The organism is Pseudonocardia sp. Ae717_Ps2 (assembly GCF_001932475.1).
In the GTDB taxonomy this organism is placed as follows: Bacteria; Actinomycetota; Actinomycetes; order Mycobacteriales; family Pseudonocardiaceae; genus Pseudonocardia.
On record NZ_MCIS01000001.1, the window covers coordinates 4,649,931 to 4,706,786 of the forward strand.

The following is a 56,856-nucleotide window of genomic DNA, read 5'->3' on the forward strand; positions in this document are numbered from 1 at the left end:
CAGCGGCGGGCCGCCCAGCACGAACAGCAGCGCCGCGGTCACCAGCGCGGCGACGGCGACGACCGGCGCCACCGGCCGCGCGAGACGGTGCACGCGGTCGCGCGCCGCGGACGCCCACCGCGGAGCCGGCGTCCCGGCAGGAGCGGCGACGGTCACCGCGGGCGCCGGTGCCTGCGGCCGTGGGCCATCGGGGCGGGTCCGGCTCAGAACAGGGCGCGGGCGAGCGCGCGCCGGGCCGTGGCGACCCGCGGGTCGTCGGCCGGGAAGAGCTCGAAGAGCCCGACGAGGTGCCCACGGGCCCGGTCACGGTCCTCGCCCGCGGTCCGGGCGACGGTGTCGACCAGCCGGGTGAAGGCGGCCTCGACCCGGTCGGCGGCCAGCTCGGCGTCGGCCGCGGCGAGCTGGGCGTCGACGTCGTCGGGTGCGGCGTCGGCCCGCGCGATCGACGACGGGTCGGCCTGCTCGGCCCGGGCGAGGAAGCGGACCTGCGCCAGCGCCGCCTTCGCCTGCTCGTTGGCGGGCTCGCTGTCGAGGATCGCGGTGTAGGCGGCCTCGGCGGCCGCGTAGTCGCCCTGCTCCAGGGCGTCCTCGGCGGCGGTGAAGCGCGGGTCCTCGGGCTCCTCGACGGGCTCGTCCGGACCGGCCGCGGCCGCCCGGCGCTCGCCCTCGGCGATGGCGGGCATCCGGTCACGCAGCGCGTCGAGCAGGGACTTCACCCACTCGGCGGCGCGGTCCTCGGGGATGGCGCCGTTGACCGCGTCGACGGGCTGACCGCCGACGAGCACGACCAGCATCGGCACCTGCTGCACGCCGAAGGCCTGGGCCACCCGCGGCTGGGTGTCGATGTCGACCCGGGCCAGGCGCCACGCACCACCACCGGTCGAGGCGAGGCGCTCCAGCTCGGCCGACAGCTGCTCCTCGCGCGGGTAGCGGCTGGCCCACAGCTCGACGACGACCGGCACCTGCAGGGACGGCTCGAGGACCTCGGCCTGGAAGCCCTGCTCGGTCGCGTCGACGACCCAGGAACTCCCGCCCCCGCCGGGCGCGGGCGGACCGCCCCCGGCACCGCCGGACGGGGCGGGCCGGTTCGCCGCATCGGCACGGGCCTTCAGCCCGGAGAGGTCGACCGCCCCGGCCATGGCCGAGGAGATCGCCGCACGCTGGGCCGCCTGACGAGGATCTGGGCGAGACACGCCATCCATCCTGGCACGTCCGTGTGTCCGGCGTGACCCGCCCCGCCCGGTCGGACGCACCCCCGCGCGACGCGTCCCACGTCTCCTAGCCCCGCCCCGCCGTCCCGGGATGTCCGCCGGGGTCCGACGCCCGCACGGCACCGCCGATGCCGCAGCTGCACCACCACGCCCCGGGAGAGAGCCGGCGGCACCCACCTGCGTGAACTCGCTTACCCGGTAAGCGAGTTCGCACCGGGACAGGTCCCCGGTGACCGACCGACACCCACCCGTGCCCGCAGAGCCGACGACGGCACGGAGCCCCGGAACCCGGCGGAACCGGCGGGGTCGCCCCCCACGATCACCGGACCGGCGGAGCAACACCGGGCCTCGCCACTCGTTGAACACCCTGCAGGGACTCGATGCTGACTCTGCGTGATCGCGGCGGGGCGTTCCCCCGGTTGCCCCACCCCGCGGTTCCCTTCCCCGACAGAACGACCGCCGGCTCCCCGGCGCACAACGGAGGGCTCCACCCCGATGAGCAACATGCAGACGACCGACAAGCCGACCCTGGCCTACGCGTCGGTGGCGCTGGGCATCATCGCGATCGCCGCGTTCCTCGTGCCGATCGCCGCCTGGATCCTGGGTGCCGCGGGCCTGGTCACCGGCTTCCTCGCCTACCGCAAGCCGGGCATGACCAAGCTCGCCCAGATCGGCATGACCGTCAGCTTCGTCGGCATCCTCGCCGGCGTGTACTACTTCTCGACCATCATGGCGGGCTGAGCACGTCCTTCCTCGCGGCACGCCGCGACGACGACACGGCCTCCGGACCCGGTCCGGGCGCCCGACGGCCGGTGACGGGCCTCCCGCCACCGGCCGTCGTCGTCCCGGCGCCCGGGCCGTGGCACCTCCCGTCAGGCGGGCGCGGCGAGCCCGGCCAGCAGGTCGGCCGTCTCCTCCGGCCGGGTGAGCATCGGGAAGTGCCCGCCCGCGAACTCGACGAGCCGCGCCCCGACCCGCTCCGCCTCCCGCCGCCCCGCGACGGGACTGACGACCCGGTCCCCCACGCACACCACCGACACCGTCGGCACCGCGGGCCACGACGGCACCGGGCACGGCTCGACGAGCAGCGACCAGTCCTGGGGTCGCAGCTGCGCCGCCGCGTCCGCGACCGCGGCCCGCCCGTCACGTCCCGCCGCGTCGAGCTCGTCCGCGACGCCCCGGTAGAGCCCGTCGGCGACCGTCCGCGCGTCCGGCCAGTACGTGCTGACCCCCTCACCACGACGGACCTCGGCGTCGTAACCGGCGACCATCAGGTCGCGCTCGGCACGCATCCGGTCCCGGTAGGGACGGCCCGGCTCGGGGACGAGTGCCGCGACGAGGACCAGTGCCCGCACCCGGTCGGCGATGCGGCCGGCGGCCGCGGTGGCCACGAGACCGCCGAGCGAGTGGCCGACCAGCACGACGGGCGGACCCTCGCCCCGGGGCACCGACCCGTCCGGACCGCCACCGGCGACGGCCAGGACCGCGTCGACGAGCTCGGTGTGGCCGACCCCCGCGACGTCGGACGGGAGATCCGGCGCGACCGCCTCCACCCCCCGGGCCCCCAGGGCCTCGACCACCGGCGCCCACGACGCACCGCGGTGCCAGGCGCCGTGGACGAGCACGACCCGGGCCGGGCCGGGCTCCCCGGCTCCCGGTGCGACCGGGGCGCTCACGCACCGCCCCCGCGCAAGTGCTCCTCGACCCGCTCCACCTTGGCCTGCAGCTGCCCCCGGTACCCGGGCCGGATGTCGGCCTTGAGCACCAGGCTCACCCGGGGCGACACGGCGGTGACGGCCTCGACGGCACGTTTGACCACCGCCATCCCCTCGTCCCAGGTCTCGGACTCGATGGTGGTGAACATCGAGGTGGTCTCGTTCGGCAGGCCGGACTCGCGGACCACCCGGACGGCCTCGGCGACGGCGGCACCGACGCTGCCGTCGCCGGAGTCCGAACCGGACGGGGCGATGCTGAAGGCGAAGAGCATGCCGACACCGTGCCACGCCCGGCATGCGGAACGGACCCGGTCACGGCACTTGCTAGCGTCGGACCATGGCATCCCGCGGGTCGCTCCCCTTCGACCCGATCCAGCGTGCGGCCGAACTGTGGGAGGAGCGGGTCGGCCCCGCCCGCACGATGGCGACGGTCACCAGCGTGATGCGCGTGCAGCAGATCCTGCTCTCGGCCGTCGACACGGCGCTGCGGCCGCACGGGCTGACGTTCGCCCGCTACGAGGCGCTGGTGCTGCTGGACTTCGCGCGCCGCGGCAGCCTCCCGATGCGGGTGATGGGCGAGCGGCTGCAGCTGCACCCGACGAGCGTGACCAACATCGTGGACCGGCTGCAGGGCGACGACCTCGTCCGCCGGATGCCGCACCCCACCGACCGCCGCGCCACCCTGGTCGAGCTGACCCCCGAGGGGCGTGCCCGGCTGGAGAAGGCCACCGCCGCGGTGACCGGCATCGACTTCGGCCTGACCGGGCTGGACCCGGCCGAGGAGGAGCAGCTGACCGCGCTGCTGCGCTCGGTGCGCCGCGCCGCCGGCGACTTCGCCTGACCCGCCCACCTCAGCCCGGCCGTCTCCGCCGGCGCGGCCCACCCGATGGCGGGCCGCCGTGTCCCGGACCACGCCAGCTGCGCATCACCGAGCCGCGGGGCGGCCGGGGCCACAGCATCCGACGCGCCGCGGCCCGCCCGGCCAACGCGCCGCTGAGGCCGGACAGGCCCACGCACGCCAGGTAGTCGATGAGGTCCATGGGGCACACTCCGGGGTGTCGAGGCAGGTGATGACGCGGGTTGCGTCAACGGTGTTGACCCTACGACGGGGCACCGACAGAATCGGCCGCGTGCACGCTCCTCCGCTCCCGTCCGACCGGCCCGGTGCCGGCCCGGCGCTGCGGGCCGCGCGCGACCGGCGGGGCTGGTCCCAGTCCGAGGCGGCCCGTGCGCTGGCCGCGCTCGTCGCCGGGAGCGGCGGCACCGCGCGGGCCGCGAGCCTGAAGACCCAGCTGTCGCGCTGGGAGAACGGCCACGCCGTCCCGGACGCCGCGCACCGCTCGCTCCTCGCCGAGCTGTACGAGACCACCCCGGCCGGTCTCGGTCTCGCCGACGAGCCCGGGCCGGATCCCGTCGACGGGGCCACGCGGCTGCGCGCGGCGCTGGAGCGGACCGCCGCCGTCGGGGAGGAGGAGCTGGACCTGCTGCGCGCCCAGTGGGCCGCGACCAGCGCACTGGACGACCGGCTGGGCACCGCCGCCGCCCACGACGCGGTGTCCGCCGTGGTCACCCAGCTGCGCGAGCCGGCCGCGCACGCGCGGGACCCGCACCTCCTGCGGGCGCTCGGCGGGCTGCTCGCCGCGGCCGCACTGCGGCTCGGGGACCAGGAACGCGACCGCGCCGCCCCGGACCGGGCGTGGGCGGCCTACGTCGAGGCGGAGTCCGCGGCCCTGCGGGCCGGGGACCCGGACACCGCGGACACGGCGCGGCACCGGCGGGAACGCCTGGCGGCCGAGCTGCCGGGCGTCGCCGCACCGGACGCCGACACCGAACAGGCCGGCCCGACCGATACGACGGCGCTGCCGACGATCGACGTCCACACCGCCCCCGCGTGGCTCACCGTCGAGGACGGCCCACCGCAGCGCCCGGTCCGCGAGCGCACCGATCTCGCACTGGGCGAGGTGCTCGCCGCCCTGCGTGCCGGCGACGGCGCCGCCGCGCGGGCCGCCCACGCCCGGGCCAGGGCACTCGCCCTGCGAACCGGGTCGCAGCGCGTCCTCGACCGGCTCGCGGCGCTGTCCGGGACCACGCTCCCCTGATCGGAGGCGGGTCGGCTCAGTCCGCCTGGTCCAGCAACTCGTCGGCGGCGGCCCACGGGTCCAGCTCCCCGCCCAGCACCCGCTCGGTGAGGGCGTCGAGCGCGTCACCGCCGCGCACGCGTTCCATCCGGGCCCGGACCTGCTCCATCCCGATGCCCTCGATCTCGCGACGCGTCCGCTCACGGCGCCGTCGTTCCCGCTCGCCGGACTTCTCGGCCCAGGCGTGGTGCTCGTCGAGGGCGTCGGCGACGGCCGCGATCCCCTCCGCGCGGGACGCGACCGTCGAGAGCACCGGGGGCTCCCACGGCTCGGTACCGAGGCCGGGTGCGTCCGCGCCTCCCTCGCCGCCGTCCGGGAGGCGCAGGTGCAGCATGTTCCGCAGCTCGCGCACCGTGCGGCGGGCCCCCTCACGGTCGGCCTTGTTGACCACGAAGACGTCGCCGATCTCCAGGATCCCGGCCTTGGCCGCCTGGATGCCGTCGCCCATCCCCGGCGCGAGCAGCACGACGGTCGTGTCGGCGAGGCCGACGATCTCCACCTCGGACTGCCCGACGCCGACGGTCTCGATCAGCACGACGTCGCAGCCCGCGGCGTCGAGCACCCGCAGGGCCTGCGGCGTCGCCCAGGACAGCCCGCCCAGGTGCCCGCGCGTGGCCATCGACCGGATGAAGACCCCGTCGTCGTCGGCGTGGTCCCCCATCCGCACCCGGTCGCCCAGCAGCGCCCCGCCGCTGAACGGCGAGGACGGGTCCACCGCCAGCACCCCGACCCGGCGCCCGCGCGCCCGCAGCTCGGTGACCAGCGCCGACGTCGACGTCGACTTGCCCACCCCCGGCGAGCCGGTCAGCCCGATGACGTGCGCCCGTCCGGTGTGCGGGGACAGTGCCGCGGACACCTCGCGCAGCTGCGGACCGGCGTTCTCCACCATCGAGATCAGCCGGGCGACGGCGAGCTGCTCACCGCGGCGGGCGCGCTCCACCAGGTCGCGGGGGTCCGGCGGTCCGGGCACGGTCGGGCTCCTTGTCGGGACGGACGGGCGTCGGGACGGACGGGGTGGATGCACGTCGGCCCCCGCCGAGGCGGGGGCCGACGTGGACCACACGGAGGTCGGGACGGTCAGGCGGAGGGGACGCGCACGATCAGCGCGTCGCCCTGGCCGCCGCCGCCGCACAGCGCGGCCGCGCCGACGCCGCCGCCGCGCGCCTTGAGCGCGAGCGCCAGGTGCAGCGCGATCCGCGCACCGGACATGCCGATCGGGTGACCGAGGGCGATGGCGCCACCGTCGACGTTCACCTTCTCCTCGTCGATGCCGAGCTTGCGGGCCGAGACGATGCCGACCGCGGCGAACGCCTCGTTGATCTCGACGAGGTCGAGGTCGGCGGGCTGGATGCCCTCCTTCTCGCACGCCTTGGCGATCGCGTTCGCGGGCTGCTCGTGCAGCGAGGCGTCCGGACCGGCGACGACGCCGTGCGCACCGATCTCGGCGATCCAGTCCAGGCCCAGCTCCTCGGCCTTGACCTTGCTCATCACGACCACCGCGGCCGCGCCGTCGGAGATCTGCGAGGCCGATCCCGCGGTGATGGTGCCGTCGGCGGCGAAGGCGGGGCGGAGCTTGCCGAGCCCCTCGGTGGTGGTGTCGCCGCGCACGCCCTCGTCGGTGGAGAAGACGATCGGGTCGCCCTTGCGCTGCGGGATCTCGACCGGGGCGATCTCCTGGTCGAAGGTGCCGTCCTGGGCGGCGCGGGCGGCGCGCTGGTGCGAGCGGGCGGAGAAGGCGTCCTGCTCCTCGCGGGTCAGGCCGTAGCGCTCGTTGTACTTCTCGGTGGAGGCACCCATCGCGACCTGGTCGAACGCGCAGAACAGACCGTCGTAGGCCATGTGGTCGGTGAGGGTGGTGTCGCCGAACTTGGTGCCCTCGCGGGACTTGGTGAGCAGGTGCGGCGCCTGGGTCATCGACTCCTGGCCCCCGGCGACGACGATGTCGAACTCGCCGGCGCGGATGAGCTGGTCGGCCAGCGCGATGGCGTCGACGCCGGACAGGCAGACCTTGTTGATCGTCAGCGCCGGGACGTCCATCGGGATGCCGGCCTCGACCGCCGCCTGGCGCGCCGGGATCTGTCCCGCGCCTGCGGTGAGGACCTGGCCCATGATCGTGTACTGGACCTGGTCGGGAGCCACACCGGCCCGCTCGAGCGCGGCCTTGATGGCGACACCGCCCAGCTGGGCCCCGGAGAAGCCCTTCAGGGAGCCGAGCAGACGGCCCATCGGCGTGCGGGCGCCGGCGACGATCACGGTTCCGGACACGGGGTCCTCCATCAGGCTTCGTTGTCAGGTGGGCCGCCACCATACCCACGGCGACGACCCGTCCGGACGCACCGAACGGTGGGGGTGACCAGCGGCACAGACTCCTACCGGCGAGTAGAACCGGTAGCTTCAGCCCCCATGACGACAACCGAGGACGCCCTGTCGCCGCTGGTCGTGGCCGTGGACCACGTGGGCATCGCGGTACCCGACCTGGACGAGGCCATCCGCTGGTACGCGGACAACCTGGGCCTGGTCGCGGTGCACACCGAGACCAACACCGAGCAGGGCGTGCGCGAGGCCATGCTGGGAGCACCGGGCGAGGCGGCCGGCGCCACGAAGGTGCAGCTGCTCGCCCCGCTGAACGAGGACTCGACGATCGCGAAGTTCATCGGGCGCAACGGCCCGGGCCTGCAGCAGGTCGCCTACCGGGTCACCGACGTCGCCGCCGCGGCGGACGCGTTGCGGGCGAAGGGCCTGCGCCTGCTCTACGACGCCCCGCGCCGTGGCACGTCGAACTCGAAGGTCAACTTCGTGCACCCGAAGGACGCCGGCGGAGTGCTGGTCGAGCTCGTCGAGCCGGCCGCGGACGCGCACTGACGGGCGGAGGGACGGCCGGGGCACGACCCCGTCCCGAAGGACAGTACGGGCGTCCGGTGGGGTGGATCACGAAGTGCGCTTCGGGTATCACCCTCACCGTCGACCTACGGTTAAGATACTACGCAGTAACTTGCGGTATCCCAAGCACCATCGGGTGAGCCACCCGACTCCCCTGACAACGTCGCCATCGGAGGCCAGCAGTGAAGGACATCCGCGACGCCATCCTCGCCGGGCAGTTCACCGACGTCGGAGGCCTGGAGGTTCCCGAGCACTATCGGGGCGTCACCGTCCGCGCCGAGGACGTGGACATGTTCGAGGGTCTGACCACCAAGGAGAAGGACCCGCGCAAGAGCCTGCGCGTCGAGGACGTCCCGGTCCCCGAGCTCGGCCCCGGTGAGGCGCTCGTGGCCGTGATGGCCAGCGCGATCAACTACAACACCGTCTGGACCTCGATCTTCGAGCCCGTCTCGACGTTCAGCTTCCTCAAGCGCTACGGCAAGCTCTCGCCGCTGGCCAAGCGGCACGACCTGCCCTACCACGTGGTCGGCTCCGACCTCGCCGGCGTCGTCGTGCGGACCGGCCCCGGCGTCAACACCTGGAAGCCCGGCGACCAGGTCGTCGCGCACTGCCTCTCGGTCGAGCTGGAGAGCCCGGACGGGCACTCGGACACGATGATGGACCCGGAGCAGCGCATCTGGGGCTTCGAGACCAACTTCGGCGGCCTCGCCGAGCTGGCCCTGGTCAAGTCCAACCAGCTGATGCCGAAGCCGGACCACCTCACCTGGGAGGAGGCCGCGTCCCCGGGCCTGGTCAACTCCACCGCGTACCGCCAGCTGGTGAGCAAGAACGGCGCCGACATGAAGCAGGGCGACGTCGTGCTGATCTGGGGCGCCTCCGGCGGCCTCGGCTCCTACGCCACCCAGTTCGCCCTCAACGGCGGCGCCACCCCGATCTGCGTCGTCTCCTCGGAGGAGAAGGCCCAGATCTGCCGCGACATGGGCGCGGAGCTGGTCATCGACCGCAACGCCGAGGGCTACCGGTTCTGGAAGGACGAGACCACCCAGGACCCGAAGGAGTGGAAGCGGCTCGGCGCGAAGATCCGCGAGCTGACCGGCGGCGAGGACCCCGACATCGTCTTCGAGCACCCGGGCCGCGAGACCTTCGGTGCGTCGGTCTACGTCACCCGCAAGGGCGGTCAGATCGTCACCTGCGCCTCGACCTCGGGCTACATGCACGAGTTCGACAACCGCTACCTGTGGATGAACCTCAAGCGGATCGTCGGCTCGCACTTCGCGAACTACCGCGAGGCCTACGAGGCCAACCGGCTCGTCGCCAAGGGCATGATCCACCCGACCCTGTCGCGGGTGTACCCGCTGGCCGAGACCGGCCAGGCCGCGAACGACGTCAAGCAGAACCTGCACCAGGGCAAGGTCGGCGTGCTGGCGCTGGCCCCCGAGGAGGGTCTCGGCGTGACCAACCCGGAGAAGCGCGCGAAGCACCTGGACGGCATCAACCGCTTCCGAGGCGTCTGACGCCGCCGGGGTTCGTCCCCGCGAAGGGCCCGTCCGTGTCACACGGACGGGCCCTTTGTCCATAGCGGGGTGAACCCGGTGACCCCCGGCCGTGAACTTACGGTCCGGCAACCCCCGCGACGGTACGGTGAACGACATGGCCGGCGACCACGACGTACCCGTACCCCGGACCGGTTTCTCGATCGCGCGCCGCGGCTACGACCAGGCGCAGGTCGACAGCCACCTGCGACGGCTCGACGCCCAGGTGCGCATGCTGGCTGCCGACCGTGACGCCGCGGTCGCCCAGAACACCCGGCTGAGTCGTGAGCTCGACGACGCGCGTACCCGGGCCGAGGCCATGCAGCAGCAGGTCAACCGGCTCGCCGGCCCGCCGCAGAACGTGCAGGGCATGAGCGAGCGGCTGCGCTCCATGCTGCGCCTCGCCGAGGACGAGGTCTCCGAGATGCACGCCAAGGCCGACCGCGAGGTCGCCGACCAGCGCCGCCGCGCCGAGGAGCAGGCCCGCGCCCTGATCGAGGACGCCAGGGCCCGGGCCGAGCAGACCGTCGCCGACGCCGAGGCCCACGCGGCCGAGGCCGCCCGCCGCTCCGCCGAGCGCGACCGCGGCCTCGACGAGAAGCAGGCCCGCGTCGAGCGCGAGCTCGCCGAGCTGCGCGAGCGCACCGAGACCGAGCTGACCGAGCTGCGGACCACGACCGAGCGCGAGCTGGCCGAGCGGCGCAGCACCACCGAACGCGAGCTCGCCGAGGCCGAGCGCACCGTCACCGAGCGGATCACCACGGCCGACGCCGAGGCCAGGGAGAACCGCGAGCAGGTCGAGCACGACTTCCGGATCGCGATGGACCAGCGCCGCGCCGAGGCACTGACCTCGCTGTTCGCCGAGCGCGACGCCCTCGAGGCCGACATCTCCCGCCGGGAGCGCGAGGCCGCCGACCGCATCCGCCGCGACCTCGACCAGGCCCACGCCGACGGCGAGAAGATCCGCTCCGACGCCCGCCGCGACGCCGAGGAGACCACCGCCGCCGCCCGGCGCCGGGTGGAGCAGCTCACCGGGCTGCGCGCCCGGCTGACCGAGCAGCTGCGCGCCGCCCGCGCGCTCATCGAGTCCGGCGTCGACGACCTCGACGCCGGCCCGGACCTGGCCGACCTGCCCGTCGACCAGCCGCCCGCCGAGCGCTCCTCGGTCGACCGGCTGCCCGCCGAGCAGGCCCCTGCGGGGTCCGGGGCGGCCGCGACCGACACCGCCGGGGCTCCCGCGTCGGGTTCGGCCGACACCCCGGCGAGCGCACCCCGCACGGTCGAGGAGGCCGTCGCGGCGCGGGAGCGCCGCTCCGCCGCGACCGCGGAGGACGAGTCGGGGTCCCCGACCGGGTCGACGGGCAGCGGGTCGTCCGGATCCGGCCGCCCCCGGCCCTCGCCGCGGGCCCGCAGCGGCTACAGCGGCGGCAAGCGCGCCGCACGCACCCGCTGACCCGGGGTCGGCCCGCTCGGCTCAGTGCCGCCGGAACCCGGCGCGACGACGGTCCCGCGCGTTCCAGCACGGCAGGTGCCAGTGCCGCCGCTCCTCGACGCCGCGGCCGTCGTCGGCGGGCCAGGTCACCACGTGGGGCATCCCCGAGGGCAGCAGCTGGTCGCAGCCGGGGCACCGGTAGTGCTTCACCGTGGTGCCGCCCGGCACCCGGCGGACGTAGTGCTCGCCGTCGCGGCCGCTCTCCAGGTCGGTCGTCATGCCGCTGCCCAGCGGTGGCGCGACGGGACGGCCCCGCCCCCGTTCCGAGGGGCGGGGCCGTCTGCCGCGTCCACGAGCCATGCGACCAGTGTCGCAAGCGCTACCGCTTGGTGTAGTCCCGGAAGCCGTGACCGGTCTTACGCCCGAGCCGACCCGCCGTGACCAGGTGCTCCAGCAGCGGCGCGGGGGCGAACCCGGCCTGGTGGAACTCGGCGTACAGGGACTTCTGGATCGCCAGCGAAACGTCGAGCCCGACGACGTCGAGCAGCTCGAACGGCCCCATCGGCAGCGCGCAACCGGTCTTCATGGCCGCGTCGATGTCGTCGGCGGTGGCGTAGTGCGCCTCCAGCATCTTCACCGCGTCGTTCAGGTACGGGAACAGCAGCGCGTTGACGATGAACCCGGCCCGGTCGCCGCAGCTCACCGGCACCTTCTTGAGCTTCTGGCACACGTCGAGGACGGTGGCCGCCACGTCGCGCGAGGTGCCGATCGTGGACACGACCTCGACCAGCTTCATCACCGGCGCCGGGTTGAAGAAGTGCATGCCGATCACGTCGCCCGGGCGCTGGGTGACCGCGGCACACTCGACGACGGGCAACGAGGAGGTCGTCGTCGCCAGGATCGCGCCGGGCTTGCAGATCTCGTCGAGCGCGCCGAACATCGCCCGCTTGACGTCGAGCTCCTCGGCGACGGCCTCGACGACCAGGTCGACGTCGGCCATGTCCTCCAGCGCGGTGGTGCCGCTGATCCGGGCGAGGACGGCGTCGCGGCCGGCCTCGTCCAGCTTCCCGCGGGCGACCGCCTTGTCCAGGGACTTGCGGACCAGCGCGACCGAGCCCTCGACCTTGGAGTCGCTGCGGCCGCGGACGACGACGTCGTAGCCGGCCTTGGCGAACACCTCGACGATGCCCGAGGCCATCGTGCCGGTGCCGATCACGCCGACCCGCGCCACGTCGCGCAGGGTCACGTCCTCGGGAACGGTGGAGGCCGGGGTCTCCCCGTCGGGGACGACGGTGGAGCTGTGCGGTGCGGAGTAGGTGTAGAAGCCGCGCCCGGTCTTCCGGCCGAGCAGGCCCGCGGTGATCATCTGCTTGAACACCGGGTTCGGCGCGTGCATCAGGTTGCGCGACTCGCCGTACATCGTCTCGAGGATCTCGTAGGCGGTGTCCAGGCCGATGAGGTCGAGCAGGGCCAGCGGGCCCATCGGGTAGCCGCAGCCGTAGCGCATGCCGGCGTCGAGGTCCTCGCGGCTGGCGTAGCGCTCGGCGTACATCTTCGCGGCGTGGTTGAGGTAGCCGAACAGCAGCGCGTTGGCGATGAAACCCGCGCGGTCGCCGATGACGACCGGGACCTTCCCGAGGGAGTCGGCGAACGCCTGGACGTCGGAGATGACGTCGGGCTCGGTGACGACGGTCCGCACGACCTCGACCAGCTTCTGGACCGGCGCCGGGTTGAAGAAGTGCATCCCGACGACCTTGCCCGGGCGCGTGGTGCGCACGGCCAGCTCGGTGACCGACAGCGACGAGGTGTTCGAGGCGAGGATGGCGTCCTCGGCGACGACCTTGTCGACCTCGGCCAGCAGCGCGGTCTTGGCGTCCAGGCTCTCCGGGATGGCCTCGACGACCAGCTGCGCCGGTGCCAGGTCGGCCAGGGTGGTGGTCACGGTGATGCGACCGAGGAGCTCGTCGGCCTGCTCCCGGGTGAGCTTGCCGCGCTCGATGGCGCGGTCGGTCGAGGCCGCGAGGTGGGCCCTGCCGCGCTCCCCCGCGGCGTCGTCCACCTCGACGGCGATCACGTCGAGACCGTTGCGGGCGAACACCTCGACGATGCCTGCCCCCATCGTGCCGAGGCCGACCACTCCGACGGTCCGGAACTCACGTGCCACGCTGCAACCTCCACCGATTCGACAACCTTGTCTTCCGCGTCGGCGCCGATCCTGTCATCCAGAGGTGCTACCAGTGGGTAACATGCGACCAGGACCACCCCGCCGTGCGGGAAGGGCCCTGGTCGTCGGGGGAGGAAGGGCGCCTCAGCGCCCGTGCCGGGCCTTCACGATCCCGACGAGCGTCTGCATCGTGCGCGCGGTCCGCTTGAAGCTGGTGACCACGATCGGCATCCCGAACCGCTGCCGGGCGATCGACTGGGCGCGGGTGAACTCGCGCAGCCCGTCGGCGCCGTGGATGCGGCCGAAGCCGGACTCCCCCACCCCGCCGAAGGGCAGCGACGGGATCCCGGCGAAGGAGATCACGCCGTTGATCGAGACCATGCCGCAGCGCAGCCGCTGCGCGATCTGCTCCCCGCGCTTCGCGGAGAACACCGTCGCGCCGAGGCCGTATCCGGTGGCGTTGGCGCGGCGGACCGCCTCGTCGACGTCGGGCACCCGGTTGACCACGACGAGCGGGCCGAAGGTCTCCTCGGTGACCGCGACGGAGTCCTCGGGCACGTCGGCGATGACGACCGGGGAGATCGACCCGCCCTGGGCGGGCACCGAGTCGGCGCCACCGACGATCGCGCGGCCGCCGCGCTCCAGGGCGTCGGTGACGTGCCGGCGCACGATCTCGGTCTGCGACGGCATCGTCATCGGCCCGAGGTCGCCCTCGTTCGTGGCGGTGCCGACCTGCAGCGCCGACGCCGCGGCCCGCACCTTCTCCAGGAACCGGCCCGCGACGGACTCGACGACGTAGACCCGCTCCACCCCGACGCAGGTCTGCCCCGCGTTGGACATCCCGCCCCAGACGGCGGCGTCCGCGGCGCCGTCGAGGTCGGCATCGGCGTCGACGATCAGTGGGTCCTTGCCGCCGCACTCCATGAGCACCGGCACCAGGTTCTCCGCGCAGGCGGCCATCACCCGGCGTCCGGTCGCGGCGGACCCGGTGAACGCGATCTTGCCGATGCCGGGGGCGCGGCACAGCTCGGCGCCGGTCGGCCCGAACCCGGTGACGACGGTCAGCAGCGGGTACCGGCCCACCTCGGGGACCGCCTCGGCGAGCGTGCGGGCGATCTCGTGGCCGACACCCGGGGTCAGCTCCGAGGGCTTGAACACCACGGTGTTGCCGGCGGCCAGCGCGTAGGCGATCGAGCCCATCGGCGTGAAGATCGGGTAGTTCCACGGCCCGATGACGCCGACGACGCCCAGCGGCCGGTACGCCACCGACGCCGCCTGGTTCGCCATCAGCAGGCCCGGGGACACCGAGCGCCGCCCGAGCACCTTCTTCGCGTTCGCCGAGGCCCAGTCCAGGTGGTCGATGGCGAGCACGACCTCGAGCCGGGCGTCGTCGAGCGGCTTGCCGGTCTCGGCGGCGACGACGCCCGCGACCCGGTCCAGCTGCGCGACCAGCACCTTCTTCCACGCCGCGAGCCTGCGGCGGCGCTCGTCGAAGCCGAGCCCGTCCCACCAGACGGCGGCCTCGGCGGCGTCCCGGACCCGGGCACGGACGTGCTCGCCGTCGTGCACGAGGTAGCGGGCCAGCTCCTCGCCGGTCCGGGGCGAGAGCGACGCGAAGTCCCCGGAACCGGGGACTGCGGCCGTCGTAGGGGTGGAGTCAGCGGCGGTGGCACTCACGTCGCCAGGCTAGACGCCGCGGCAAGGCCCGGCCGGGCCCGCGCTGGCCCGGCGGGGCCGCACCGGCCCGGTGAGGCCGCCTCGGAACAGCCGCCTCAGAACAGGAGCAGGTCGTCGCGCGCCATGCCCCGCAGCGCGTCGTAGTCGACGGTCACGCAGCGGATCCCGCGGTCCACGGCCAGCGTGCGGGCCTGCGGCTTGATCTGCTGGGCCGCGAACACCCCCTCGACCGGCGCGAGCAGCGGGTCACGGTTCATCAGCTCCAGGTACCGGGTGAGCTGCTCGACGCCGTCGATCTCGCCGCGGCGCTTCACCTCGACCGCGACGTGCGCGCCGTTCCCGTCGCGCAGCAGCAGGTCGACCGGGCCGACCGCGGTCATGTACTCGCGCCGGACCAGCGTGTGGCCCTCCCCGAAGGTCTCCGGGTGCGCGGCGAGCAGCTCCTGCAGGTGCGCCTCGACGCCGTCCTTGACCAGGCCCGGGTCGACGCCCAGCTCGTGGCTGGAGTCGTGCAGCACCTCGTCGATGGTGATGACCAGCGACTCGTCGGCCTTGTTGCGCACCGTCCACACACCGGGCTCCTCGGTGAGCCAGCACGGTGGGGACATCCAGTTGAGCGGCTTGTAGGCACGGTCGTCGGCGTGGATGCTCACCGAGCCGTCCCGTTTGACCAGCAGCAACCGGGGGGCCATGGGCAGGTGGGCGGTCAGCCGTCCGACGTAGTCCGCCTGGCAGCGGGCGATGACGAGACGCACCCGCCTCACTGTAGGGCCGAGCGGATGGATCACCCTGGGCGGGTGATCGAGCAGACCTCGACCCGGCAGGTGTACGCCAACGACTGGATGACCGTCCGCGAGGACGGCATCCGGCTCCCGGACGGCACCGAGGGTTTCTACGGCGTCGTCGACAAGCCCACCTATGCCCTGGTGATCCCCCGCGACGACGACGGCCGCCTGCACCTCGTCGAGCAGTACCGCTACCCGGTGGGCGGCCGCCGCTGGGAGTTCCCGGCGGGAACCGCGCCCGACCGGGCCGACCAGGACCCGGCCGAGCTGGCGGTGCGTGAGCTCGTCGAGGAGACCGGGCTGGCCGCGGAGCACATGACCCTGCTCGGCACGCTCGACTGCGCGCCGGGCATGTCCAGTCAGCGCGGACACGTCTACCTCGCGACCGGGCTGACCGCGGGGCCGCCGCGCCGTGAGCACTCCGAGCAGGACATGCGCGCCGCCTGGTTCACCGCCGCCGAGCTGACGGCGATGATCCGGCGCGGCGAGCTCACCGACGCCCAGTCACTCGCCGCCTGGACCCTGCTCACCCTGCACGACGCGGGCACCTGACCGGCGCCCACGGCCGCCGTTCGTGATCGCCGCTCCATGATCGGCAGGAGTGGAGCGCCGGGTGCAGTCGGCTGCGCCCTGGGCTCCACTCCCGGCGATCACCCGGCGATCACCCGACACGCACCGGCAGCGCCGCGACCCGGCTGAACCCGGGGCGGGGCAGCCACACGACCTCCTCGGCGGGCACGGCGAGGCGCAGGCCGGGGAACCGTTCGAACAGCATCCGCAGCCCCACCTCGCCCTCCTGGCGGGCCAGCGCAGCGCCCAGGCAGTAGTGCGCGCCCTGCCCGAACCCGACGTGCCCCTCGCCACGGCCGGTCGGACGGGCGAGGTCCAGCTCGTCGGGACGGTCGAAGGCCCGCGGGTCGTGGTTGGCCGGGAGCAGCCCGGCGATCACCGGGGTCCCGGCCGGGATCGCGGTGCCGCCCAGCTCGACGTCGACGGTCGGGTAGCGGAGCTGGGTGAACTGCACCGGGCCGCGGGCCCGCATCAGCTCGTTCACCGCCGCGGGCCAGCCGGCCGGGTCGGCCCGCAGCGCGGCGAGCTGGTCCGGGGCGCCGAGCAGCGCCAGCGCACCGTTGCTGAGCAGGTGCGCGGTCGTCTCGTGCCCGGCCATGACGATCGCGAAGATCATCGTGACCATCTCGCGGTCCGAGAGCCGATCGCCGTCGTCCTCCTGCGCGGCGACGAGCGCGCTGATCAGGTCGTCGGCCGGCTCGGCCCGGCGGGCGTCGACGAGGGCGTGCACGTGCGCGATCGCCGCCCGCAGCGCGGGGCCGGTCCGCTCGCGGTCCATCGTCGTGAGGATCTCGCCCCACTCGTGCCACTGCGCGCGATCGGCCTCCGGCACCCCGACGAGCTCGCAGATCACCGTGATCGGCAGCGGGTAGGCCAGCGCCTCCACCAGGTCGACCGGTGCCCCGCCGGCCCCGGCGGCCACGACCTGGTCGAGCAGTGCGGTGGTGATCTCCTCGACCCGCGGGCGCAGCGCCGCGACCCGCCGCACGGTGAACGCCCGCGACACCAGCCTGCGCAGCCGGGTGTGCTCCGCGCCGTCGACGGTGAGGATGGTGCGCAGCAGGTAGTCGGCGACGTCGTCGGGGACCCCCATCTGCTTCATGATCATCTCGCGGTTGTCCGGCCCGCCAGCCAGCGCCGGGTCGGTCACGAAACGCGGATCGGTCAGGACGGTGCGGACGTCGTCGTAGCGGGTGACCAGGACGGCGGGCGGGCTGCCCATCATCGTCACGGTCGTGGTCGGGGCCTGTTCGCGCAGCCGCCCGTAGGCCGCGTACGGGTCGGTCGTCACAGCCGGGTCCAGCAGGTCCACGGCTCCACCGGGAGTGCTCGGTGCAGTCATCTCACCACTGCCTCTCTCGCGCGCTCGGGTCGGCGGACGCGTCGTCTCCACTCCTCGTCGATGTGGTCGACGAGCGGTCGGTACAGCGCGGCGACCTCCGCCGCGACGCCCGCGGCGCCGGCCGCGGGGGCGGGCCCGGCCAGCAGCCGGGACAGGCCGTGCTCGATCAGGGCGGCGGTGTGCTCGGGCCCGGATGGCGCGAACGTGCCACCCGGGCCGTCGGAGAGGAGGAACCCCCGGGACGCCGCGCCCCACACGTGGATCTGCTCGTCGACGGGCAGGTCGTCGTCGACGAGACCGGCGGCGCGCAGCAGCAGGAAGTGCTCCCGGATGGCGCCGTCGTGGTGGCGCCCGAGCCCCTCGAGCGTCCCGGCGGCCTCGTGCGCGAGCCGACCGAGGACCTCGTCGTCGCCCCGGTAGAGGGCCCGTGCGACGTCGTCCTCCGCCAGCCGCAGATAGAACATCCGCGACATCCCCCAGGGCAGCGCGACCACCGGTTCGACGAGCATCCGGTCGGCGAGGTCGGCGAACAGCCGCCGCTGCGCCCGCAGCAGCACGGTGAGGAACAGCGCGTCCTTGGTGCGGACGTGCAGGTAGACGGTGCCCTTGCCGATACCGGCCCGGCGCGCGACGTCCTCGATGGTCACCCGCCGGTAGCCCTGCCGCACGAGCAGCTCGCCCGCCGCGTCGAGCACCCGTTCCGTCCGGGCGGTGTCCTCCGCACCCGGTCCGTCCGATACCGCCACCGCTCCCCCTCCGTGCTCCATGACTGGATCGACGAATCCGGTCACAGGGTCAAGGTAGCGCGCCGGGGTCTCGGCGGCGAGCGGATTCCGGGCTACCGTTCCCCGCATGACCGACTACGAGCACCTGCTGGTCAAGCAGGACGGCGACACGGTCCGGATCACGATGAACCGCCCACAGCGACGCAACTCCCTCACCGAGGGCCACCTGCGGGAGCTGCTGGACGCGTTCGAGAGCGCGGGACGCAGCGACGCGACCGGGATCGTGCTGGCCGGGGAGGGCAAGGCGTTCTCCTCCGGCCACGACTTCGGCGACGTCGCCGAGCGCGACCTCGCCGGGGTGCGCACCCTGCTGCGCCTGTGCACCACGGTCATGCACACCGTCCAGTCGGTGCCCCAGGTCGTGATCGCCCGGGTGCACGCGACGGCCTGGGCGGCGGGCTGCCAGCTCGTCGCGTCCTGCGACCTCGCCGTCGCCGCGGAGTCCGCGACGTTCGCGCTGCCCGGCGGCAAGGGCGGCTGGTTCTGCCACACCCCGGCCGTCCCGGTCGCGCGGAACATCGGCCGCAAACGCCTGATGGAGCTGGCCCTGACCGGGGACCCGATCGACGCGGCCACCGCCGCCGACTGGGGTCTGGTCAACTACGCCGTCCCCGACGACGACCTCGACGCCCGCGTGGACGAGTTGCTCGCCCGCGCGACCCGGGGCAGCAGGCTGTCCAAGGCCGTCGGCAAGCAGACCCTCTACGCCCAGCTCGACCGTCCCGAGGCCGACGCCTACGCCGTCGCGGCCGAGGTGATGGCGTCGATGTCGCAGTCCGGGGGTGCCCGCGAGGGCATGGCGTCGTTCCTGGAGAAGCGGGCCCCGCAGTGGACCGACTGATCGGCACCTAGGCTCGCGGGACCATGCACATCCGCACCACCACCCGGCTGAGCCGGCGCCGTCTGCTGGGGGCGGCCGCCGCCCTCGGCGGGACCGCGCTGGCCGGGCCGCTGCTGGGCGGCTGCGGCGGGCCGTCGGACCCGCTGTCGCGGCTGCGCGCCGGCGGCGACGTCGTCGTCGGGCTGTCCGGGGAGCGCCCGTTCGGCTACACCGACGGCTCCGGGCGGGTCACCGGGGAGAGCCCGGAGGTGGCCCGCGCGGTCGTCACCGACCTCGGCGGCAGCGGCCTGGCCGCGGTCCAGACGAGGTTCGACCAGCTCATCCCCGGTCTGCTCGACGGCCGCTTCGACGTCATCGCGGTCGGGCTGACCATCACCGCGCTGCGCTGCCAGCAGGTCGCGTTCTCCCGCCCCGACTACGTGGCGGGTACCGGCCTGGTGGTCCCGGTCGGCAACCCCCTCGGGGTCGCGACGCTGGCCGGGGTCCGCCGCTCCGGGGCGACGCTGGCGGTGCTCGAGGGAAGCGCCGAGCAGGAGTACGCACTCGCCGCGGGCATCCACGCCGACCACATCGTCACCGTCGACTCGCAGGGAGCGCTGGTGCGCGAGGTCGCGAACGGCGGCGCGCAGGTCGGCGCGCTCACCCGCATCGCGCTGCTCGACGAGGTCCGCCGCAATGCGGGCATCGGGCTGGAGGTGACCGCCGCGTTCGCCCCCGAGGTCGCGGGACGCCCGGTCGTCGGGGCCGGGGCGTTCGCCTTCCGCCCCGCCGACAGTGCCTTCCGCGAGGAGTTCGACCGCGGGCTCACCGCGTTGCAGGAGTCCGGGCGCTGGCTGGAGCTCGCCGCGCCGTTCGGGTTCACCGCGGCGAACCTGCCGCCGCGCGATCTCACCGTCGACGAGCTCTGCGCCCGCACCCCGGACTCGTGACCGACGCGCGCCGCCGGGGAGTGCAAGGATCCCGGTCATGGCACTGCGTATCGCGGGGATCCACGTTCCCGGCCCGTCCGACCTGCTCACCGGCGCTGCGTCGGTGGTCGAGGCGACCGGCGAGCTCGCCGGGACCGTCGCCGGGCTGCCCGCGCGGGCCGGGGAGCTGCTGGAGGAGGTCGGCGCGCTGGTCGGCCGGATCGGCACGATCGCGACCCGCGCCGAGCAGCTGCTCGACCGGGTGGACGGCGTCGTCGACCGGGCCGAGGGGCTGATCGGGACCGTCGACACCGTCGCCGAGGAGGCGACCGGGCTCGTGTCCCGGATCCGCCCGGTCGCCGAGCAGGCCGAGGCGCTCGTCGCCCGGGTCACCGGCGTCGCGGGGAACGCCGAGGAGCTCGTCGGACGAGTCACCGGCGTGGCCGGGAACGCGGAGGAGCTCGTCGGGCGGGTCACCGGCGTCGCCGGGAACGCCGAGGAGCTGGTGGCGCGGGTCGGCGGGGTCGCCGACGAGGCCGACACCCTGGTCCGCAAGGTCACCACCGTGTCCGAGCAGGCCGACGGCCTGGTCCGGCGGGTCACCACCGTCTCCGACGAGGCCGGCGAGCTGGTCCGGCGGGTCACCACGGTGTCCGAGGAGGCGGGCGACCTCGTCCGCCGGGTCACCACGGTCTCGCAGAACGCCGAGGGCATCGTCGAGCAGGTCTCGGTGGTCACCGGGAACGCGAGCGGGCTGCTCGCGCGGGTCGACACCGTCACCGGCGAGGCGGGCGGGCTCATCCGCACCGTCGGCGAGATCAGCGAGCGCGCCGGCGGCCTCATCGGGCAGGTCGAGACCGTCACCACCGACGCGACCGGTGTCGTCACCGCGGCGAAGGCGGTGTCCGACCGCGCCGGAGAGGTCGTCGGGCAGGCCGCGGGCGCCAGCGAGCAGGCCGGTGAACTGCTGGACCTCTACGGCCCGCTGGCCCGCCGGGCGGCGCCGCTGGCCCAGCGCTTCGTCGACGAGCTCTCCGAGGAGGAGGTGCGCGCCGCGATCCGGCTGGTGGACCAGCTCCCGAAGTTCACCGAGCACATGGAGGACGACATCATGCCGATCCTCACGACGCTGGACCGTGTCGGACCGGACGTGCACGAGCTCCTGGACGTGCTCAAGGAGGTCCGGCAGGCGATCGTCGGGATCCCCGGGTTCAAGCTGCTCAGCCGCCGCGGGAGCGAGAAGGAGGAGGGCTGAGCTCCCGGCCGGGCGGCGCGTACCGCCCGGCCGGCGCGGTCAGCCCAGACCCTGCGACTCCCGGATCAGGGTGACGATCTCGTCCATCATCCCGGTCAGGCGGAAGTTCTTCGGCGTGAACACCGCCGCTACCCCGCCCTCACGCAGCCGCTTCTCGTCCTCGGGCGGGATGATCCCGCCGACGACGACCGGCACCTCCCCGGCCCCGGCGTCACGCAGCCCCTGCACGACCGCGGGCACGACCTCCAGGTGCGACCCGGACAGCACCGAGAGCCCGACGGCGTGCACGCCCTCCTGCACCGCGGCCGCCACGATCTGCGACGGCGTCAGCCGGATCCCCTGGTAGACGACCTCGAACCCGACGTCGCGGGCGCGCACGGCGACCTGCTCGGCGCCGTTGGAGTGGCCGTCGAGCCCGGGCTTGCCGACCAGCATGCGCAGCCGCTGGCCCAGCTCCTCGCCGGTGGCGCGGACCCGCTCGCGGACCTCGGAGATCTCGGTGGCGCCCTCGCCGGACATGCTCGCCCCCGCCACTCCGGTCGGGGCCCGGAACTCCCCGAACACCTCGCGCAGCGCCCCGGCCCACTCGCCGGTGGTCACGCCCGCCTTGGCGCAGTCGATCGAGACCTGCATGAGGTTCTGCTCGGTCTTGGCCGCGTCGCGCAGCGCCCGCAGCGCCTCCTCGACGGCGTCCTGGTCCCGCGCGGCCCGCCACTCGCGGATCGCCTCGACCGCGGCCCGCTCGGTGGCCGGGTCGACGGTGAAGATCGCGTCGGCGCCCTCGGCCTGCAGCGGGCTGGGCTCGGTCGTGTCGAACTTGTTGACCCCGACCACGACCTCCTCACCGGACTCCAGCCGGCGACGGCGGGCGGCGAGGGAGTTGACCAGCTCGCCCTTCATGTAGCCGGACTCGACGGCCGCGACCGCGCCGCCCATCTCCTGCACCCGGTCGATCTCGGCGCGGGCGCCCTCGACGAGCTCGGACACCTTCGCCTCGACGACCCGGGAGCCGTCGAAGATGTCCTCGTACTCCAGCAGGTCGGTCTCGTAGGCCAGCACCTGCTGCATCCGCAGCGCCCACTGCTGGTCCCACGGCCGCGGCAGGCCGAGCGCCTCGTTCCAGGCCGGCAGCTGCACGGCGCGGGCACGCGCGTCCCGGGACAGGGTGACGGCGAGCATCTCCAGCACGATGCGCTGGACGTTGTTCTCCGGCTGCGCCTCGGTCAGCCCGAGCGAGTTGACCTGCACGCCGTAGCGCAGGCGTCGCTGCTTGGGGTTCTGCACGCCGTAGCGCTCGAGGGTGATCTCGTCCCAGAGCCGGCCCAGCGCCCTGAGCTTGCACATCTCCTCGACGAACCGGATGCCGGCGTTGACGAAGAACGAGATGCGTCCGACGACGTCGCCGAACTTCTCCGGCGGCACCTGCCCGGAGTCGCGCACCGAGTCCAGGACGGCGATCGCGGTCGACAGCGCGTAGGCCAGCTCCTGCGTCGGCGTCGCCCCGGCCTCCTGCAGGTGGTAGCTGCAGATGTTGATCGGGTTCCACTTCGGGATCTCACCGACCGACCACGCCACCATGTCGGTGATCAGCCGCAGGCTGGGCCCGGGCGGGAACACGTAGGTGCCCCGCGACAGGTACTCCTTGACGATGTCGTTCTGGGTCGTCCCGGCGAGCTTCGCGCGGACCTCGGCGTAGTCCAGACCGGACTGCTCCGCCTGCTCCTCGGCGACGGCCACGTACAGCGCGAGCAGCCACATCGCCGGGGCGTTGATCGTCATCGAGGTGTTGGCCTCGGCGACCGGGATCCCCTCGAACAGGGTGCGCATGTCCCCGATGTGGCTGACCGGCACGCCGACCTTGCCGACCTCGCCCTTGGCGAGCTCGTCGTCGGGGTCGTAGCCGGTCTGGGTCGGGAGGTCGAAGGCCACCGACAGCCCCGTCTGGCCCTTGGCCAGGTTGCGGCGGTACAGCTCGTTGGACTTCTCCGCCGAGGAGTGACCGGCGTAGGTGCGGATCACCCACGGACGGTCGCGCTCACGATCGGTGGGGTACGGCACCGGGACCTCCGTGTCGTCGCGGGAGCACAGTCGGCACTGCCTGTGATGCGGACAGATCCTACTCGTCAGTAGCCGACGGCGGGCACGGAGTCGTCCCTCGTCACAGTCGGCATGTTCGGCAAAGTACGCGATCCGCACGGGAAACCGAGCGCTGGATCGGTTCACCACCCGCCCCCTCGGACAGGGCGTGTCGCCCGTCCGGGTGCGACGATCGGCGGATGGAGCTGGACCTGGTCCCGCGGCTCGGCGCGGTCATCGGCATCGCGATCATGCTGGCGGTGCTCGCGCTGCTGCTGCGCTGGACCTACGGCCACCAGAAGCACCACGCGCTGCCCACCGACGACCCGGACGACCCGGTCGCGACCGGCCTGCTCACCGAGGTCTCCCGGGTACCCGGGCCGGAGGCGGCGCAGGTGCTGCGCGACCGGCTGCGGTCCGAGGGCATCCGGGCGACGACCTCCCGCGCCGACGACGGCGGCTGGGCACTGCTCGTCTTCCCCCGGGACGTCGGGGACGCCCGCGTGGTGCTCAGCCGTCGCTCGCTGGACTGAGCGCTCAGCCCACCCGGTGGTAGCGGGCGTCGAGGAAGCAGAACACGCCGTAGCAGGCGATCCCCACGCCGACCGCGACCAGCAGGAACACCCCGTAGGGCTGTTCGCGCAGCGCCTTGAGCGCGGAGTCCAGCCCGTTGGCGCGCTGCGGGTCGAAGGTCAGTGCGGCGACGCCCAGCAGGACGCCCAGCACGCCGATCGCGATCCCCTTGGCGATGTACCCGACCTGTCCGGTGCGGGCGTTGATCCGCCGCAGCCGGGTGTCGGCGCCACCGAGGTCCTGGTCCTCGGTGAACGTCGTCCGGTAGCCGTTCCAGGCCATCACCCCGCCGCCGATCAGCACCCCCAGCCCCAGCAGCGCGGTGAGGACCTGCCCGCCCGGCAGGCCCAGCAGTCCGGCGGTCGCCCGACCACCGCCACCACCGGACGTGCGTCCGCTGATCGCGGTGGTCGCCGCGGTGACGGCGAGCACCGCGTAGACGACGGCCTGCCCGCCGGCGACGACCCGCTTCACCGTGCGCTTGGTGCCGTCACCGATGTAGTGGAAGCCCCACACCGCCGAGACGGTCCGCCACAGGACGACCGCGGCGAAGCCGACCACCAACGCCCACAGGAACACCCGCCCCGCCGGCTCGGCGGCGATCGCCCCGAGGGCGCCGTTCTGGTCGGCCTGCCCGCCCGAGCCGAGCGCGATCCGGACGGCGAGCCAGCCGATCAGCAGGTGCACCACCCCGTTCGCGGCGATGCCGGCCCGGGCGGCGACGCGCACCGGTGTCGAGTGCGCGGCGTCCCGCGCCCCGCGGCCCGCCTTGCGGCCGGCCTGCGAGACGTCGGCGGCGTCGGGGGTGCTCACCATGACGGGCCTCCTCGTCGAGTTGACGCGAAGGGTGACACGGCGCGGGCCGGCCCGCCGGGCTGCTGGGCCGTTCGGAGCAGCAGCGGGCGGACCCGCCCTACCGCTCCGGCTCGCCCGCGACGCGCCGGATGTCGGCGCCCAGCGCGGACAGGTTCTCCACGAACCGCGGGTAGCCGCGGTCGATGTGCGCGACGTCCCAGACCTCGGTGGTGCCCCGCGCGCACAGCCCGGCCAGCACCAGCCCGGCGCCCGCCCGGATGTCGCTGGCCCACACCGGCGCGCTGGAGAGCTCGGGCCGCCCGCGGACGACGGCGTGGTGGCCGTCGGTGCGGGCGTCCGCACCCAGACGCACCATCTCGTCGACGAAGCGGAAGCGCGCCTCGAACACGTTCTCGGTGATCATCGAGGTGCCCTCGGCGACGGCGGAGAGCGCGATCGCCATCGGCTGCAGGTCGGTGGCGAAGCCCGGGTAGGGCAGCGTCACGAAGTCGACCGCCTCCGGGCGCCGGGACATCGCGACCGAGAACTCCTGCTCGCCGGTGGTGATCTCGGCGCCCGCGCTGCGGAGCTTGTCCAGGACCAGGTCGATGTGGTGCGGGTCGACGCCGCGCACGGTGACCTCGCCACGGGTCATGGCGGCAGCGAACGCCCAGGTGGCACCGACGATCCGGTCCCCGATGACGCGGTGCGTGGTGGGCTGCAGCCCGGCGACGCCGTGCACGGTCAGCGTGGAGCTGCCGACACCCTCCAGCTTCGCGCCCATCTGCTGCAACATCACACAGAGGTCGACGATCTCCGGCTCGCGGGCCGCGTTGTCGATGACCGTGGTGCCCTCGGCGAGCACCGCGGCCATCAGGATGTTCTCGGTCGCCCCGACGCTCGGGAAGTCCAGCCAGATCTGCGCGCCGTGCAGGTCTCCCGCCGTCGCGGTGACGCTGCCGTGCACGATGTCGGTGGTCGCGCCGAGCTTGCGCAGCCCGTTCTGGTGCATGTCCAGCGGCCGCGAGCCGATCGCGTCGCCGCCGGGGAGCGGGACGACCGCCCGCCGGCACCGCGCCACCAGGGGCCCGAGCACGCACACCGACGCACGCAGCTTGGACACCGACCGGTAGTCGGCCTCCGCGCCGGGATCGGCGGGCACGTCGATGTGCACGGTCGATCCCTCGATCGCGACCGTGCAGCCCAGGCTCCGCAGGACGTCGGCCATCAGCGGCACGTCCAGGATCTCCGGGCAGTTCTCGAGCGTCGTCCGTCCCTCGGCCAGCAGTGCCGCCGCCATGAGCTTGAGCACGCTGTTCTTCGCCCCGACGACGTCGACGGACCCGCTCAGCCGGGCCCCGCCGTTGACCGCGAAATGCTCCACCACGCCCGGAACGGTAACGGGACCGTCACCGCGCCGGATGCCCGCCCCGGACGGCCCTGCACCTTCGGACCGTCCGGCGCACCCCCGCGTCTGGTCGCCGGAGCACCGGCGCGCCTAGCCTGTCGGGGTGGCGGTGAACCTGACGCGGATCTACACGAAGACCGGCGACGACGGTACGACGGCCCTGGGCGACTTCAGCCGGGTCCGCAAGACCGACACCCGGCTGGCGGCCTACGCCGACACCGACGAGGCGAACGCCGCGATCGGCGTGGCGGTGACGGTCGGCGGGCTCGCCGAGCGGGTCGCCGACCCGCTGCGGCAGATCCAGAACGACCTGTTCGACGTCGGGGCCGACCTGTGCGCGCCGATCGTCGAGAATCCCGAGTACCCGCCGCTGCGGATCACCGAGGGCTACGTCACCCGGCTCGAGGGCTGGTGCGACGAGTTCAACCTCGAGCTGCCCAAGCTCAAGTCGTTCATCCTGCCCGGCGGCACCCCCGGCGGCGCGTACCTGCACGTCGCGCGGACCGTCACCCGCCGTGCCGAGCGGTCCGTGTGGGCCCTGCTGGAGGCCGACCGGGAGCGGGCCAACCCGCTGACGGCGCAGTACCTCAACCGGCTCTCGGACCTGCTGTTCATCCTCGGCCGGGTCGCGAACCCCGACGGCGACGTCCTGTGGCAGCCGGGTGGCCCGCACGGCGCCCCGACCGCCGACGCCTGACCGACCGCGCGGGACGGAACGCCCGAGCGGTCGGCTCCGCAACACCACGGGGTCCGCGGGGTCAGGACGCCTCGCGGAACCCGTGTCCCTGGCCCGGGGGCGTGGACTCCAGCCAGGCCATGAAGCCGGTCCGGACGCCCGCGGACATCGCGAGCTCGACGTCGACGTCGCGCCCGGAGGCGTCACGGCCACGGCAGCGCAGCACCTCGACCGCCATCGGGATCGCGAACTCCTCCGACCGGTGCGGCGGCCGCCGGTCGACGATCTCCAGATCGGCCCGGTCCATCACGACGGTCGGCCCGATCCGGAAGCTGGTCAGGCGGTACCAGGCGAAGCGCTCGCCCTCGTAGCGCCCGACGCCGAAGTGCCAGTCCGTGACAGCGAAACGGCGGCGCAGACACAGGTCCACACCGCCGCCTCGCATGAGTCGTACCCGCCGTACGGCGAGCCAGACCAGGGGAATCACCAGACACAGCAGCAGAACTCCGACGATCGCCGCGATGAGCTCCACTGCCGTGTCCGGTCCCCGTACTAGTTCGCCTCGGCCGCCCGAAGGCGGGCCTCGGCCCGGGCGATCGCCGATTTCCCCTCGTCGGTGGACGAGTCGGCACCGTCGCGAGCCCGCCGGGCCCGCTCGACGTCGATCTCGTCCGCCTGCTCGGCGAACTCGGCGAGGATGGACACCCGCTCCGCCGACACCGACAGGAACCCGCCGTGCACCGCGATGGTGCGCTTCGAGCCGTCGGTGGAGTCGATGCGGACGACCCCGGCCTCCTCCAGCTGGGCCAGCATCGGCTGGTGGCCGGGCAGGATGCCGACCTCGCCGACCGTGGTCCGGGCGAGCACGAAGCGTGCGTCACCCGACCACAGCCGACGCTCGACCGAGACCAGCTCCACGGTCATCTCAGCAGGCATGGAGGATCAGCTCTCCAGCTTCTTGCGGTTCTTCTCCAGGTCGTCGAGACCACCGCAGAGGAAGAACGCCTGCTCCGGGACGTCGTCGAACTCGCCCTTGGCGATCTTGTCGAACGCCTCGATGGTCTCCTTGAGCGGGACCGTCGAGCCCGGCTGGCCGGTGAACTGCTCGGCGACCAGGAGGTTCTGCGACAGGAAGCGCTCGATGCGACGCGCCCGGCCGACGAGCTGCTTGTCCTCCTCGGACAGCTCGTCGATACCGAGGATGGCGATGATGTCCTGCAGGTCGTTGTACTTCTGCAGGATCCGCTTGACCTCGTTGGCGACGCGGAAGTGCTCGTCACCGACGTACTGCGGGTCCAGGATCCGCGAGGTCGAGGTCAGCGGGTCCACCGCCGGGTAGATCCCCTTCTGGGAGATCGGCCGGGAGAGCTCGGTGGTGGCGTCGAGGTGCGCGAACGTCGTCGCCGGAGCGGGGTCGGTGTAGTCGTCCGCGGGGACGTAGATCGCCTGCATCGAGGTGATCGAACGACCGCGGGTCGAGGTGATCCGCTCCTGCAGCTCGCCCATCTCGTCGGCCAGGGTGGGCTGGTAGCCCACCGCGGACGGCATGCGGCCGAGGAGGGTCGAGACCTCCTGGCCGGCCTGGGTGAACCGGAAGATGTTGTCGATGAACAGCAGGACGTCCTGCTCCTGCACGTCGCGGAAGTACTCCGCCATCGTCAGCGCGGAGAGCGCGACGCGCATACGGGTGCCCGGCGGCTCGTCCATCTGACCGAACACCAGGGCGGTGTTCTTCATGACGCCCGACTCGGTCATCTCCGTGATGAGGTCGTTGCCCTCACGGGTGCGCTCACCGACGCCGGCGAACACCGAGGTGCCACCGAAGTTCAGCGCGACACGCTGGATCATCTCCTGGATCAGCACGGTCTTGCCGACACCGGCACCACCGAACAGACCGATCTTGCCGCCGACGACGTAGGGCGTCATCAGGTCCAGCACCTTGATGCCGGTCTCCAGCATCTCGGTCTTGCCCTCGAGCTCGTCGAAGCGCGGGGCCTTCTGGTGGATCGACCGGAGGTCACCGGTGAACTGGATGGACGGGTCGTCCAGGCAGTCGCCGAGGGCGTTGAACACGTGCCCCTTGACCTGGTCGCCGACCGGGACGGAGATCGGGCGGCCGAGGTCGGTGACCTCCTGGCCGCGCACGACACCGTCGGTGGGCTGCATGGAGATGGCCCGCACCAGGTTGTCGCCCAGGTGCGTGGCGATCTCCAGGGTCAGCTTGCGCTTGTCGCCGGAGAGGTCCACCTCCAGCGTGAGCGCGTTGAGCAGGTGCGGGACCTGGTCACGCGGGAACTCGACGTCGACGACCGGGCCGGTCACCTGGACGACGCGCCCGGTGATCGGGCCAGCCGAAGTTTCGGCGGTCGTGGTCATCAGCTCTCACTTCCTGCGCTGGCGAGAGCGTCGACCCCACCGACGATCTCGCTGATCTCCTGGGTGATCTGTGCCTGGCGAGCCTGGTTGGCCTCCAGGGTCAGGCTACGGATCAGTTCGTTGGCGTTGTCCGTCGCGGCCTTCATGGCCCGCTGCCGGTTCGCCGACTCCGACGCCGCCGACTCCAGCAGGGCCGCGTAGAGGCGGGCCCCGATGTACTTCGGCAGCAGCGCGTCGAAGAGCGTGTCCGGGTCCGGCTCGAACTCGTAGAGCGGCTGGAGGCCCTTGGTCTCCGGGTGGTCCCGCTGGCTCTCGGCCGTGTCGGCGTCGCTGTCGATCTCGTCGACCGGCTTCGCCGAGGCACTGTCGGCCGCGTACTCGACCTCGAGCGGAGCCATCCGCCGGGCCTGCGGCACCTGGGTGATCATGTTCTTGAAGCTGGTGTGCACGAGGTGCAGCTCGTCCACGCCGTGGGTGCCGTCGGCATTCCCGTCGTGGTCGTCCTCGCCGGCCATGAACGCGTCGACCAGCGTCTTCGCCGCCTCGGCCGCGTGCTCGTAGCCCGGCTGCTCGGAGAAGCCGGTCCAGGACTGCTCGATCTCCCGGTTGCGGAACCGGTAGTACGAGACGCCTTTGCGGCCGATCACGTAGAGGACCGGCTCCTTGCCCTGCTCGCGGAGCAGGGCCTGGAGCTGCTCGGCCTCCTTGAGGACGTTGGCGTTGTAGCCGCCGCACTGACCGCGGTCACTGGTGACGACCAGGACCGCGGCGCGCTTCGGCTGCTCCCGCTCGACGAGCAGCGGGTGGTCCAGCGCCGAGTTCGACGCGAGCTCCGAGAGGGTGCTCGTCATCAGCTCGGCGTACGGACGCGCCTCGTCCACCCGTGCCCGGGCCTTCGCGATCCGTGAGGTCGCGATCAGCTCCTGGGAACGGGTGATCTTCTTGATGGACTGCGTCGACCGGATACGCCGGCGCAGCACCCTGATCTGTGCCGCCATCGGGTATCAGCCTCAGTTCTTCTTGACCGTGACGGTCTCCTGCTCGATATCGTCCTCGTCGAGAGCCTTCTCGGCCTTCTCCTTGGGGACGACCGAGGAACCGTCGGACGCGGTGAACTCGTTGCGCTTGAACTCGTCGACCGCCTTGGTCAGCGTCTCGACGGCGTCGTCGGAGAGCTTCCCGGTGTCGGTGATCTCGTTCAGGGCACCGGAGGCGTGGCGCCGCGAGTACTCGCGGAACTCCGCCTCGAAGCGCTGCACGTCGGCGACGGGCACCGAGTCGAGCTTGCCGGAGGTGCCCAGCCAGATCGAGACGACCTGGTCCTGCACCGAGACCGGCGCGTACTGCGCCTGCTTGAGCAGCTCGACCAGGCGCTCGCCACGGCCCAGAGCGGCGGCCGAGGCGGCGTCGAGGTCGGAACCGAAGGCGGCGAACGCCTCCAGCTCGCGGTACTGCGACAGGTCCAGACGCAGCGAGCCCGAGACCGTCTTCATGGCCTTGATCTGCGCCGAGCCACCGACCCGGGAGACCGAGATGCCGACGTTGATCGCCGGCCGGACGCCCTGGTTGAACAGGTCGGACTCGAGGAAGACCTGGCCGTCGGTGATCGAGATGACGTTGGTCGGGATGTAGGCCGACACGTCGTTCGCCTTGGTCTCGATGATCGGCAGACCGGTCATCGACCCCGCGCCGAGGGCGTCGGAGAGCTTCGCGCAGCGCTCCAGCAGACGCGAGTGCAGGTAGAAGACGTCGCCCGGGTAGGCCTCACGGCCCGGCGGGCGGCGCAGCAGCAGCGAGATCGCACGGTAGGCCTCGGCCTGCTTCGACAGGTCGTCGAACACGATCAGGACGTGCTTGCCCTGGTACATCCAGTGCTGGCCGATGGCCGAGCCGGTGTAGGGGGCGAGCCACTTGAAGCCGGCCGGGTCGGACGCAGGGGCGGCGACGATCGTCGTGTACTCCAGCGCTCCGGCGTCCTCCAGGGACTGCCGGACACCGGCGATCGTGGAGCCCTTCTGGCCGATGGCGACGTAGATGCAGCGGACCTGCTTCGTCGGGTCGCCCGACTCCCAGTTCTCCTTCTGGTTGATGATCGTGTCGACGCAGACCGCGGTCTTGCCGGTCTTGCGGTCGCCGATCACCAGCTGGCGCTGGCCGCGGCCGATCGGGGTCATGGCGTCGATGGCCTTGATCCCGGTCTGCAGCGGCTCGCCGACGGACTGGCGGTCCATCACGCCGGCCGCCTGGAGCTCGAGCACGCGGCGGGCGTCGCTCTCGACGTCGCCGAGGCCGTCGATCGGGTTGCCCAGCGGGTCGACGACCCGGCCCAGGTAGCCCTCGCCGACCGGCACGGACAGGACCTCGCCGGTGCGGGTGACCTGCTGGCCCTCCTCGAGGCCGGTGTAGTCGCCCAGGACGACCGCGCCGATCTCGTTCTGCTCGAGGTTCAGCGCGACGCCGCGGACGCCGCCCTCGAACTCGAGCAGCTCGTTGGTCATGGCCGAGGGCAGTCCCTCGACGTGGGCGATGCCGTCACCGGTGTCGGCGACGATCCCGACCTCACGGCGGGACGTGCCGCTCTCCAGCGACGAGACGTAGCTGGAGATCGCACTCCGGATCTCCTCGGAGGAGATCGTCAGCTCTGTCATGGCTGCGTCGTTCCTTCTCTCGAACGGGGTCTTCGGGTCGTTCCGCCGGGGCTCCGGCGATCGCGTCCGAAGCAGGTCAGCTGGGCAGGGATCGGCGAGCTGCGGCGAGTCGACCCGCCACACTGCCGTCGATGACCTCGCCGCCGACCTGCACGACCAGGCCTCCGAGGAGGCTCCGGTCGAGCTCGACCTGCAGGGAGATCGTGCGGCCGTACATACGGCCCAGGGTCTCGGCGAGCTTCGTCTCCTGCTCGGAGGAGAGCTCGACGGGTGTGCGCACCTTGGCCACCGAGCGGTCCCGGCGGGCCGCCGCGAGCTCGGCGAGCTCCTCGGCGACGACGTCGAGGTGCCGGCTGCGGGGCAGCCGGACCGCTTCACGGAGCAGCGTCGCCGTCACCGGGTAGACCTTGTCGCCGAGCACCGAGTCCAGGAGCTGGACACGACCCTCGACGGGCCGGGCGGTGTCGCCGAGCAGGCTCGCCAGCTGCGGCTCGCGGGCCACGATGCGGCCGAACCGGAACAGCTGGTCCTCGACCTCGTCGAGGGAGCCGTTGCGGTCCGCGATCGCGATGGCCGCGCGGCGGGCGAGGCCCTCCGCACCGGTGACGATGTCGCGGGCGGTCGACCAGCGCTTGCGCACCAGCTCGGAGACCAGGTCCACGGTCGGCTGCGAGAGCTGGGACCCGAACAGCCGGCGGACCAGGTCCACACGGGCGTCCTCGGGAGACGACGCGTCGGCCAACAGGCGCCGGACGGACCGCTCGGAGTCCAGGAACCGGGCCACCGCGAACAGCTCGTCCGCGGTCGTGGTCAGGTCCCGGGCCGACGCGGAGTCGGTCCAGGAGTCCAGCCGCTCGGTCAGCGCCGCGAGGGACTCACGGCTGGCGGGCTGCAGGACAGCCGCCATCAGTTCGCCCCGCTCCGCTGGGCCACGCCCTGCTGGTCGAGCTCACCGAGGAACGAGTCGATCGTCGCGGAGCGACGCGAGTCGTCGGCCAGCTGCTCGCGCAGCAGGCGCTCGGCCAGCTGGACCGACAGGCCCCCGACCTCGTTGCGCAGAGCACGCTGGGCGGCGTCGCGCGCCGCGGCCACCTGCTCCTCGCCACGGGCCTTGATGCGTGCGGCCTCGGCCTCGGCCTCCTCGCGGAGCTCGGCCTTGATCTGCTGGCCCTCGGCCCGGGCGTCGTCGCGGATGCGCGCCGCCTCGGCCCGGAGGCCGGCGAGCTGCTCCTCGTACTCCCTCTTCAGCCGGTCCGCCTGCTCCTGGGTCTCCTGAGCACGCTTGAGGCCGCCCTCGATCGCGTCGGTCCGCTCTTCGTAGAGCGCCTCGAAGCGCGGGACCGCGAACTTCCAGAGCAGGAACAGCAGGATCGCGAACGCGACCAGGCCGAGCACGAGCTCATCGAGGTGCGGGAGAATCGGAAGCGGCTGTTCGGCGGCGAGAATCAGTTCCACCGTGTGTCCTTCCCTGACATGGCCGCCGGTACCGGGACCGGCATGAGAGTGATCTGCCGGCTCTTACTGCGCGATGAAGAAGAGCACCAGGCCGATCAGCATGACCAGCTCGGCGAGAACGAAGGTGGTCCAGCCGATGCCCATCAGCTGGCCGCGGGCCTCCGGCTGGCGGGCGGTGCCGCTGATGACGGCCGACCAGATCAGGCCGACGCCGATACCGGCGCCGATGGCCGAGGCGCCGAACCCGATGGCCGCGAGGCCCGGGTTGATGTTGGCGGCTTCCTGGGCCAGAACCTGGGTGACGTTCACTTCGGGTTTCCTTCCGTCGGGTCCGCGGAATGCGGGTCGTTCGGTGTATCGGCCCGGGCGGGCCGGCGGATGAAGCAGGTGGTGCGAGCGCGGTGCCGGCGGCACCGGGGTCTCGGTGGTGCGGTCAGTGGTCCTCGGAGATCGCCGCGCCGATGAAGACGGCGGCGAGCAGGGCGAAGACGTAGGCCTGGATGACCTGGACCAGCGCCTCCAGGAACGTGAACGCGATCCCGGCGGCGAACACCACCGGCGACGCGATGACGAGCGCGGAGCCCGCCGACAACAGGAACGCCGCACCCACGGCGGTCAGGGCGAGGATGAGGTGGCCGGCGAACATCGCGGCGAACACACGCAGTGCCAGCGAGAGCGGCTGCACCAGGAACTTCTGCAGCAGCTCGATCACGATGATCAGCGGCGCGATGAAGACCGGGACGCCCGGCGGGAGCGCGGCGTGCTTGATGTAGCCGAAGAACCCGTGCTTCTTGAACCCGGCGTAGTGGTAGAAGACGTAGACGAACAACGCCAGCGCGATGGGGAACCCGATCCGCGACAGCGTCGGGAACTGGATGAACGGGACGATCGCGAAGATGTTGTTGACCAGGATGAAGCTGAACAGGCCGAGGATCAGCGGGATGTACCGCTTGAACTCCTCGGAGCCGATCTGGTCACGCGCCATGGTGTTGCGCGGGATGTTGTAGAAGGACTCCAGCCCGAACTGGAATCGGCTCGGCACGATGGACAGCTTGCGCGTGCCCAGCGTGAAGACGGCCGCGACGATGATCAGCGACAGGACCGCCAGCACCATCGGCTTGGTGACGGCGCCGAAGATCGGCGGGTACTCGAACAGACCTGCGCCGGGCGGAGTGAACTCCTCGGCCGCCAGTACCAACGTGCCCAATGGGGGTCCTTCCGGTGCTCCCGCTCCGCATCCACGCGGAACGGGGGATCGCCTGCAAGGTGCCTCGTGATGCGATGTGTTTCCGGGCGACCGGGTCGAAACACCGGAAGTCACCCACATCGCCTACGTGGCGGATGCTATCAGCCGTACTTCTACACGACGTCGGGGGCTCGTACCCACCTCACCAGCGCGTTCGCCCGACGAAACGATCTTGATCGGGCCCGGCGGGCCGCCTCCGGTGATTCACCGTTAACACGCCCGCGGGTCGCCGCCCGGTCATCCGCCGGACGCTCCCGCCCGACCCCGTGGACGCCTCCGTTGGCACCGCAGGAACGGACGAATCGGTCGTCGAACCCCAGGTCAGGCATCTGTGGACCCCGGATCGGTGCCGATCAGGATCTGGAGCTTCTGCCCCGCCCAGGCCTCCGCCGCCGTGGTCGTGATGAAGACGACGAGCATCGTGACGGCCAGTGACATGCGGTGCAGTCCTGGCCCACCCCCGAGGGTGAACAGGGCGAGCAGGAGGATGATGGCCTTCAACGCGAGGCCGCCGAATGCGGCCAGCATCACAGCGCCGGGCTCGAGATGGGTCGTCCGCAGCATCAGCATCGGCGTCAGCAGGGCCGAGCCGGTGGCCAGCAGGCCGCCGAGCGCCGCCGCGGACAGGCCGGGGACCCCGGCCGCGATGGCCCCGCCGACGGCGCAGAGCACCGTGGTGGCCACGCCGACCAGGGCGGCACCGCGGGCCATCGACCCCGACAGCCGCCGTACGACCTGCGCCTGGCCGAGCGCGGGACCGTCGTACTCCACGGTTCCCCAGCGGTCCCATCGCCACACGGTGCGTCCGCCTCCCGGCTCACCGGCCGCCCCACCAGCGGGTACGGCTCCGCGCACACGGTAACCGGCGGGTCCGACACCTCGACCGGCGCCGTCGCGGTCGGCACCGTCGCGGTCCCCACCGGCACCGGTCGCAGCCGACACCGTTGCGGTCGCGGCCGTCCGTCCGGCGGCCGCGACCGCCGCGGGACGGACAGCGTTCGTGACCGAGGACACCTGAGCCCCTGGCCAGGGCGGACGGGGACGGGCGGTCAGGAGTCGCCGTCGTGACCGGGATGGTGCGCCGGGGTGGGGACGGTCGGCTGCTCCCCCGGTGCCGCGACGGGGCGGGCGCGATGGCCGTCGGAGTTCCCGTCGCCCGGAGGGCGCTGCGGACCGCGGGCGCCGTCAGGCCGCGGGCCCGCAGCTCCGGGGGCCCCGGGGTCCGGTGCGGGCGGGCCGCCGGGTGTGCGCGGCATCGTCGGACGGACCGGGACCGGCCGCGACGGGGGCGGTGGGGTGGGCGGGCCGGCGGCGTGCGGCGCCGGCGCGACGGGCGTCGCGGGGGCCCGTGTGCCGGGTCCGACCCGGGCCGCACCACGGGCGCCCGCGGGACGGTGCACGCCACGGGGCCACGGCTCGGGCCCGGCGGCGGGGTTCCCACCCGGCACGACCCGTCCGGGCGCGGGCCGCGCGGTACGCCCCCGCGACCCGGTGCGGTCGGCAGCGTCCGCCGCCGTGGTCGCGCCCGGGCGACGGTCGGCGGCTCCGTTCGTGGCAGGGTTCCCGGCGGAACGACGATCGCCGGCCCCGTTCGCCGCCGGACTCCCGGCCGAACGACGGTCGGCGGGCCCGTCCGTGGTTGCGTTCGCGCCGGTCCGATGGCCGGTGGCGCCCGTCGCGGCCGGGCTCCCGCCGGAGCGGGGACCGTCCGTGGTCGGGCTCCCGCTGGACCGGTGGTCGTCGACGTCCGGGGTGGGCAGGTCGTCGGTCGAGGCGATCGCCGTCTCCCCGGCGGGGGACGCCGCCGCGGAGGCGCTGCGCATCCGCGACCGGTGCGGCACGGCCGAGGCCACGAACGCCACCGCCAGCGCGATCCCGGTCGCGGCGAGCACCAGCCCGGTGCGCGGGACCAGGGCGAGCGCGACCGCACCGAAGGCGATCACCGCGACCCACAGGTAGACCAGCAGCACCGCGCGCCGGTGGCTGTGCCCGACCTGCAGCAGCCGGTGGTGCAGGTGCATCTTGTCCGGGCTGAACGGGCTGGTCCCGGCCCGGGTGCGGCGTACGACCGCCATGAGCAGGTCTAGCGACGGGATGAAGACGATCCCGACCAGCACGATGACCGGGGAGACCAGGGCCAGGATGTTCCCGGCCGCCGTGTCGTCGGGCGGGATCCGGCCCGAGGCGGTCGTGATCGCCGCGGAGAGCATGACCCCGACCATCATCGACCCGGTGTCGCCCATGAAGATCCGGGCCGGGTGGAAGTTGTGCGGCAGGAACCCCAGGCAGGACCCGGCGAGAACCACCGCGATCAGCGAGGGCACGAACGCGGCCGGGTCGTTGCCGTTCTTGCTGATGAGGCCGACGCAGAAGACCGCGGTCGCCAGCGTGGTGATCAGCCCGATGCCGGCGGCGAGCCCGTCGAGTCCGTCGACGAAGTTCATCGCGTTGACCAGCACCACGGTGACCAGCACCGTCATGAGCACCGACTGCCCCTGCCCCAGCAGCAACAGCGAGCCACTGAGGAAGGACTCGCCGCCGATGGGGATCCACACGGTCACCCACTGCACGCCGTAGAGCACCAGCAGCCCGGCCGCGGTGACCTGGGCGGCGAACTTGGTGAGGGCGTCGAGGTCGTAGCGGTCGTCGAGCATCCCGACGCCGACCAGCAGCGCGGTCGCGACGACGACCCCGACCACCTCGGTGCTCTGCTCGAAGTAGGCCAGCCGCAGGGCCGGGAGCTGCAACGACAGCAGCAGCCCGGCCAGCACCCCGCCGAACATCGCGAGGCCGCCCCACCGCGGGGTCGGGGTGACGTGCACGTCCCGTCCCCGCGGCCAGGCGACCGCGCCGACCTTCAGCGCCAGCATCCGGACCGGCCCGGTCAGCAGCAGCGTGGCGCCGGCGGCGACCAGCCCGACGAGCAGGAGCTCCCGGACGGGGAGTCCGTACGTGAACTGGTCAGTCGGCACGTCGCGAGCGCCTCTCCGCCTCCGCCGTGGGTCTCAGGTCACCCCCGAGGGTAGGCCGGTGCCTTCGCGACGAGTGCGGTGACCGCCTTCGCGACGTCGGCGAGCTCGGCGTCGCCGGCCGCGGTGTCGTGCTCGGCCTTGACCGCGCGGGCCAGCAGGGCGCCGACCTCGGCCATGTCGGCCTCGTTCATCCCCTGCGTGGTGACGCTCGGCGAGCCGACCCGGATGCCGGACGGCTTCATCGGCGGCGCCGGGTCGTAGGGGATCGCGTTCTTGTTCAGCGTGATGCCGGCGCGGTCGCAGCGGGTCTCCGCCTCGGAGCCGGTGACGCCGATGGGCCGCAGGTCCAGCAGGGCGAGATGGTTGTCGGTGCCGCCGGAGACGGCGCGCATCCCCTCGGACTCCAGGCTCTTCGTCAGGGCCCGGGCGTTCGCGATGACCTGGCGGGTGTAGGCCTGGTACTCCGGCTGCGCCGCCTCCTTCATCGCGACGGCCTTCGCCGCGACCGCGTGCATCAGCGGGCCGCCCTGGGAGAACGGGAAGACGGCCTTGTCGATGGCCTTCGCGTGCTCCGCACGGCACAGCACCATGCCGCCGCGCGGGCCGCGCAGGACCTTGTGCGTGGTGGCGGTGACGACGTCGGCGTAGGGCACCGGCGACGGGATGGCCTTGCCTGCGACCAGGCCGATGAAGTGCGCGGCGTCGACCATGAGCTTGGCGCCGACCTCGTCGGCGATCTCGCGGAACACCGCGAAGTCGATCAGGCGCGGGTACGCGGTCGCCCCGGCGATGATGATCTTCGGCTGGTGCTGCTTGGCCAGGTCACGGACCTGGTCGTAGTCGATGACCTCGGTGTCCTCCCGGACGGTGTAGGACACCGCGTTGAACCACAGGCCGGAGAAGTTGACCTTGCTGCCGTGCGTGAGGTGGCCGCCCTGCTTGAGGTCCATGGCCAGCACGGTGTCGCCGGGCTTGGCGAACGCGGCGTAGGCGGCGAGGTTCGCGCTCGCGCCGGAGTGCGGCTGGAGGTTGGCGTGCTCGGCGCCGAAGAGCTCCTTGGTCCGGGCGTTGCCGATGTTCTCGGCGACGTCGACGACGCCGCAGCCGCCGTAGTAGCGGCGGCCGGGGTAGCCCTCGGCGTACTTGTTCGACAGCGTCGACCCGAGCGCGGCCAGCACCGCCGGGCTGGTCAGGTTCTCGCTCGCGATGAGCTGCAGTCCGCCGCGCAGGCGCTCGAGCTCGTCCAGCACGACGCCGGCGATCTCGGGGTCCTGCTGCTGCAGTGCGTGGAAGTCCGGTCCCCAGAAGGTCTGCTCGCTCACGCCGGGACACGCTACCCGCTGCCATCCCCGCAGGCTGCGGCCGTGCAGGCGTGATCACACCCGCGTGCGACCCGGATCAGACCCGGTCGATCTCCTGGCCGACGACCTCCTCGACCTGCTCGGCGGTCACCCCGCCCTCCCGCAGCAGGCGCGGACGGGCGCCGGTGAGGTCGACGATCGTCGAGGCGACCGGGTCGCCGGACGGGCCGCCGTCGAGGTAGACCTGCACGGTCGAGGCCAGCTGGGTGATCGCCTCGGTCACGTTGGACGCCGGCGGGTTGCCCGAGGTGTTCGCGCTCGACACCGCCATCGGCCCGACCTCGCGCAGCAGCTCCAGCGCGACCGGGTGCAGCGGCATGCGCAGCATCACCGTGCCGCGGGTGCTGCCCAGGTCCCAGGCCAGCGACGGCGCGTGTTCCAGGACGAGCGACACCTCGCCCGGCCAGAACGCCTCGATCAGGGCCCGCGCGGACTGCGGGACCGTCGACACGAGACCGTCGATGGTGGTCCAGGAGCCGACCAGCACGCCGACCGGCATGTCCGGGCCGCGCCGCTTGGCGGCGAGCAGCGCGCGCACGGCGGTGCCGTTGAACGCGTCACAGCCGATGCCGTAGACGGTGTCGGTGGGCAGGACGACCAGCTCACCCGCCCGGACGGCGCGCGCGGCGGCGGTCAGACCACGCGTGCGCTCGGCGGGGACGCTGCAGTCGAACAGCGGCTGGGTCTGCGGTGCACTCACGGTTCGCGAGGATACGACCGCGCCGCGGGCAGCCGCGGGGCGGCTCACGTCCGCGCGGGTCAGGGACAGGGGACGCGGCGGGCGGTGACGAAGCGCGGGCGACCGGTGAGGTCGTCGTGCTCGGTGACCTCCCCCAGCGTGCGACGGCGGCGCAGCAACGCCGGGACCGTCTCGCCGTGGGTGTCGTCGTGCTCGATCGCGAGGTGTCCGCCGTGCCGCAGCCATCCGCTGGCGCCGCGGACGACGGCCTGGATGATCTCGGTGCCGTCGGGACCGCCGAACACCGCGCCGGGCGGGTCCCAGCGCTCCACCTCGGGCGGCACCGGCGTCCCGTCCGGGACGTAGGGCGGGTTGCAGACGACCAGGTCGACCGCACCCTCCAGCTCGATGAGCAGGTCGGTCCACCGGACGTCGGCGACGTGCAGGGTCACCGGGCGCCCGCCCGCGGCGACGTGCGCGTCGAGGTTGCGCCGGGTCCACGACAGCGCCGACGGGTCGGCCTCGAGGGCGTGCACCTCGGCGTCGGGCCGCGACACCGCGAAGGCCAGCGCGAGCGCGCCGGACCCGGTGCACAGGTCGAGCACCCGGGGGCGGTGCACGTCGCGGATCGCGGCGAGGCCCCACTCCAGCAGCAGCTCGGTCTCCGGGCGCGGGGTGAACACCCCCGGTCCGACGGCGACCTCGACCGGGCCGAGCACCGCGGTGCCGAGGATGTGCTGCAACGGTTCGCGGGTGGCGCGGCGGGCGACGAGGGCCTGCAGCCGTTCGACGACCGGCGGGTCCACCAGCGGGGTCATCAGCAGCGTGGACCGTGACGAGCCGAGCACGTGCGCGGCGAGCAGCTCCGCGTCGACGCGCGGGGACGCGACTCCGGCGGCCGCCAGGGTGCGCTCGGCCTCCGCGATCGCCACCCGGAGCGGCAGCCGGCTGCCGGCCGCCGGGCTCGTCGTCTCGGTCACGCGTCCAGTGTCGCGGCTGCGGGGCGCGGGGACACCGCAGGTGACCGGTGCATCACCTGAGCGGGGGATCATCACTCCTGCTCCTGCTCCCCCGCCATGGCCTCGGCACGCTCGGCCGCGGTCAGCGCGGCGAGGACGTCGGCCAGGTGGCCGTCGAGGACCGCGGACAGGTTGTAGGCCTTGAACCCGACCCGGTGGTCGGAGATCCGGTTCTCCGGGTAGTTGTAGGTGCGGATCCGCTCGGAGCGGTCCACCGTGCGGACCTGCGAACGGCGCTGCTCCGAGGCCGCCTCGGCCGCCTCGGCCTCGGCCTTCGCCTGCAGCCGGACCCGCAGCACGTCCATCGCACGGGCCTTGTTCTGCAGCTGGGAGCGCTCGTTCTGGCAGGTCACGACGATGCCTGTCGGCAGGTGCGTGATCCGCACCGCGGAGTCGGTGGTGTTGACGCTCTGCCCGCCGTGGCCCGACGCCCGGTAGACGTCGACCCGGATGTCCGCGTCGTTGATCTCGACGTCGGGAGTGTCGTCGGCGTCGGGGAAGACCAGGACGCCCGCCGCCGAGGTGTGGATGCGGCCCTGCGACTCGGTCACCGGGACACGCTGCACGCGGTGCACGCCGCCCTCGAACTTCAGCGCGGCCCACACCCCGTCGACCGGGTCCTTGCTGCGCAGCGACAGCGTGATGTCCTTGTACCCACCCAGGTCGGACGGGGTGGCACCGAGCACCTCGACCTTCCAGCCACGGCTCTCGGCGTAGCGGGTGTACATCCGCACGAGGTCACCGGCGAACAACGCGGACTCCTCGCCGCCCTCGCCGGACTTGACCTCCATCACGACGTCGTCGCCGTCGTGCGGGTCGCGCGGGCGCAGCAGCTCGGTCAGCTCGGTCTCGAGCTCGACGATACGGGTGTCCAGGGCGTCGGCCTCGGCGGCGAAGGTGCGGTCCTCGGCGGCCAGCTCGCGGGCGGCGTCGCGGTCCTCACGGACCTGGGCGAGCTCGCGGGCACAGCGCACGACCGGCCCGAGCTCGGCGTAGCGACGGCCCAGCTTGCGGGCCTGCGCCTGGTCGGAGAGGACGCTCGCGTCGGCGAGGCGCTGCTCCAGCTCGGCGTGCTCGTCGAGCAGGGCGTCGACCGACTGCGTGCTCATCGGTGGCTCCTTCGAGGCGCTGGGACGGGAACGCGAAACGGCGCCCGCCTCCTCGCACGCGGCGAGGCGACGGGCGCCGTGTCGGGAGCTACTTGGCGGCGCGCTCGCGCTTCCCGTAGCGGGCCTCGAAGCGGGCCACGCGGCCACCGGAGTCCAGGATCTTCTGCTTGCCGGTGTAGAACGGGTGGCAGGCGGAGCAGACCTCGACGCTGATGGCGCCGTTGTTCTTGGTGCTGCGGGTGGTGAACTGGTTGCCGCAACCGCAGGTGACCTGGGTGTCGACGTACTGAGGGTGGATTCCCTCGCGCATGGCTCTCTCCTCATCGTTGGCCGCCGGGTCCCTGGTAGGACCAGGGTGAACCGGTGCCGGGAAGCTGACGGTCCATTCAACCATCCGGGCCCCGGTGGAATTCCCACCGGGGCCCGGACGGCGCCGCTCGGACTAGTCCTCGTCCTTGCCGGGGGTGTTCTTGGCGACCTGCATCAGGAACTCGATGTTGGTCTTGGTCTTCTTGAGCCGGCTGAGCACCAGGTCGAGCGCCTGCTGGTCGTCGAGCGCGGCGAGGACACGGCGGAGCTTCACCATCACCGCGTGCTCGTCGGGCGACATCAGGAGCTCCTCCTTGCGGGTGCTCGAGTCGCCGACGTCGATGGCCGGGAAGATCCGCTTGTCGGCGATCTTCCGGTCCAGCTTGAGCTCGGCGTTGCCGGTGCCCTTGAACTCCTCGAAGATCACCGTGTCCATCGTGGACCCGGTCTCGACCAGCGCGGTCGCGAAGATGGTGAGCGAGCCACCGTCCTCGATGTTGCGCGCAGCGCCGAGGAAGCGCTTCGGCGGGTAGAGCGCCGTGGAGTCGACACCGCCGGACAGGATCCGGCCCGAGGCGGGCGCGGCCAGGTTGTAGGCGCGGCCGAGCCGGGTGATGTTGTCCAGCAGGACGACGACGTCGTGCCCCATCTCGACCAGGCGCTTGGCCCGCTCGATGGACAGCTCGGCGACGGCGGTGTGGTCTGCCGGCGGGCGGTCGAAGGTCGAGGCGATGACCTCGCCCTTCACCGACCGCTGCATGTCGGTGACCTCCTCGGGCCGCTCGTCGACGAGGACGACCATGAGGTGGCACTCGGGGTTGTTCGTGGTGATCGCGTTCGCGATGTTCTGCATGATCGTCGTCTTGCCCGCCTTGGGCGGAGAGACGATCAGCGCACGCTGCCCCTTGCCGACCGGCATGATCAGGTCGATCACGCGGGTGGTCAGCTGCGACGGGTCGGTCTCCAGGCGGAGCCGCTCGTTGGGGTAGAGCGGCGTCAGCTTGGTGAACTCGGGCCGGTTCCGCGCGGCCTCCGGGTCCCGCCCGTTGATCGAGTCGACGCGCACCAGCGGGTTGAACTTCTGCCGCTGCTGCTCGCCCTCACGGGGCTGGCGGACGGCGCCGGTGATGGCGTCGCCACGCCGCAGGCCGTTCTTGCGGACCATCGACATCGACACGTAGACGTCGGTCGGGCCGGAGAGGTAACCGGTGGTCCGGACGAACGCGTAGTTGTCGAGGATGTCCACGATGCCGGCGACCGGCAGCAGGACGTCGTTGTCGCGGATCTCGGTGTCCACGCCGCCGCCGGCGCCACCACCGGTGCGCTCGCGGTCCCGGCCGCGACGGCGGTCGCGGAACCGGCGACCGCGGCGGCCGCGGCCGTCACCGTCGTCGCCGTCGTCGTCGCGGAAGTCGTTCCGGTCGGCACCCCGGTCGTTGTTCCGGTCGTTGACGCGGTCGCCGTTGCGGTCGTTGTTCCGGTCGCCGTTCCGGTCGCCACGGTTGTCGCCGCGGTCGCCGGTCCGGTCGTTGTTGCGGTTGCCGCGCCCGGAGTCGTCGCCGTCGCGGTTGCGTCCGCCACGGCCGTTGTCGCCGTTCGCGCCGTTGCCGCGGCCGTTGTCCTCACGGGCGTCGCCGTTGCGGTCGCCGCCACGCTCGGCGTTGCGGTCGGTGTTGCGCTCGGTGTTGCGCTCGGTGTTGCGGTCGGCACCGCGGCCGCGACGGCGGTCGCCGTCGGAGCCGGTGTCGTCGCCGTCGGCGTCGCGACGGGCGTCGCGCTGGCCGGCGTCCCGCTGACCCGCGTCGGACGCGGTGTCCTTCGGGGTGTCCTTCGGCGCGTCCTTGGGACCGGCGTCCTTCTGACCGTTGTCGTCGCCCTGGCCGCGGCGGCGGGTCCGGCCACGACGGCCGGCGCCGTCGGCGTCCTCGCGACGCTCCTCGGCCGGGGCCGGGGTGCTCTCGGCCTGCGCCGGCGCACTCGCGGCCGGAGCGGCCTGCTCGGGCGCGGCGGCCGGGGCGCTCTCGGCGACGGCCGGGGCCGCGCCGTTGCCGGACGACGTGCCGGAGGCGGCGTCGGTCGCGGTGGCGTCAGGGGCGCCGGCCGGCCGTGTCGCCGCACGGCGACGACGGGTGCGCGGCGCGGGGGCCTCGGCCTTCTCCGCAGACTGTCCGCCCTGGTCACCGGCCTGCTCGGCGGGTGCCGAGGGGGCGGCCGGCGCAGCGGCGCCGTTGCCGGCGGGGGCCGCGGCGGTGTCGCCGAGGGCGAGCTGCGACGCGTCCGCGCCGTCGGAGCCGGTGGCGGCAGCGGGCTCCACCTTCGCCTTCGGCTTCTTCGCGGGGGCCGCCGCCGCTCCGCCCTGACGCTCCTTGATGGCCGCGATCAGGTCGCCCTTGCGCATGCCGGAGATGTCGGGGACGTTCAGCTCGGTGGCCAGCTGGCGCAGCTCGGCCAGCACCATGCCGGACAGGCCGCCGCGTCGGCGGGGCGCCGCCTCGGCAGACGCGGTCCCGGTACCGGCGAGATCGGTCTCGCTCACAGAGTTCCTTCCTGACCGACCCGGTTACCTGTCCAGGTCAGGGGATGTCACACGCTCGGCCGATACGGAGACCCCGTATCGGCAGCATTCACAGATGGAGTCCCACGACGACGTCGCGGGAGTCAGGCCGCCCGTTCGGGATTCCGAGTCCAATTCAGAAAGGAGATCGGGCGAGCGGGCTCGGCCGCAAGACTACGCCGATGTCGCGTGGATCGCCATGCGCGGTCGAGACTAGTCCGTACACCCCGGGGCGGCAACAACCCCCCTCGGACGACGCGCCGACCCACGGGGTCGCGTACCTCACGTTCCCGGCACGGAACCGGGATCAGCGGACCTCGACCTGCACACCGGTGGTGTCGACCGGCAGCCGCTGCACCGCGAAACCGTCGGTGTCGACGCCGTCGGGCAGCGCGCCGTCGCCGGTCAGGGCCAGCACCGTCGGCCCGGCGCCGGAGATCGCGGCCGGCACGCCGTGCTCGCGCAGCGCCTCGACCAGCCGCAGCGACGACGGGTACGCCGGGCGCCGGTAGGGCTGGTGCAGCCGGTCCTCGGTGGCCGCCATGAGCAGGTCGGGCCGCCGGGTCATCGCCAGCACCGCCAGCGCGCAGCGGCTGCCGGTGAACGCGGCGTCGGCCAGCGGGACCTGCTCGGGCAGCAGCCCGCGGGTGGTCTTGGTCGAGGACTCGACGTCGGGCACGCAGGCGACCGGGTGCACGTCGGGGTGCACCTCCAGCTTCTCGGCGTGGAAGCGCCGAGCCGACCCCGCGGCCTCCCAGGCCACCACGAACCCGCCGAGCAGGCTGGCCGCGGCGTTGTCGGCGTGGCCCTCCATCCCGGCCGAGAGCTGCAGCAACGCGTCGCGCTCCAGCTCCGGGTCCCGCCCGGCCAGGACGGCCGCGGCCGTCACCCCGGCGACGGCGGCCGCCGCGGAGCTGCCGAGACCGCGCGAGTGCGGCACCGCGTTGAGACAGCGCAGCCGCAGCCCCGCGGGCGCCCCGCCGAACGTCTCGAAGGCCAGGCGCATCGCCCGCAGGACCAGGTGACGCTCGTCACGGGGGACGTGCCGGCAGCCCTGCCCCGCGACGTCGACGAACAGTCCCGGCGTCTCGAAGGTCTCGACCTCGATCTCGTCGTACAGCGCCAGGGCCATGCCGAGGGAGTCGAAGCCGGGGCCCAGGTTGGCCGTCGACCCCGGCACCCGCACCAGTACCCGCGTCGGGCGGCCCATCAGGCCAGCTCGAGCGCCGCCGCGACCGCGCCGGGGTCGATCGGCACGATCTCCGGGTCCGGCGCGGTGAGCAGCGCGGTGTCGGGGTCCTTGAGGCCGTGCCCGGTCACCGTGCACACCACCAGCGAGTCCGCGGGAAGGGTGCCGTTCTCCCGGCTCTGCAGAAGCCCGGCGACGCTGGAGGCCGACGCCGGCTCGACGAACACGCCCTCCTGCGCGGACAGCATCCGATAGGCGGCGAGGATCTCGTCGTCGGTGACGGCGGCGAAGCGCCCGTTCGACTCGTCGCGGGCGGTGGTCGCGCCCTTCCACGAGGCGGGGGCGCCGATCCGGATGGCGGTCGCGATCGTCTCGGGCTCGCTCACCGGGGCGCCGTGCACCAGCGGGGCGGCACCGGCGGCCTGGAACCCGAACATCCGCGGCAGCGTGTCGACGATGCCGTCGGCGTGGTAGCCGCGGTAGCCGTGCCAGTAGGCGGTGATGTTGCCGGCGTTGCCGACCGGCAGGCAGTGCACGTCCGGGGCGCGGCCCAGCTGGTCGCAGATCTCGTAGGCGGCCGAGGCCTGCCCGGCGATCCGGGTCGGGTTCACCGAGTTGACCAGCGCGATCGCCGGGTAGTCGGCGGTGGTCTTGCGGGCCAGCTCCAGGCAGTCGTCGAAGTTGCCGTCGATCTGCAGGATCCGGGCGCCGTGTGCGACGGCCTGGGCGAGCTTGCCCAGCGCGATCTTCCCGGTCGGCACGAGCACCGCGCAGGTCATCCCGGCACGGGTCGCGTAGGCGGCCGCCGACGCGGAGGTGTTGCCGGTGGAGGCGCACAGCACGCTGGACTTGCCGTCGGCGAGCGCGGCGGTGACCGCCATCGTCATGCCGCGGTCCTTGAACGAGCCGGTCGGGTTGGCGCCGTCGACCTTGAGGTAGACCTGACAGCCGGTCCGCTCGGACAGCCGCGGGGCAGGGAGCAGCGGCGTACCGCCCTCCCCCAGGGTCACCACGGTCCAGTCCGGCTGCACCGGCATCCGGTCGCGGTAGGCCTCGATGACACCCGGCCACTGGCCGGGCGGTGGCGGCGCGACCGCACCGGTCACCTGGGTCACCAGACCGAAGGGGCCGGAAGCGGGCCCTCGGACTCCTCGCACGCTGCCCGTCACGACCGGTCCACTCCCTGATCCCTCGTCGGTGGTCATTCGCCCATACCCAGTGCGCTCACCGCGCGGCCCAGGCCCTCGACCCGCAGCACCCCGGCGACGCCGAGGACGTGGTCGAGGTCCAGCAGCGCCGACACCGTCGCCGACAGCGCGGCCTCCGGCGCCGAGTGCGTGACGACCGTCAGCCGGGCCTGGCTGCGGTCCGAGCCGTCGGCCCGGTCCACCGAGCCGTTCACGCCGCCGGTCTGACGCACCGCGGCGATCGACACGCCCTGCTGCGCGAACTCACCGGCGATCGCGGCGAGCACGCCCTCGCGGTCGGCCACCTCGAGGTCGACGTGGTAGCGCGTCGGCACCTCGCCGATCGGGCGCACCGGGAGGCTGGCGTAGGCCGACTCGCGCGGCCCGCGGCCGCCGCCGACCCGGTTGCGGGCCACCGCCACGAGGTCGCCGAGCACCGCGGAGGCGGTCGGCGCGCCGCCGGCGCCCTGGCCGTAGAACATCAGCTGGCCGGCGGCCTCGGCCTCGACGAACACCGCGTTGAAGGCGCCGTCGACGCCTGCCAGCGGGTGCGAGTCGGGGACCATCGCCGGGTAGACCCTGGCGGAGACCGACTCGGCCCCGTCGGCCGCGACGACGCGCTCGCAGATGGCGAGCAGCTTGATCGTGCAGCCGAGCCTGCGGGCGGCCGCGACGTCGGACGCGCTCACCTCGCGCATGCCCTCGCGGTGCACGTCGGAGGCGGTGATGCGGGTGTGGAACGCCAGCGACGCCAGGATCGCGGCCTTCGAGGCGGCGTCGTAGCCGTCGACGTCGGCGCTGGGGTCGGCCTCGGCGTAGCCCAGCCGGGTCGCCTCCTCCAGCGCGTCGACGTAGGAGGTGCCGCCCGCGGACATCGCCGAGAGGATGAAGTTCGAGGTGCCGTTGACGATGCCGGCGACCCGGGTGATGCGGTCCCCGGCGAGGGACTCGCGCAGCGGGCGGAGCAGCGGGATCGCCCCGGCGACCGCGGCCTCGTAGTAGAGGTCGGCACCGGAGGCGTCGGCGGCCTCGGCCAGCGTCGGGCCGTCCTCGGCGAGCAGCGCCTTGTTCGCCGTCACGACCGAGCGACCGGACTTGAGCGCCTCCAGCAGCCAGCCGCGGACCGGCTCGATCCCGCCGATGACCTCGACGACGACGTCGACGTCGTCGCGCGTCACGAGCTCGCCGGCGTCGGTGGTCACCAGGTCCGGGAAGTTCTCGGTCAGCCAGGGGTGCCGGTGCGGTCGCCGCACGGCGACCCCCGCCAGCTCGATGCGGGCCCCCACCCGCGCGGCCAGCTCGTCGGCCTGCTCGGTGATGAGCCGGACCACCTCGGTGCCGACGGTGCCGCAGCCCAGCAGTGCCACCCGGACGGCGCCGGTCTCGCTCGCCACGTGTCCTCCTCGCGTGCACGCACCCCTCGGGCGCGCGCCGATCATTCCTGGTCGGACGGGTGCAGACGGGTCCGGGTGGTGGTTCTCACCCGGCTGCGCTCACACCTCGAAACGGAACTGGTCCTCCAGTGTCTCGCGTCGCAACAGGGTCCGGTCGACCCCGTCACGCACCGCGACGACAGCGGGGCGCGGCAGCCGGTTGTAGCCCGACGCCATCGCGTAGCAGTAGGCCCCCGTCGCCGCGACGGCCAGCAGGTCGCCCGGCGCGAGGTCGGCCGGCAGCCAGCAGTCGCGCACCACGATGTCACCCGACTCGCAGTGCTTGCCGACCACCCGGGACAGCACGGGGGCCTCCCCACCGGGCACCGAGTCGCGCCCGCTGGCGCGGGACACCAGCCGCACGTCGTACTCGGCGTCGTAGAGGGAGGTGCGGATGTTGTCGCTCATCCCGCCGTCGACGCTGACGTAGCGCCGCGAGTACCCGCCGAGCGGGACGTCCTTGACGGTGCCGACCTCGTAGACGGTGACGGTGCCCGGTCCGGCGATGGCCCGGCCCGGCTCGACCGCGATCGCCGGCACGTCCAGCCCGGAGGCGGCGCACTCGCGCTTGACGATCGCGCGCAGCTCCTCGGCCAGCGCCGGCATCGACAGCGGGGTGTCCCCCGGCCGGTAGGCGATGCCGATGCCGCCGCCCAGGTCCAGCGTCCGCAGCGCGGTCAGGTTCTCGCCGCCGTGCTCGGCGTGCAGGTCGGCGAGCACCTTCACCACGCGGCGGGCGGCGGCCTCGAAGCCCTCGGTCTCGAAGATCTGCGAGCCGATGTGACTGTGCAGCCCGACCAGGCTCAGGTGGCTCGCGGCGAGGACGCGGCGGGCGGCCTCCAGCGCGGGCGAGTCCTTCTGGTCCTGGCTCGCGATGGAGAACCCGAACTTCTGGTCCTCGTGCGCGGTGGCGATGTACTCGTGGGTGTGCGCCTCGACGCCGACGGTGAGCCGGATCAGCACCGGCGCGACGGTGTCCCGCGCGGCGGCGACGTCGGCGAGCCGGGCGATCTCGTCGAAGGAGTCGACGACGATCCCGCCGACCCCCGCCTCGACCGCGGCGTCGAGCTCGGCGAGGGACTTGTTGTTGCCGTGCAGCGCGATCCGCTCGGGCGGGAACTCCGCGCGCAGCGCGACGGCCAGCTCGCCACCGGAGCACACGTCCAGCGACAGGCCCTCCTGCGCGACCCAGCGGGCGATCTCGGTGCACAGGAACGCCTTCGCCGCGTAGTGCACGGCGTGCGCCCCGAACGCGGCGGCGAACTCGGCGCAGCGGCCGCGGAAGTCGTCCTCGTCGAGCACGAACAGCGGGGTGCCGTGGGTCGCGGCGAGATCGCGCACGTCGACCCCGGCCAGGCGCAACGCGCCGTCCTCGCCGCGGGCGGCGTGCCGCGGCCAGACCGCCGGGGCCAGCTCGTCGAGCGCCGCGGCGCTCTCCGGGCGGGGGCCGGCCGACTCGGGCGCGGGGGTGAGGCCCGCGTGCATCGGGCCTGCGGGGTGTGCCCTCATGTCACATCCGTTCCGGGGCGTCGACGCCGAGCAGCGCGAGGCCGTTGGCGAGCACCGTGCGGGCCGCGACGCAGAGCGCGAGCCGGGCCCGGTGCAGGTCGGAGACCTCCTCGTCGCCCTGGGGCAGGACGCGGCAGGAGTCGTAGAACTTGTGGTAGGCGCCGGCGAGCGACTCCAGGTAGCGGGCGACCCGGTGCGGCTCGCGCAGCTCGGCGGCGGTCCGCACGACGTCGCCGAACTCGCCCAGGGTGCGGATCAGGTCGCCCTCGCGGGCGTGGGACAGCAGGCCGTAGTCCTCGCCGGGGGTGATGCCGAGGTCGGCGGCGTTGCGGGCCAGCGAGGACAGCCGGGCGTGCGCGTACTGGACGTAGAACACCGGGTTCTCGCTGGTCCGACTGGCCAGCAGGTCCAGGTCGATGTCCAGGCCCGAGTCCACCGACGAGCGCACCAGCGAGTACCGCGCGGCGTCGACGCCGACGGCCTCCACCAGGTCGTCCATCGTCACGACGGTGCCGGCACGCTTGCTCATCCGGACCGGGACGCCGTCCTTGACCAGGTTGACCAGCTGTCCGATCAGGACCTCGACGACGGCCGGGTCGTCCCCGAACGCGGCCGCGGCGGCCTTGAGCCGGGCGACGTAGCCGTGGTGGTCCGCGCCGAGCATGTAGATGCACAGGTCGAACCCGCGGGCCCGCTTGTCGCGCAGGTAGGCGATGTCGCCGGCGATGTAGGCGGGCCGGCCGTCGGACTTGATGACGACGCGGTCCTTGTCGTCGCCGTGGTCGGTCGAGCGCAGCCACCAGGCGCCGTCGGACTCGTAGAGCGAGCCCTTCTCCTTCAGCGCGGCGACGGCGGTCTCCACCGCGCCCGAGTCGTGCAGCGACTGCTCGTGGAACCACACGTCGAACTCGACGCGGAACTCCCCCAGCTTCTGCTTGATCTCGGTGAACATGAAGCCGACGCCAACCCGGCGGAACACCTCGTCCCGCTCGGTGTCGGGCAGCTCCAGCGCGCCGGGCTCGGCCGCGACGACCCGCTGGGCGATCTCGGCGATGTAGGCCCCGCCGTAGCCGTTCTCCGGGGCGGGCTCGCCCTTCGCGGCCGCGACCAGGGAGGCGACGAACCGGTCGATCTGGGCGCCGGCGTCGTTGAAGTAGTACTCGCGGGTGACCTTCGCGCCGCGCGCGGTCAGGACCCGGCCCAGCGCGTCGCCGACCGCGGCCCACCGGGTCCCGCCCAGGTGCAGCGGTCCGGTCGGGTTGGCGGAGACGAACTCCAGGTTCACGTTGCGCCCGGCCAGCTCGTCGCCGGTGCCGTAGCCCGCGCCCGCGGCGAGGACCTCCCCGACGATCGCGCCCTGCGCGTCGGCGGCCAGGCGCAGGTTGATGAACCCGGGCCCGGCGATCTCGGCGCTCGCGACGCCGTCGCGGGTGGCCAGCTCCTCGGCCAGCCAGGTCGCGAGCTCGCGCGGGTTGACACCCGCCTTCTTGGCGGTGCGCAGCGCGATGTTGGTGGCGTAGTCGCCGTGGTCGGGGTTGCGGGGACGCTCGACACCGGCATCGGCCGGCAGCGCGGAGACGTCCAGGTCGCGTCGGAGCAGCACGTCCCGCGCGACGTCACGGACCAGGTCGGCGAGCACGTCGGGATTCACCAGCGGGATTCTACGGAGGGACCCCCGACACCCTCATGCAGGTATCCGCACCCCGACCGGCGACGATGCGGGGCGTGACGTCCCCTTCCACCGACCGGAGTACCCGCGCCCCCGTCGTCTCCGGGGCGCTCGCCCTGCTGCTCGGGGCGGTCCTCGTCGCGGTGTCGGTCGGCTACAACCGGGGCAGCCTCGTGCCGCCGCTCGACGACGTCTACATCCACCTGCAGTACGCCCGGCAGTTCGGCGACGGCGAGCCGTTGCGCTACCAGCCCGGCGCCGAGATCACGACGGGCGCGTCGAGCCTGCTCTGGATGGTGCTGCTCGGCGCCGCGCACGCGGTCGGGTTCGACGGCCGGTGGCTGCTCGCCGTCGCGGTGGTGGGCGGGGTCGTCGGGGTCGCCTGTGCGGCGGGGTTCACCTCGGCCGCCGCGACCCGGCTCGGCGGGCGCGCGGCCGGGTGGTGGGCGGGGCTGCTCACCGCGCTGTGCGGGCCGCTGCTGTGGGGCGGGGCCAGCGGCATGGAGGTGGGGCTGCTCGCGGCGCTGGCCACCGGGACGCTGCTGTCCTACCTGCGCGAACGTCCCCGGTTCCGCGCGACGCCGGTGGTCGCGGCGCTGCTGGCCCTCACCCGGCCCGAGGGCTTCCTGCTCGCCGCCGCGTTCACCGCCGCGATGGCGTGGACGCTGCTGCGCCCGGCCCCGGGCCCGGCCGCGCGGGCGGGGCGTCCGTGGGGACGGCTCGCGCTCGTAGCCGTGCCGGTGGTGGTGTTCGCCGGGCAGCTGCTGCTGTACCGGGTACTCACCGGGACGTCGCAGGCCAACGGCGTGCTCGCCAAGTCGTGGCTGCACACCGGCTTCCTGCGCCAGCCGCTGGAGATCGCCGACCACGTGCAGCGCAACGTCGCCGCGATCCTCGCGTCGCTGTCCGGGCTGTCCGGGCAGGACGTGCTGGCGCCGCTCGCGCTGGTGCTCGCCGTACTCGGGGTCGCCGTGCTGGCCGCGCGCCGGGAGCGCGTCCTCGCGGTGGTGCTCGGCGGCGGGCTGGCGTCGGTGGTGCTCGCCGTCGCCACCCTGACCACGGCGATGTGGCAGGACCTGCGCTACCTGCAGCCGTTCCTGCCGCTGCTGCTCCTGCTCGTGGTGCTCGGTGCCGGGCTCGTCGGGAACCGGGCGGCGCGCACCGGGCTGCTCGCGGTGGTGCTGCTGTTCACCCTCGCCGCGACGCCGGCCTGGGCGCTGCGGCTGGGCCAGCAGGCGTCGGCCATGCGGGAGGGCCCGGTGAGCGTCGCGCAGTGGATCGCCGGCAACGTGCCGCCGGGCGACGCCGTCGCCGTCAACGACGTCGGCGCCGCGGCCTGGTTCGGCGGGCGCCGCACCGTCGACCTGGTCGGGCTGACCACGAACGGGATGGCCGCACCGTCGCTGAACGGGCCGGGGACGCTCTACGAGGCCCTGCGGGCACTGCCCGGGCCCGAGCGGCCGCAGTGGTTCGCGGTGTTCGACCGGTGGGGCGGGGTCCCGGTCGCCGACCTCGGCCGCGCCGGGCTGCTCGGCGCCGAGCCGGTCATCACCTTCGCGCTCGCCGGGCCGGCCCGGCCGATCTCGGCGTCCGCGCCGCAGACCTGCCAGCTCGACCGCAGCTGCGACCGGGTCAGCATCTGGCGGGCGGACTGGTCCGCCGCGGACTCCGCGCAGGCACCGGACCTGCCGGTGCCCGGCCGGATCGTCGACCACCTGAACATCGGGGACATGGCCGACGAGGCCGCGCACGGCTGGACGACCGACCCGCCGGTGCTCGGCGTGCAGCCGGACTCGGTGCTGGACCGCGCCGTCGTCGCACCCGGACGGCTCGTCGCCGACAGCGGCCGGCACGTCGTCGGTGGGGAGACCTTCACCCTCGGCGGGACCGTCCCCGGCCGGCCGGTCACCCTGACCGGGCGGATCGGCGCCGGGCCCGCGCTGCCGGGCGAGCGGACCCGGGTGGTCGCCGTCGACGTGGACGGTCGCCCTGCCGGGGAGTGGACGCTGCCGGACGCGCAGCCGTGGGCGCAGGCGTCGTTCACCGTGCCCGGCGAGCTCGTGACCGGTGACCGCGTCACGGTGACCACCCGCCCGGTCGCCCCGCTGCTCGCGCCCTACCCCGACTACCGCTCCTACGGGTGGTGGGCGAGCCGGTGACGGCGCCTTCCTAGACTCGGGCGAAACCGCCCGCCGACCACGAACAGGACTCCCCATGGCCAGCGGCAAGTCCGGCAAGAAGCGACCGTCGATGCCCAGCGCGGTCGGCCAGCGCCAGTTCCCCTGGGGCATGGTCGCGGCGATCACCGTGCTGGTGCTGCTGGCGGGGGCGTTCATCGTCTACCCGCTGGTGCAGCGCAACCAGAACCGGGCCTGGGAGCCCTCGGAGGACAATCGGAACCCCGCGCTCGCGATCCCCGGCATCGTCAGCCAGGAGTACCCGGGCCTGCAGCACGTGCTCGGCTTCCAGCGGGTCGCCTACACCCACAGCCCGCCCTTCGGCGGCGCGCACGACGGGTTCTGGGCCGCCTGCAACGGCGTCGTCTACCCGAACCCGGTCCGCTCGGAGAACCTCGTGCACTCCCTCGAGCACGGCGCCGTGTGGGTCGCCTACAACCCCGACACCCTCGACGAGGCCGGGAAGGCCGCGCTCGCCCAGCGGGTCGAGGGCCAGCCGTACACGGTCATGTCGCCCTACCCGGGCCTCGACGCCCCGATCTCGCTGCAGTCCTGGGGCAACCAGCTGAAGGTCCAGAACGCCGACGACGAGCGCATCGACCAGTTCATCCGCGCGCTGCGGCTCAACCGGTTCACCCACCCCGAGGTCGGCGCCTCCTGCGACGCACTCGGCGCGCAGGGCTTCGACCAGGACAACCCGCCGGCCTTCCAGCCGATCCCGCCGCAGTCCGCCGTCGACGGGCAGACCGTCCTGCCCGAGAACCAGGGTGCGACCCCGGGCGGTGCCCCCGCCCCCGACCCGGCCGTCCCCGGAGCGCCCGCCCCCGCGCCGGCGCCGGCTCCCGGGCAGTGAGCGCCCCGCAGCAGGAGCGCTCCCCCTGGAACAACCCCCCGGCCATCGCGTTCGGCCTGGTCGCGCTCGTGGCCGTGCTCGTCGCCGGGTTCGCGGTGCGCGGCGCGTTCGGCCCGTTCGTGCCCGAGCCGGGTTCGGTCGACGTCGGGTTTGCCCAGGACATGACCGTGCACCACCGCCAGGCCGTCGAGATGGCCTCCTGGGAACGCGACCGCGCGACCGACCCGCGGGTGCGCCAGCTCGCGTTCGACATCGAGACCACCCAGAACCAGCAGGTCGGCCGGATGCAGGGCTGGCTCGGCCTGTGGGACGCCCCGAGCCTGCCCAGCGGTGGCCACATGGCCTGGATGGGCTCCTCCGCGCACGCCGGGATGGCGGGCATGTCCGGCGGCACCGCGACGATGCCGGGCATGGCGAGCACCGCGGACCTCGCGCGGCTGCGCGCCACCCCGCCCGGCACGGCGCTGGACGTCGAGTTCCTCCAGCTCATGCTCCGCCACCACCAGGGCGGGGTGTCGATGCTGGAGTACGCCCGCGACCACGCCGACACCGGCGAGGTCCGCAACCTCGCGGCCCAGATGCTCGCGTCGCAGAACTCCGAGGCCGAGCTGATGCGCGGGCTGCTCGCCGAACGGGGAGCAGCGCCGCTGCCGCTGGGCTGATCACGCCCGGGCCCCCGTGCCGGGGACCCGGGCACCGTGCGCTACTGTTCTCCCATCGCACGGCCCCCGTAGCTCAGGGGATAGAGCACCGCCCTCCGGAGGCGGGAGCGCAGGTTCGAATCCTGCCGGGGGCACCACGAGTGCCAACAGCGAAAATCGGCCCCTCACCTGCTGAAACAGGGCGAGGGGCCGTTCTCGTTGCGTCCGGGTGTCACCGGCTGTGGGTGGCCGTCAGCGGCTGGTCGTTCCCAGGGTGTTCCCACGCCCCGTTCCCAGGACGTTCCCACCGTCACCGACCGCCGAGCGCGTCCTCCACCCGCTGTCTCGCGACGGTGTCCTGGCCGTCGAGGCACTTCGCGTAAACCTTCAGCAGCACCTCCACCGAGTGCCCGGCCCACTCCGCAACCTGGGTTGCCGGGACACCTCCGTTCAGCCACGTGGACACGCAAGCGTGCCGGAGCGTGTAGGGCGTCGCGCCAAGCGGCCCGGCAGCGACGTCCTGGGTAAACGCCCGTTGGCGAGCCGAACGCCACGTCCGCATGTACGTGAGCTTGGGCAGCTCCGGCACCCGCTCCCCCGGGAACAGCCGACCGCCCGGTCCGATCGGTCGAGATGCCAGGTGGTGGTTCAGGTAGCCGGTCAGCTCCGGCGGCGTCGGTACGGTCCGTCCCTCCCCTCTCGCCCGGTTTTTGAGCTGCCGGACGTCGCGCTGTGCGCCGTCATTGGTCCAGTCCGATCCGGCGTACGGGGTCGCCTCGGCGATGTAGATCTCCCCCCACCCAGACGACGGCAACGACAGGTTGTGCTTGCGCACGTTCGCGGCCTCCTCCGGCCGGAGGGCGGCGAAGTAGAGCAGCGCGAAGAACGCCACGAGCTGCGGCCCGCTCCGCTGCGTCTCCCCCACCGCGGTGAGCAGGGTGCGGGCCTGAACTGGGTTGACGACGGTCCGCCGGTCGACGCCGGTCGAGACCTTCGGTGCCGTCCACTTGAATGTCGGCAGGGGATTCGCAGGTAGCAGCTCCCGTTCCACCGCGTACTCCAGGACGTTGAACAGCACCCGTCGCCGCTTGCTCACGACGCTCGCCGCCGCGGGTCGGCCGTCGAGCCGCTGCGCCAGCGCGTCGAGGACTCCTCGGAGGACGGCCCGCTCGGCTAGCCGCCCGACCGGCATTGCCTGCTGTTTCAGCCACCGGAGGTCCGACCGGACCGCCGCCGGGCTCCCGTCCCGCCGTGCCGTGTTGAAGGCCCACCGGTGCAGCGCCCGCCGCATCGCGACACCGTCGGGAGCCCCGTCCCGTACCCCGTCGAGCATCGCAGGAGTGATCGCCGTCAGCGCCTCGGAGATGCTGCGGCGATAGGTCGCAGCGGCCCCGGGCCACTTCATGTCCATGTAGTCGCAGGCGAAGTCGAGCCAGTTGACCACCTGTGCCGGACGGGCCGCTGAGACAGGGAGTCCCGTCTCGATGTCGAATGCCTCGCCCCGGCGGGAGGCGCTGATCAGGTCGGCACGGTAACTGTCGGCCAGCGCGCTGGTCCGGAACCGCTTCTTCCACCGCTTGGTTCCGACTCTCCACATGACGGTGTAGGCGGTGGTGGTTTTGCCCTTGTAGACGTCGGTTTTCCAGATGCGGACGTCGTAGGTGGTGGTCATCAGGCGGTCGCCTCCTCCAGGGTGTCGAGCCAGTT

53 protein-coding genes and 1 tRNA gene (1 of these 54 cut by a window edge) are annotated in these 56,856 nt (G+C 73.2%); 16 read left to right on the top strand and 38 right to left on the bottom strand.

The genetic code is table 11. From position 1 onward, the window contains the following. Window positions 1–203: 203 nt before the first annotated feature. Window positions 204–1,193: a tetratricopeptide repeat protein gene (locus Ae717Ps2_RS21200; RefSeq protein ID WP_233147645.1), complete on the bottom strand. Its 990-nt coding sequence runs from the start codon at window positions 1,191–1,193 to the stop codon at window positions 204–206. 513 nt (window positions 1,194–1,706) lie between these two features. Between Ae717Ps2_RS21200 and Ae717Ps2_RS21205 the strand changes: the two genes are divergently transcribed. Further along, window positions 1,707–1,952 carry a hypothetical protein gene (locus tag Ae717Ps2_RS21205; protein WP_020623302.1) on the top strand — a complete coding sequence of 82 codons (246 nt, stop codon included), beginning with the start codon at window positions 1,707–1,709 and terminating at the stop codon, window positions 1,950–1,952. A 131-nt stretch (window positions 1,953–2,083) separates the two neighbouring features. Here the strand turns inward: Ae717Ps2_RS21205 and Ae717Ps2_RS21210 are convergent, their stop codons facing one another. Both Ae717Ps2_RS21210 and Ae717Ps2_RS21215 read right to left on the bottom strand, forming a co-directional pair. Then, the gene (locus tag Ae717Ps2_RS21210) at window positions 2,084–2,887 is read right to left on the bottom strand and encodes an alpha/beta fold hydrolase (protein ID WP_075310533.1); all 804 of its coding nucleotides are present in this window, start codon (window positions 2,885–2,887) and stop codon (window positions 2,084–2,086) included. Further along, complete coding sequence (locus tag Ae717Ps2_RS21215; protein WP_020623304.1) at window positions 2,884–3,198, bottom strand: thiamine-binding protein; 315 nt, start codon at window positions 3,196–3,198, stop codon at window positions 2,884–2,886. The genes Ae717Ps2_RS21210 and Ae717Ps2_RS21215 overlap by 4 nt, the downstream gene beginning before the upstream one ends. 65 nt (window positions 3,199–3,263) lie before the next feature. On the opposite strand from Ae717Ps2_RS21215, the gene Ae717Ps2_RS21220 reads away from it, so the two are divergent. After that, window positions 3,264–3,767: a MarR family winged helix-turn-helix transcriptional regulator gene (locus tag Ae717Ps2_RS21220; protein ID WP_020623305.1), complete on the top strand. Its 504-nt coding sequence runs from the start codon at window positions 3,264–3,266 to the stop codon at window positions 3,765–3,767. A gap of 289 nt (window positions 3,768–4,056) precedes the next feature. Next, complete coding sequence (locus tag Ae717Ps2_RS21225; protein WP_075310531.1) at window positions 4,057–5,025, top strand: helix-turn-helix transcriptional regulator; 969 nt, start codon at window positions 4,057–4,059, stop codon at window positions 5,023–5,025. 16 nt (window positions 5,026–5,041) lie between these two features. On the opposite strand, the gene meaB is transcribed toward Ae717Ps2_RS21225, so the two are convergent. After that, window positions 5,042–6,034, bottom strand: coding sequence for a methylmalonyl Co-A mutase-associated GTPase MeaB (meaB, locus tag Ae717Ps2_RS21230; RefSeq protein WP_083695227.1), 993 nt, complete (start codon window positions 6,032–6,034; stop codon window positions 5,042–5,044). A 107-nt stretch (window positions 6,035–6,141) separates the two neighbouring features. Next, window positions 6,142–7,329: an acetyl-CoA C-acetyltransferase gene (locus Ae717Ps2_RS21235; RefSeq protein WP_075334338.1), complete on the bottom strand. Its 1,188-nt coding sequence runs from the start codon at window positions 7,327–7,329 to the stop codon at window positions 6,142–6,144. A 138-nt stretch (window positions 7,330–7,467) separates the two neighbouring features. On the opposite strand from Ae717Ps2_RS21235, the gene mce reads away from it, so the two are divergent. The 3 genes from mce to Ae717Ps2_RS21250 all read left to right on the top strand — a co-directional run bounded on the left by mce (window position 7,468) and on the right by Ae717Ps2_RS21250 (window position 10,929). Then, entirely contained in the window at window positions 7,468–7,926 is a 459-nt protein-coding gene (mce, locus tag Ae717Ps2_RS21240; RefSeq protein ID WP_020623309.1) for a methylmalonyl-CoA epimerase, read from the top strand. Window positions 7,927–8,126: 200 nt separating this feature from the next. Further along, window positions 8,127–9,458, top strand: a complete 1,332-nt coding sequence (ccrA, locus tag Ae717Ps2_RS21245) for a crotonyl-CoA carboxylase/reductase (RefSeq protein ID WP_020623310.1) — start codon at window positions 8,127–8,129, stop codon at window positions 9,456–9,458. Between the two features lie 136 nt (window positions 9,459–9,594). Next, window positions 9,595–10,929 carry a hypothetical protein gene (locus tag Ae717Ps2_RS21250; RefSeq protein ID WP_075333818.1) on the top strand — a complete coding sequence of 445 codons (1,335 nt, stop codon included), beginning with the start codon at window positions 9,595–9,597 and terminating at the stop codon, window positions 10,927–10,929. A gap of 21 nt (window positions 10,930–10,950) precedes the next feature. On the opposite strand, the gene Ae717Ps2_RS21255 is transcribed toward Ae717Ps2_RS21250, so the two are convergent. The 4 genes from Ae717Ps2_RS21255 to nucS form a co-directional block, all read right to left on the bottom strand. After that, complete coding sequence (locus tag Ae717Ps2_RS21255) at window positions 10,951–11,268, bottom strand: hypothetical protein (protein ID WP_043275660.1); 318 nt, start codon at window positions 11,266–11,268, stop codon at window positions 10,951–10,953. 19 nt (window positions 11,269–11,287) lie between these two features. Next, on the bottom strand, window positions 11,288–13,072 hold the full coding sequence (locus Ae717Ps2_RS21260; protein ID WP_075310527.1) for a 3-hydroxyacyl-CoA dehydrogenase family protein: 1,785 nt from the start codon (window positions 13,070–13,072) through the stop codon (window positions 11,288–11,290). A gap of 144 nt (window positions 13,073–13,216) precedes the next feature. Further along, entirely contained in the window at window positions 13,217–14,749 is a 1,533-nt protein-coding gene (locus Ae717Ps2_RS21265) for an aldehyde dehydrogenase family protein (RefSeq protein WP_075310525.1), read from the bottom strand. A gap of 95 nt (window positions 14,750–14,844) precedes the next feature. Continuing rightward, window positions 14,845–15,504: an endonuclease NucS gene (gene nucS, locus Ae717Ps2_RS21270; RefSeq protein ID WP_075333819.1), complete on the bottom strand. Its 660-nt coding sequence runs from the start codon at window positions 15,502–15,504 to the stop codon at window positions 14,845–14,847. 87 nt (window positions 15,505–15,591) lie between these two features. Here nucS and Ae717Ps2_RS21275 point away from each other — a divergent pair, with 87 nt between their 5' ends. Continuing rightward, on the top strand, window positions 15,592–16,086 hold the full coding sequence (locus Ae717Ps2_RS21275; RefSeq protein ID WP_233147794.1) for an NUDIX hydrolase: 495 nt from the start codon (window positions 15,592–15,594) through the stop codon (window positions 16,084–16,086). A gap of 109 nt (window positions 16,087–16,195) precedes the next feature. Here Ae717Ps2_RS21275 and Ae717Ps2_RS21280 read toward each other — a convergent pair whose 3' ends face one another. Both Ae717Ps2_RS21280 and Ae717Ps2_RS21285 read right to left on the bottom strand, forming a co-directional pair. After that, window positions 16,196–17,446 (bottom strand): cytochrome P450, encoded by a 1,251-nt coding sequence (locus tag Ae717Ps2_RS21280; protein ID WP_075310519.1) that lies wholly within the window; start codon window positions 17,444–17,446, stop codon window positions 16,196–16,198. Then, a complete protein-coding gene (locus Ae717Ps2_RS21285; RefSeq protein ID WP_158071529.1) occupies window positions 17,443–18,192 on the bottom strand; it encodes a TetR/AcrR family transcriptional regulator in 750 nt (249 codons plus the stop codon). Before Ae717Ps2_RS21285 ends, Ae717Ps2_RS21280 begins: the two co-directional genes overlap by 4 nt. A gap of 106 nt (window positions 18,193–18,298) precedes the next feature. Between Ae717Ps2_RS21285 and Ae717Ps2_RS21290 the strand changes: the two genes are divergently transcribed. Genes Ae717Ps2_RS21290 through Ae717Ps2_RS35380 form a run of 3 tightly spaced genes read left to right on the top strand, consistent with a single transcriptional unit; the run spans window position 18,299 to window position 21,235 of the window. Next, entirely contained in the window at window positions 18,299–19,072 is a 774-nt protein-coding gene (locus Ae717Ps2_RS21290; RefSeq protein ID WP_020621456.1) for an enoyl-CoA hydratase-related protein, read from the top strand. A 23-nt stretch (window positions 19,073–19,095) separates the two neighbouring features. Further along, window positions 19,096–20,001 carry a transporter substrate-binding domain-containing protein gene (locus Ae717Ps2_RS21295; RefSeq protein WP_020621457.1) on the top strand — a complete coding sequence of 302 codons (906 nt, stop codon included), beginning with the start codon at window positions 19,096–19,098 and terminating at the stop codon, window positions 19,999–20,001. Window positions 20,002–20,038: 37 nt separating this feature from the next. Then, the gene (locus Ae717Ps2_RS35380) at window positions 20,039–21,235 is read left to right on the top strand and encodes a methyl-accepting chemotaxis protein (RefSeq protein WP_083702456.1); all 1,197 of its coding nucleotides are present in this window, start codon (window positions 20,039–20,041) and stop codon (window positions 21,233–21,235) included. A 39-nt stretch (window positions 21,236–21,274) separates the two neighbouring features. On the opposite strand, the gene Ae717Ps2_RS21305 is transcribed toward Ae717Ps2_RS35380, so the two are convergent. Beyond that, window positions 21,275–23,293, bottom strand: a complete 2,019-nt coding sequence (locus Ae717Ps2_RS21305) for a protein meaA (RefSeq protein WP_020621459.1) — start codon at window positions 23,291–23,293, stop codon at window positions 21,275–21,277. A 218-nt stretch (window positions 23,294–23,511) separates the two neighbouring features. Here Ae717Ps2_RS21305 and Ae717Ps2_RS21310 point away from each other — a divergent pair, with 218 nt between their 5' ends. After that, window positions 23,512–23,844 carry a hypothetical protein gene (locus tag Ae717Ps2_RS21310; protein WP_083702457.1) on the top strand — a complete coding sequence of 111 codons (333 nt, stop codon included), beginning with the start codon at window positions 23,512–23,514 and terminating at the stop codon, window positions 23,842–23,844. A 4-nt stretch (window positions 23,845–23,848) separates the two neighbouring features. Here the strand turns inward: Ae717Ps2_RS21310 and Ae717Ps2_RS21315 are convergent, their stop codons facing one another. Together Ae717Ps2_RS21315 and murA are read right to left on the bottom strand one after the other, a co-directional pair. Beyond that, window positions 23,849–24,700, bottom strand: a complete 852-nt coding sequence (locus Ae717Ps2_RS21315; RefSeq protein ID WP_075310513.1) for a DUF1206 domain-containing protein — start codon at window positions 24,698–24,700, stop codon at window positions 23,849–23,851. A gap of 97 nt (window positions 24,701–24,797) precedes the next feature. After that, window positions 24,798–26,066: a UDP-N-acetylglucosamine 1-carboxyvinyltransferase gene (gene murA, locus Ae717Ps2_RS21320; protein ID WP_020621462.1), complete on the bottom strand. Its 1,269-nt coding sequence runs from the start codon at window positions 26,064–26,066 to the stop codon at window positions 24,798–24,800. A gap of 124 nt (window positions 26,067–26,190) precedes the next feature. Between murA and Ae717Ps2_RS21325 the strand changes: the two genes are divergently transcribed. After that, on the top strand, window positions 26,191–26,784 hold the full coding sequence (locus Ae717Ps2_RS21325; RefSeq protein WP_075333820.1) for a cob(I)yrinic acid a,c-diamide adenosyltransferase: 594 nt from the start codon (window positions 26,191–26,193) through the stop codon (window positions 26,782–26,784). 61 nt (window positions 26,785–26,845) lie between these two features. Here the strand turns inward: Ae717Ps2_RS21325 and Ae717Ps2_RS21330 are convergent, their stop codons facing one another. The 22 genes from Ae717Ps2_RS21330 to argS all read right to left on the bottom strand — a co-directional run bounded on the left by Ae717Ps2_RS21330 (window position 26,846) and on the right by argS (window position 51,460). Beyond that, complete coding sequence (locus tag Ae717Ps2_RS21330; protein WP_020621464.1) at window positions 26,846–27,295, bottom strand: DUF2550 domain-containing protein; 450 nt, start codon at window positions 27,293–27,295, stop codon at window positions 26,846–26,848. A gap of 20 nt (window positions 27,296–27,315) precedes the next feature. Then, on the bottom strand, window positions 27,316–27,687 hold the full coding sequence (locus Ae717Ps2_RS21335) for a F0F1 ATP synthase subunit epsilon (protein WP_020621465.1): 372 nt from the start codon (window positions 27,685–27,687) through the stop codon (window positions 27,316–27,318). Window positions 27,688–27,705: 18 nt separating this feature from the next. After that, window positions 27,706–29,139 carry a F0F1 ATP synthase subunit beta gene (gene atpD, locus Ae717Ps2_RS21340; RefSeq protein ID WP_075310511.1) on the bottom strand — a complete coding sequence of 478 codons (1,434 nt, stop codon included), beginning with the start codon at window positions 29,137–29,139 and terminating at the stop codon, window positions 27,706–27,708. Continuing rightward, window positions 29,139–30,137 carry a F0F1 ATP synthase subunit gamma gene (locus Ae717Ps2_RS21345; RefSeq protein WP_075333821.1) on the bottom strand — a complete coding sequence of 333 codons (999 nt, stop codon included), beginning with the start codon at window positions 30,135–30,137 and terminating at the stop codon, window positions 29,139–29,141. Before Ae717Ps2_RS21345 ends, atpD begins: the two co-directional genes overlap by 1 nt. Before the next feature lie 12 nt (window positions 30,138–30,149). After that, window positions 30,150–31,787, bottom strand: a complete 1,638-nt coding sequence (gene atpA / locus Ae717Ps2_RS21350) for a F0F1 ATP synthase subunit alpha (protein ID WP_075333822.1) — start codon at window positions 31,785–31,787, stop codon at window positions 30,150–30,152. 76 nt (window positions 31,788–31,863) lie between these two features. Beyond that, window positions 31,864–32,694, bottom strand: coding sequence for a F0F1 ATP synthase subunit delta (locus Ae717Ps2_RS21355; RefSeq protein WP_075310505.1), 831 nt, complete (start codon window positions 32,692–32,694; stop codon window positions 31,864–31,866). Then, window positions 32,694–33,242, bottom strand: coding sequence for a F0F1 ATP synthase subunit B (locus tag Ae717Ps2_RS21360; protein WP_083695233.1), 549 nt, complete (start codon window positions 33,240–33,242; stop codon window positions 32,694–32,696). The genes Ae717Ps2_RS21355 and Ae717Ps2_RS21360 overlap by 1 nt, the downstream gene beginning before the upstream one ends. A 63-nt stretch (window positions 33,243–33,305) precedes the next feature. Further along, a complete protein-coding gene (locus tag Ae717Ps2_RS21365; RefSeq protein ID WP_020621511.1) occupies window positions 33,306–33,551 on the bottom strand; it encodes a F0F1 ATP synthase subunit C in 246 nt (81 codons plus the stop codon). Window positions 33,552–33,675: 124 nt separating this feature from the next. Continuing rightward, window positions 33,676–34,449, bottom strand: coding sequence for a F0F1 ATP synthase subunit A (gene atpB, locus Ae717Ps2_RS21370; RefSeq protein WP_020621510.1), 774 nt, complete (start codon window positions 34,447–34,449; stop codon window positions 33,676–33,678). A 360-nt stretch (window positions 34,450–34,809) separates the two neighbouring features. Beyond that, window positions 34,810–35,286 carry a hypothetical protein gene (locus Ae717Ps2_RS35385; protein ID WP_139318942.1) on the bottom strand — a complete coding sequence of 159 codons (477 nt, stop codon included), beginning with the start codon at window positions 35,284–35,286 and terminating at the stop codon, window positions 34,810–34,812. A 251-nt stretch (window positions 35,287–35,537) separates the two neighbouring features. Then, window positions 35,538–37,460: a hypothetical protein gene (locus tag Ae717Ps2_RS40480; RefSeq protein WP_075310501.1), complete on the bottom strand. Its 1,923-nt coding sequence runs from the start codon at window positions 37,458–37,460 to the stop codon at window positions 35,538–35,540. A 38-nt stretch (window positions 37,461–37,498) separates the two neighbouring features. Further along, window positions 37,499–38,782 carry a serine hydroxymethyltransferase gene (gene glyA, locus Ae717Ps2_RS21385; RefSeq protein WP_020622278.1) on the bottom strand — a complete coding sequence of 428 codons (1,284 nt, stop codon included), beginning with the start codon at window positions 38,780–38,782 and terminating at the stop codon, window positions 37,499–37,501. Between the two features lie 76 nt (window positions 38,783–38,858). Further along, a complete protein-coding gene (locus tag Ae717Ps2_RS21390) occupies window positions 38,859–39,521 on the bottom strand; it encodes an L-threonylcarbamoyladenylate synthase (RefSeq protein ID WP_020622279.1) in 663 nt (220 codons plus the stop codon). Between the two features lie 59 nt (window positions 39,522–39,580). Continuing rightward, a complete protein-coding gene (gene prmC / locus Ae717Ps2_RS21395; protein WP_060713082.1) occupies window positions 39,581–40,480 on the bottom strand; it encodes a peptide chain release factor N(5)-glutamine methyltransferase in 900 nt (299 codons plus the stop codon). Window positions 40,481–40,551: 71 nt separating this feature from the next. Then, window positions 40,552–41,628, bottom strand: coding sequence for a peptide chain release factor 1 (gene prfA / locus Ae717Ps2_RS21400; protein ID WP_075310499.1), 1,077 nt, complete (start codon window positions 41,626–41,628; stop codon window positions 40,552–40,554). Window positions 41,629–41,716: 88 nt separating this feature from the next. Further along, window positions 41,717–41,938, bottom strand: a complete 222-nt coding sequence (gene rpmE, locus Ae717Ps2_RS21405; protein ID WP_020623493.1) for a 50S ribosomal protein L31 — start codon at window positions 41,936–41,938, stop codon at window positions 41,717–41,719. A 132-nt stretch (window positions 41,939–42,070) separates the two neighbouring features. Further along, window positions 42,071–44,473 (bottom strand): transcription termination factor Rho, encoded by a 2,403-nt coding sequence (gene rho, locus Ae717Ps2_RS21410; RefSeq protein ID WP_075333823.1) that lies wholly within the window; start codon window positions 44,471–44,473, stop codon window positions 42,071–42,073. A gap of 325 nt (window positions 44,474–44,798) precedes the next feature. Further along, window positions 44,799–45,701, bottom strand: coding sequence for a homoserine kinase (thrB, locus tag Ae717Ps2_RS21415; protein ID WP_020626022.1), 903 nt, complete (start codon window positions 45,699–45,701; stop codon window positions 44,799–44,801). Continuing rightward, window positions 45,701–46,717, bottom strand: a complete 1,017-nt coding sequence (gene thrC / locus Ae717Ps2_RS21420; protein ID WP_233147795.1) for a threonine synthase — start codon at window positions 46,715–46,717, stop codon at window positions 45,701–45,703. The genes thrB and thrC overlap by 1 nt, the downstream gene beginning before the upstream one ends. A 164-nt stretch (window positions 46,718–46,881) precedes the next feature. Further along, window positions 46,882–48,261, bottom strand: a complete 1,380-nt coding sequence (locus tag Ae717Ps2_RS21425) for a homoserine dehydrogenase (protein ID WP_020626020.1) — start codon at window positions 48,259–48,261, stop codon at window positions 46,882–46,884. A 99-nt stretch (window positions 48,262–48,360) separates the two neighbouring features. Then, window positions 48,361–49,809 carry a diaminopimelate decarboxylase gene (gene lysA, locus Ae717Ps2_RS21430; protein ID WP_075310495.1) on the bottom strand — a complete coding sequence of 483 codons (1,449 nt, stop codon included), beginning with the start codon at window positions 49,807–49,809 and terminating at the stop codon, window positions 48,361–48,363. Window position 49,810: 1 nt separating this feature from the next. Beyond that, window positions 49,811–51,460, bottom strand: a complete 1,650-nt coding sequence (argS, locus tag Ae717Ps2_RS21435) for an arginine--tRNA ligase (RefSeq protein WP_075310493.1) — start codon at window positions 51,458–51,460, stop codon at window positions 49,811–49,813. Between the two features lie 74 nt (window positions 51,461–51,534). Here argS and Ae717Ps2_RS21440 point away from each other — a divergent pair, with 74 nt between their 5' ends. From Ae717Ps2_RS21440 to Ae717Ps2_RS21455, 4 genes are all read left to right on the top strand, one after another. Further along, window positions 51,535–53,637: a hypothetical protein gene (locus tag Ae717Ps2_RS21440; RefSeq protein ID WP_075333824.1), complete on the top strand. Its 2,103-nt coding sequence runs from the start codon at window positions 51,535–51,537 to the stop codon at window positions 53,635–53,637. Window positions 53,638–53,692: 55 nt separating this feature from the next. Continuing rightward, window positions 53,693–54,508 carry a DUF3105 domain-containing protein gene (locus Ae717Ps2_RS21445; RefSeq protein WP_020626016.1) on the top strand — a complete coding sequence of 272 codons (816 nt, stop codon included), beginning with the start codon at window positions 53,693–53,695 and terminating at the stop codon, window positions 54,506–54,508. Further along, window positions 54,505–55,170 (top strand): DUF305 domain-containing protein, encoded by a 666-nt coding sequence (locus Ae717Ps2_RS21450; RefSeq protein WP_075310489.1) that lies wholly within the window; start codon window positions 54,505–54,507, stop codon window positions 55,168–55,170. The genes Ae717Ps2_RS21445 and Ae717Ps2_RS21450 overlap by 4 nt, the downstream gene beginning before the upstream one ends. A 62-nt stretch (window positions 55,171–55,232) precedes the next feature. Then, window positions 55,233–55,307: transfer RNA gene (locus Ae717Ps2_RS21455), tRNA-Arg, on the top strand. Window positions 55,308–55,459: 152 nt separating this feature from the next. Here the strand turns inward: Ae717Ps2_RS21455 and Ae717Ps2_RS21460 are convergent. Both Ae717Ps2_RS21460 and Ae717Ps2_RS21465 read right to left on the bottom strand, forming a co-directional pair. Further along, window positions 55,460–56,821 carry a tyrosine-type recombinase/integrase gene (locus Ae717Ps2_RS21460; RefSeq protein WP_075310487.1) on the bottom strand — a complete coding sequence of 454 codons (1,362 nt, stop codon included), beginning with the start codon at window positions 56,819–56,821 and terminating at the stop codon, window positions 55,460–55,462. Next, on the bottom strand, window positions 56,821–56,856 hold the 3' end of the coding sequence (locus Ae717Ps2_RS21465; protein ID WP_075310485.1) for an AlpA family transcriptional regulator. Its footprint extends 156 nt past the window's final position; 36 of the gene's 192 nt are visible here — the last part of the coding sequence; the start codon falls outside the window, past its right edge — the gene reads right to left on this strand; the stop codon is at window positions 56,821–56,823. The genes Ae717Ps2_RS21460 and Ae717Ps2_RS21465 overlap by 1 nt, the downstream gene beginning before the upstream one ends.

Coding starts and splice junctions, on each gene's coding strand:
- Ae717Ps2_RS21255 (WP_043275660.1), bottom strand. CDS start 11,268: ATGGCTCGTGGACGCGGCAGACGGCCCCGCCCCTCGGAACGGGGGCGG.
- atpA (WP_075333822.1), bottom strand. CDS start 31,787: ATGACAGAGCTGACGATCTCCTCCGAGGAGATCCGGAGTGCGATCTCC.
- Ae717Ps2_RS21345 (WP_075333821.1), bottom strand. CDS start 30,137: ATGGCGGCACAGATCAGGGTGCTGCGCCGGCGTATCCGGTCGACGCAG.
- Ae717Ps2_RS21205 (WP_020623302.1), top strand. CDS start 1,707: ATGAGCAACATGCAGACGACCGACAAGCCGACCCTGGCCTACGCGTCG.
- thrB (WP_020626022.1), bottom strand. CDS start 45,701: ATGGGCCGCCCGACGCGGGTACTGGTGCGGGTGCCGGGGTCGACGGCC.
- Ae717Ps2_RS21355 (WP_075310505.1), bottom strand. CDS start 32,694: ATGGCGGCTGTCCTGCAGCCCGCCAGCCGTGAGTCCCTCGCGGCGCTG.
- Ae717Ps2_RS21220 (WP_020623305.1), top strand. CDS start 3,264: ATGGCATCCCGCGGGTCGCTCCCCTTCGACCCGATCCAGCGTGCGGCC.
- Ae717Ps2_RS21335 (WP_020621465.1), bottom strand. CDS start 27,687: ATGACCGTGGAGCTGGTCTCGGTCGAGCGTCGGCTGTGGTCGGGTGAC.
- Ae717Ps2_RS21445 (WP_020626016.1), top strand. CDS start 53,693: ATGGCCAGCGGCAAGTCCGGCAAGAAGCGACCGTCGATGCCCAGCGCG.
- rpmE (WP_020623493.1), bottom strand. CDS start 41,938: ATGCGCGAGGGAATCCACCCTCAGTACGTCGACACCCAGGTCACCTGC.
- Ae717Ps2_RS21295 (WP_020621457.1), top strand. CDS start 19,096: ATGCACATCCGCACCACCACCCGGCTGAGCCGGCGCCGTCTGCTGGGG.
- lysA (WP_075310495.1), bottom strand. CDS start 49,809: ATGAGGGCACACCCCGCAGGCCCGATGCACGCGGGCCTCACCCCCGCG.
- prfA (WP_075310499.1), bottom strand. CDS start 41,628: ATGAGCACGCAGTCGGTCGACGCCCTGCTCGACGAGCACGCCGAGCTG.
- Ae717Ps2_RS21275 (WP_233147794.1), top strand. CDS start 15,592: ATGACCGTCCGCGAGGACGGCATCCGGCTCCCGGACGGCACCGAGGGT.
- Ae717Ps2_RS21290 (WP_020621456.1), top strand. CDS start 18,299: ATGACCGACTACGAGCACCTGCTGGTCAAGCAGGACGGCGACACGGTC.
- Ae717Ps2_RS21460 (WP_075310487.1), bottom strand. CDS start 56,821: ATGACCACCACCTACGACGTCCGCATCTGGAAAACCGACGTCTACAAG.
- mce (WP_020623309.1), top strand. CDS start 7,468: ATGACGACAACCGAGGACGCCCTGTCGCCGCTGGTCGTGGCCGTGGAC.
- Ae717Ps2_RS21280 (WP_075310519.1), bottom strand. CDS start 17,446: ATGACTGCACCGAGCACTCCCGGTGGAGCCGTGGACCTGCTGGACCCG.
- thrC (WP_233147795.1), bottom strand. CDS start 46,717: ATGCCGGTGCAGCCGGACTGGACCGTGGTGACCCTGGGGGAGGGCGGT.
- Ae717Ps2_RS21215 (WP_020623304.1), bottom strand. CDS start 3,198: ATGCTCTTCGCCTTCAGCATCGCCCCGTCCGGTTCGGACTCCGGCGAC.
- Ae717Ps2_RS21315 (WP_075310513.1), bottom strand. CDS start 24,700: ATGGTGAGCACCCCCGACGCCGCCGACGTCTCGCAGGCCGGCCGCAAG.
- Ae717Ps2_RS35380 (WP_083702456.1), top strand. CDS start 20,039: ATGGCACTGCGTATCGCGGGGATCCACGTTCCCGGCCCGTCCGACCTG.
- Ae717Ps2_RS21310 (WP_083702457.1), top strand. CDS start 23,512: ATGGAGCTGGACCTGGTCCCGCGGCTCGGCGCGGTCATCGGCATCGCG.
- atpD (WP_075310511.1), bottom strand. CDS start 29,139: ATGACCACGACCGCCGAAACTTCGGCTGGCCCGATCACCGGGCGCGTC.
- Ae717Ps2_RS21250 (WP_075333818.1), top strand. CDS start 9,595: ATGGCCGGCGACCACGACGTACCCGTACCCCGGACCGGTTTCTCGATC.